Consider the following 44,163-nt stretch of genomic DNA (forward strand, 5'->3'; position numbering starts at 1 on the left):
CATTTTATCGGTGTATACCATCTTGCAAATCACAATGTTATAGGAGGTGAGAAAGAATGGAGAAAGAGGCGCAGCAGGCATATCATCGCTATATTCGTGGAATTATTTTAATTGGTTTAGCCATGCTCTTATTTAAACTACTTGTAACAGGAAATATTTATAATTTTATCGCTCCAAAAATGATTAAATTTACGTATATAGCTTTTGTTGTAATTTTATTTCTTGGTTCCTTACAAGTTTGGGGATGTGGCAGAGAGAGACAAGATGAATGTAAGTGTTGTAAGCATCATACGACATCAAAATTAAGAATGAAAAATTATTTTGTATATGTTTTATTGGTTGTTCCAATTATTAGCGCTTTTCTATTTTCAAGTGTAACAATAGACGGAAGTTTAGCGGCAAAAAGGGGCATGAATCAAAGTGCACAGGCGATAAGTATGGAAAAGAACGAAAAAGAGGGAAGACAGGTAAATTCTGATTGGCGAGAAATATTAATTGAACAAGGTGAAACCTCGAATTTACCAACGACTTATCAATCGGAAGAGCAATTAGCAAAAAGTATGTTAGGGCAGCGCAAAATACAAGTAGAGGATAAGGATTATGTTCAAACAATGAATATAATTGGCCAAGATGTTAATGGGTTTAAAGGGAAAGAAATTACATTCTCAGGGTTTATATATAATGATAAAGATGTGACGGGTAGTAAAGCGGTAGTGGCTCGATACGGCATAACTTGTTGCATTGCGGATGCATCAGTCTGGGGGATGATTGTTACGGGAGAAAATGTTGAAAAAATTCCAGAAGAAACATGGGTGAAAATAACAGGTTTATTAGATAAAACGACATATAAAAGTACACTCTTTCCACTTGTAAAAGTAAGCAAAGTGGAGAAAATTAATAAGCCAACAGATCCATATGTATATGATGCTTTACCTCAATAAGAAAGAATTAATTCTTTATATTTTCATGAAATAGAATCATAATCGCGATGCAAAAAAAATAAAGATAAGAGTAATTTGGTTAGTTAAAAATATGTGTATAAGAAGATATGAGATGAACTGGATTACTCATAAACCATCGTTTGAATTTGATAATTTTAGTCATATTATTCGGTCGCAATCTGCGTGGAGTGGACATTTAGATTTCACATATGATTTAGTACGATTTGAATAGCCAGAAACTTTAGTTGAGTTAGGCACACATTTAGGTGCTTCCTTTTTTAGTTTTTGCCAGGGGGTAAAAGACGGAGGATTATTTCTAAAAGGCTGTAGTGAAAAATTTTCGGAGATACTTAAAAATAAAGAAGAAATACAAAATATGTATAAATAAAAGAGGGGCATGCATCTGTTAAATGATGCGTGCTCTTTTTGTTATGGGGAAATATAGTACTACATATGGGTTGAAGGCAGTAGTAAACAGTTTTGTTGTGGTAAAATTAAAAAGTTATTATTTGGTAATTCTTTCTAAATAAATAAAAATACAACATTTTTTATATTTTTCATTGCGAAAAGAGCCATCTACTTTTACAATAGAAAGGGTTGTGAATATATTATACTGGAAAAATAAATCGAAATAATATGAAAATTTTGTTTTGTCTTCGCTAATTGTATACTACATACACGTGAGACTGCATACATCATGTTATCGACTTGTAAGGAGAGAAAAAAATGAAAAGTGTAAGATTACCATCGATGCTAGAAATTATTATTCTTTTATTCCTATTTCTTGCTGTCGTCTTTTCCTTCCAAACGATTTTTGATCTCCCAATTCAATTAGCGCTATTTATTTCATGGTTTTTAGTTATTGCGCTTGGATTAAGATTAGGATTTCGTTATCAAGAATTGCAAGATGCAATTACGAAAGGGATTTCTAATGGATTAGAAGCAATTCTTATTTTAGTTGCAGTTGGGGCTTTAATTGGAACGTGGATTGCTGGTGGGGTTGTACCTACATTAATTTATTATGGATTAGAATTCATTCACCCTAGCATATTCTTATTGGCAACTTTAATTATTTGTTCAATTACGTCTATCGCGACAGGAACATCATGGGGAACGGTTGGAACAGCTGGTATCGCTATGATGGCGATTGGTGAAGGACTTGGATTACCACTTCCGCTTGTAGCTGGTGCAGTCCTTTCAGGAGCTTATTTCGGGGATAAATTATCACCACTTTCTGATAGTACAGTTCTTGCAGCTTCTATGGCGAAAGTAGATGTTATTGCTCACGTTCGAGCTATGCTCGTATTAGACGTTCCGGCGTATATTATTACCAGTATTATGTTTACTGTTGCTGGATGGATGTATGGCGGGGATAATGTAGATTTAAATAGAGTAGAGTTTTTAAAAGAAGCTTTATTAAAGGAATTTGATATTAAAATATGGATGCTTGTTCCAGCGGTAATCGTTATTGTACTATTGGCGATGAAGAAACCATCTATGCCAACAATTGCTATGGGAGCATTAATTGGTGCAATTTGGGCAACTCTTTTCCAAGGAATGCACTTTGGAGAGGCAATTGGAACAGCATATAACGGATTCTCAATTCAATCTGGTGTTGAGTTTGTCGATAAGTTATTAAACCGTGGTGGAATTAATGGTATGCTTGGTTCAGTAGCCGTTATTATTTTCGGCTTAGGTTTTGGTGGATTACTTGAAAAGCTAGGTGTTCTAAAAGTAATCGTATCGAAATTTGAGAAGAAATTAAATTCTGCAGGTAATGTAACATTGTCTACTTTAATCGTTGCGTTTTTAGCTAACATATTTGGTTGTGCGATGTACGTATCACTTATTTTAACACCAAAAATTATGGAAGAAAGCTATGATAAATTAAAAATAGACCGCCGCGTATTAGCGCGTAATTCAGAAGTAGGTGGAACGTTAACTTCTGGTATGGTTCCGTGGTCTGATAATGGTATTTTTATGGCTGGTATTTTAGGTGTCGCAACGTTCTCATACATTCCGTTTATGTGGCTAAGTTTCGTTTCACTTATTTTAGCAGTTATTTACGGATATACAGGCAAGTTCATTTGGTATGTAGACGACGTTGAAAAAGGAAAGCAAGTATCGTAAAAAAATACCTTCTGCCATCGCAGAAGGTATTTTTTTACGTATGAATGAGAATTCTTATCATTCGAACGAAAGTCTGTTACAATAAGAAATGTAAGTATTTTATTTTCAAGGGGATGAAAAAATGGAGTACAGAATTGAAAGAGATACATTAGGAGAAATGAAAGTTCCAGCTGATAAATTATGGGCAGCACAAACGCAACGTAGTAAGGAAAATTTTCCAATTGGAACAGAGCATATGCCGCTTGAAATTGTAAAAGCATTTGCGATTTTAAAGAAGAGTGCAGCTCTTAGTAATCAAAAATTAGGGAAGTTATCAGAAGAGAAAGCGCAAGCAATTATGGAAGCTGCTGATGAAGTTATCGTAGGGAAATGGAATGAACATTTTCCACTTGTAGTCTGGCAAACAGGTAGTGGTACACAATCGAATATGAATGTGAATGAAGTAATTGCAAATCGTGGAAATCAAATTTTGAAAGAAAAGGGATCTGACGTACATATTCATCCGAATGATGATGTGAACATGTCCCAAAGTTCAAATGATACATTCCCAACAGCGCTTCATGTAGCGTGTGTAATTGCGGTAGAAAATCATGTATTACCAGCTATTACGAAATTAAAAGAAACGTTAGCAGAAAAAGTAACTGCATTTGAACATATTATTAAAATTGGTCGTACGCATTTACAAGACGCAACACCGTTAACGTTAGGGCAAGAAATTAGTGGTTGGCACCGTATGCTTGAAAAAACAGAGCGTATGATTGCAGATAGCAATACATATATGAAAGAATTAGCAATTGGTGGTACGGCAGTTGGAACAGGAATTAATGCGCATCCTAAATTTGGCGAGATGGTAGCAGCAGAAATTAGTCAATTTACAGGTAAACAATTTGTGTCTGCATCAAATAAGTTTCATGCGTTAACGAGTCATGATGAAGTTGTATTTACACATGGAGCATTAAAAGCATTAGCGGCTGATTTAATGAAGATTGCTAACGATGTGCGCTGGCTTGCAAGTGGTCCACGTAGTGGTCTTGGGGAAATTACTATTCCTGCAAACGAGCCAGGAAGCTCTATTATGCCAGGTAAAGTAAATCCAACGCAAAGTGAAGCGTTAACAATGGTTGTCGCACAAGTTATGGGGAATGATGCAACAATCGGATTTGCTGCGAGCCAAGGTAACTTTGAGTTAAATGTATTTAAACCAGTAATTGCTTATAACTTCTTGCAATCTGCTCATTTATTAGCTGATGCGATTGTTTCATTCAATGACAAATGTGCAGTTGGTATTGAAGCAGATGAAGAAGTAATTAATGAAAATGTAAATCGTTCATTGATGCTTGTAACAGCGCTAAACCCACATATCGGATATGAAAATGCAGCGAAAATTGCAAAGCATGCTCATAAAGATGGATTAACTTTAAAAGAAGCAGCACTGCAATCGGGATTACTAACAGAAGAGCAATTTGATGAAATTGTAGATCCGAAAAAAATGATTGCTCCGAAAGAATAATGGAAGAGGCCAAGGTTCTTAGTTTAGAATCTTGGCATTTTTTATTGTATTTCAGTTTTTAATTGCTTGCGGGAAGGTAAATACGTTTAGTGGGTCATATTTTTTATTTATTTTTCTTAATTTGTTTGCATGTGTTCCGTAGTAAGCAGTCATGTAATCTTGTAAACGACTGTACGGAAAGTTGACAAATGAGCCTTCTGTTATGGATTCTATATGTTCAAATCGTTTTTCTAACCATTGTACATTATCTTTTTTTAAGATTGGATCTTCCCATATAGATTGAAGCCCGATAATATAATAGGCATCTCGGTAATAAAAAGCAGTTTCATCTTTATTTATTTCTTTTACTTTCCCACCTAGCGGATAGAGGCTTATCGCTGCAAAAACACTGCCGGTCGCTCTTTTTTGAATAAGACTAATGATTTGTTCTATTTCTTCCTCATTATATTGTTTCTGCACGAATCGTCCTGTAGATTTAGATTGTTCAGAGGGTGGATATGAAGACTGTACGATTTCCATTGCCTCGAGAAAGCTAATATATTGTAAATTTGTTGTTACACCGTCTATATGAAGTAAATCTTGTAAAATGATATTAGCTTCTTCTGGTGTCCCGTAAAATAAACCTCGTCCATATATTGCTAGTCCTTCTGTAGCTGAATTATATATACTTGCACCAATAGTCATCTTATTATTTAAATCTACTAACCAATTTTGCCATACATGAAGAAATTCCTTTTGGATGTTTACTGAAGCATTTGGCCAATATAGTTCAACTAAAGTAACTTTATCAACTTTTGGAGGGAGCTTAAAAGTTAGCGAAACGACAATGCCAAAGTTTCCGCCACCAGCGCCGCGGCAAGCCCAAAATAAATCTTTATGGCCAGATTCATTAGCTGTAATTACGCTACCTTTGTAGTCAATCAATTCTAGCTCAATTAAATTGTCGCAACCAAGGCCGAAATACCTACTAGAGTAGCCCCAACCACCGCCTAACGTATATCCACTTACTCCAACAGTTGGACAAGTTCCTCCTGGAAATGGGTAACCTTTTGAAGAAATAAAGTCATAGACTTGTTTATTTTGAGCACCTCCTTGAATTTTTATTGTATTTTTATCTTGATTAAACTGGATGCAGTTCATTCTACTTATATCGATTACAAGGATGTTGTTGCCGATAGAATACCCTTCGTAATGGTGCCCGCCAGACCGAATGCGAATAGCAATTTCATTTTTTCTTGCCCAAATAATTGCATTACTAACATCCCATTTTGTATAGCAATAAACAATAGCTAAAGGGAATTTTTGAACAGCACGATTCCATTCTTGTCTAGCGTCTTCATATTCATAATCATATCGTGTAATAATTTCACCTGTTAACCCTTCATAACTTAACTCATACATGATAAGCACCTTTCATTCGTTTAGAGTAAGAGTTCACTTTTTTAGAAATAGTGTATGTTCGTATTGTTTGTTGGTGATGGAAAGATAGAGATATCTTTTTGGAATAAAAATAGGCTAACTTAGAAATTAGTTAGCCTGAGCGATTAATATGTAAATAGTATGAATTAGTGGGGGATCAATCGATTACTTTCATATGTGGGCAGTTCTCTTTTAAGTATGAAATGAATTGTTCCTCTTCTTGCGGTACAAATGATGTTACTGAATCGAATAGATTATAATAAATTTCTAATTGTTGTCTTGTCCATTTTTCGGAATAAAGTTTTTTACCAGAGTATTTAATGTGACGTATATCTTCAAACGGAATTTCAGTGCGGAGAATGAACCCATGTTTAATAACAAGAGAAGATTGCGTTATTTTGTAATGAGAAAAATAGAAAGAAGAGAGATTTACGATATTTAAGAGCATCATGAGTGTGAAAAGAATTGAATTCTCATTTTGAAAGAAAAGAGAAATAAAAAAAACAACTATAAACAATGAAATTAAAATGATATGAAATGGGTTTTTTTCGCTTTAAATTTCAAGTAAATCACCTCGGTATACCAGTTATTAAAATAATTAAATCACAATATGATAATGAAACGTAAAAATATGCAACATTGCATATCTTTACGTTTCATTATTCGTGTAAACTTTTTTGATGGGATAAATTTAAATGAAGTTTTTCAACAGTGGAGTTGCATAAAATGACTTGCAGAAAAAGAGTTAAAGTAATAGTCATAATTAGTTGTACGATAATCATTAGTGGTTGTTCAAATAGATTTGTTGAGGATGGAAATGGAAAACATGTATTTGTACAAGCGAGTAAAGTTTTAGTAGAGGTTGTTTATAAAATATATAAGAGGTAAAAAGGTGTTTCCGCATATGGAAACACCTTTTTTGTAGTTAAAATTGAGTGCTGGAAGGATCTTGAATAGTAGTCATGTTTTGTTTCACATCCCATAATAATTAGTTTGTAAAATACATTCTCTTTTCGGTGTGATAAGTCCTTTTTGTATCTTTGAATAGATATTTTTATAAAAGTTTATAAAATAGGCAAACGGAATGTTGAAATGTTTATTTTCATTGTGTTAAGATGATGAAGTGATAATAAACGATATTATAATTTGTTTGTTTTTAAATAAACCTTTTGGAGGAATGTTTAGTATGGGTGATATTTCAGAGAAGTTTTGGGATGCGTCGGTAGGGGAATTGAAGAAAGGGTATGTGTTTGATACGGAAGCAGAAGAATATATTTGCTTAGCTTGTGGAGAGACATTTATAAAAGGGGTTATTTATCAAGATAATCAAGTTTTGTATGAAGCAGAGAAGTTTGTACAGTTGCATATTCAAAACGAGCATACGTCTATGTTTGATTATTTATTAAATCTAGATAAGAAGTTTACAGGTTTAACCGATTTGCAAAAGAAAATGGTTCAATTCTTCCATATGGGACTTAATGATAAAGAAATTGTAAAAGAGATGGATGGTGGGAGCACATCAACAATCCGTAATCATCGATTTACATTACGGGAGAAGATGAAGCAAGCAAAAGTATTTTTAGCATTAATGGAATTATCAGAAGAAAAATCAAAAGTTCAATCTAAATTTGTTCCGATTCACAGAACAGCTACGATGGTAGACGATCGCTACAATATTACAGAAGAAGAAAACGATGAAGTGTTAAAAGCGCATTTTATAGAAGGATTAGATGGACCGCTGTCTAAATTTCCTAAAAAGCAAAAACGTAAATTAATTATATTGCGTCATTTAGTGAGAAAGTTTGATAGTAATAAAAAGTATACTGAAAAAGAAGTAAATGCAGTCTTAGAAAATGTATATCCGGATTTTGTGACTTTAAGAAGATATTTAATTGAATATGGTTTTATAGATAGAACAGCTGATGGAAGCCAATATTGGGTGAAATTATAAGAAATAGAGAAGGAAAATGAATAGAAGCACATAATTAAAACAACTATACAAAGAGATAAAAGTTGAAGAGAGTGTATGAAGTGAATAGTAAGAGTACGATTTGAAGTGTTAGAAGTTAGTATTTTAATGAGTAGACAGAATTGAAAAATTAGAAGAGAAATGGTTGGTGCAATTTCAACCATGTGGAGCACGGATATAGCCGTGTGGTCTCGAATTAAAAGGAGAAATGAAAGTTGAAACCACCTACAGATAACAATAAAGAAGGTGTAGAGTCACAGAAGTCAGAAAAGGAAAATAAACCGATATGGAAATCGATGTCCATGTTTTTAGTTCCGTTACTATTAAGTAATGTATTACAATCAGTAGGACAATTATTTGGTATGGTAGTAGTAGGAAGATGGCTTGGTGTAAATGATTTAGCAGCTATATCGGCATTCTTCCCGTTATTTTTCCTACTCGTTTCATTTGTAATTGGAATTGGTTCTGGTAGTTCTATTTTAATCGGTCAGGCGTTTGGTGCTAAAAATGAAGAACGTTTAAAAGCTATCGTTGGTACGACGCTTACGTTTACTTTTATTATCGGAGTTGTATTGGCGATAATAGGAAGTGTGTTTGCACTGGATATTATGCGCATTATGGGAACACCAGAAAACATTATTGATATAAGTGTACATTATGCGCGTATTTTATTTATATCTATGCCAGTTTTATTTTTATATTTTGCGTATACAACTTTTATGCGAGGGACGGGAGATTCCAAAACACCATTTTACTTTTTAATAGTTAGTACAGCACTAAATATGTTATTATTACCGATCCTTATTTTTGGTTGGTTAGGACTTCCGAAATTAGATGTTTACGGAGCAGCCTATGCTTCGGTTATATCTACAGTAATTACTTTTATTGTCATGCTAATGTATTTAAAGAAGAAAAATCATCCACTACAATTAGATAGGACAGTAAGAAAATATCTTCGTATGGACTGGGAGTTATTAAAGTTATTGTTACGCCTCGGTATTCCAGCGAGTATTAATATGATATTAGTTTCATTATCAGAAATCGCGGTAATCGCATTTGTAAATCGATATGGTTCAGATGCAACAGCCGCGTATGGCGTTGTGAATCAAGTTGCAAGTTATGTACAAATGCCAGCGGTTAGCCTCGGTATTACAGTATCAATTTTTGCAGCACAATCAATTGGTGCGAACCAATTTGGTCGATTGCAGAAAGTTGTTAAGGCCGGAATTATTATGAATTACATCATTGGCGGTGTATTAATATCTCTTATTTATTTGTTCTCAAGAGATATTCTAGCACTATTTTTAACGAGTCAAAATACAATTGAAATTGCTCATAGCCTAATCATGATTACATTATGGAGTTACTTAATTTTCGGTCATGCACAAATTATTAGTGCGACAATGCGAGCAAGTGGTACAGTACTATGGCCAACTGTAATCGGTGTTGTATCAATTTGGCTTGTTGAAGTACCTGTGGCGTATTATCTTTCTTACCATACGAGCCTTGGTATAGAAGGGATATGGATTGGGTATCCAGCTGCATTCATCGTCAGCTTAATATTACAGTATGCATATTATAAGCTTTCATGGCAGAAGAAACGAATTACACGATTAGTAAGTTAGAAGATGAAAATGAGGTGATGCCCTTTTGATTTCGTGCAATAGTAAATGGAATTATATCAATAATTTTTCGAATATATCTATCATAACTTGCAATATATCGGCAATTAGACAAAGGATATCGATTTACCAACAAATACTGACAATAGTAACAAGGCTATAAAAAGAAGAGGCGGTGCCAAAATATCATTTGGCACCGCCTCATTTTTTGTTAGTAAATGTCTATAAATAACTTTTCAAAGTTATGTCAAAATGTTGTCTAATGAGTTTTCCATTATTCATATAAAACTCCCAAGCTTTCTCTGGTTCACCGATAATTTCAAATGAATCTTCTGTAATATATAAAGCGCAATTATCTTCTAATGCAATGCCCTCTATATGACCTTGGTGAGTTTGTAAAAACGTATGGAAGGCATTCACTCTATTTAATTGATTGTAATGGGGGCAAAATCTTTTGTTAACAATACTCCAGCCACTACTTTCTATATAACCAGAACCTTCATAATCTGAACGGATGCTAGATGTGAACCAGCACATAGCACCGGCACTACATCCTGCAATAAGTGTTCCATGTTGTAAAGCAAATAGTAACTTTTCATCTAGTTTATGTTCTTTCCATTGTTCCAGCATTTGAACGTAATTCCCACCGCCAAGATAAATTAAATCGGCAGAATGAATCATCTCATCTATTTCATATTTAGTAGGTGTTTCGTTTATAATACGTAAAATTTGAACCTCACAATGTAACTGCTTTTCAAACGTTTCTAAAAATAATTTTATATAGTCTTCATCATCATGACTAGCTGTTGGAATGAATAATACTTTTGGGTATTGTTTATTTGTTAATTTTATAAGTCGTTCATTAATATGCAAGTGATTTGAATCTTGTAAATCACCGCCACCAATGACAGCTAATTTCATAGGAAAGCACCACCTAATAATATTTGTTATGTAAAAATTCGATAGCGGGGAGTTACATTCCTTCTGTGATTTAATGAATTAACAAGTGGAATGAATAATAAAAAATACAGTTTAAAATATATTGAAATAGTAAGGGCTGTCGGTAGCAGTAGATAGCAAGGGATTAGAAGCAGTTTATTGATATATAATACTGGATACTATCGTTTCAAAGTATGGAAGTAATATGGTTAAATGAATATAACGACGTATTAATTAATATTGAAGGAGTTTTTATAGTTAAAAGGTGCGGGAAATACCAGAGAATTTACAAAAGTGGCTTTTACTTTTTATAGGAACTTATTTTATAATAGGGTAAAGTTATATCGATATATTTATTTGGTATGAAATGAAAAGAGGGAGCGTGAAAGAGTGGATTTTCGATTTGAATTTACAACAAAACTGAGAGAATATTTAGATGATGAGAAGGATGAAAAAATAATAAAGGATGGACATAGAGATATAATTTTTCAGTATTTATATCCTTTAGAGAGTGAAATTGGCTTTGTTAAAAATCCTAATTTTACTTTTTTGGCATCAGGAAGACGTTCACATATAGTATTAGAAAATATTGAATTTAAAACAGAAGTAAACGTAGAAAGTAATGTAATTGAAATTACAAAAATAGTGGATAATGTCGTTATTCCATTGGATACTATCGTAGCAAAGGATCGGGAATTATTTGCACTAGGGCGTAATGAAAAATTTAGTGTGCAAATATTAGAATATTATCTCTTTGAGACATTTGGTGAGAAGTTAGGTTTACAATAACAACTATGTTGGCAGAAGATTAAGGTTTACAATGAACCTAACACGGTACAGGCTAATAATTAGTGGAAATTGGTAAAAAGCTAATTAAAAGTATCGTTTTACATCATTCATGTTTGACCTTTTATTTATTTCGTACTACAATCTGTAGTGTGAAAGGAGTTATAATATGTTTACTCAAAACTACAAGTTAAATGAGCAAGGATTAAATCACTTTTTCGGACCGCTTGAAGCGAAAATTATGGAAATTGTTTGGTCTACTCAAGGTATTACTATTAAAGAAGTACAGCAAAAATTAAGTGAAGAATCCCCGGTGAATTTTAATACTGTAATGACAGTTATGAACAGATTAGTAGAGAAAGCACATTTAGAAAAACATATTGTGAAAAGAAGTGGCATATATCGTGCGGCACAAACGAAAAAAGAATTTTTATCTAATCAAACGAAGAAAATGACACAGGAATTAATGGGTGAATTTGGAGATCTTGTTGTGAACCATATGATAGATGAGTTAGAGCAAGCTGATCCGTCTTTAATAAAAAGGTTAGAAGAGAAATTAAATCAGCTAAAAAAAGAGGACCGATAACATGAAGTGGCAAATGCGTAAAATCGTTTTGTTAGCAGTGAGTATTAGTGTTCTTTTTTTTAGTATGTTAGTATACTACGTCACATACCCATTTCTTTTTCAAAATAAAGCATTTTTTCTTTCACAGTTTTGTTTATTTGAATTGCAAAAGCATATGAGGGAACTATCAATACTCCGCATTATGATGGCTGGATTACTGTTATTTACTATATTCATTATAAGTAAAAGAATTTGGAAGCAGTTTTTTTATAGTAAAAGATTGAAGAAAAATCTCGTGTCTATTACAAGAAAAGGAAAGCGAGTATACGTATTATCGACGTTACAGATTACAGCATTTACAATTGGGTTATTTCGACCGAAAATTGTAATTTCAGAAGGGATGTTTCAGTCGTTTTCAGAGGAAGAAATTGATGCGATTGTTTTACATGAGGAGTATCATCAAAAAAATCGAGATCCATTAAAATTATTTTTCTTTACACTGTTAGCGGAAGGAATGATGTATATTCCTATATTAAAAGGGATGCTACAGCGTTATCATGTGTATCAAGAGCTATCAGCTGATAAATATGCGATGCAAAAAATGAAATCTTCATTCGAGCTAGGTAGTGCGTTATTAAAATTAATTAAAATAAAGACGATGGAAAATAAATGTATTACAGCTTCATTTGCGAAAACCGCAATTAATTTACGGATCGAGCAAGTGTTGAATGAAAAAGTTGTTAAGCTCAATATACCATTACATACAAATTCAGTATATGTTACGTTAGGGCTATTTTGTATGTCGATTGTACTTATTGTCGGAGAGTGCATATAGCCTCTTTTTTTACTTATTAGCACTACAACTCGTAGTGCAATGCGGAGGAATAAAATGAATGTAGCGGATCTAACAATTTGGCTAGTAGTAGGGCCAGGGGTACTTTCATTTATATCACCATGTTCTTTACCACTATATCCATCTTATTTATCATATATTACAGGAATTTAGAAATGAGGAGGCAGAAAAGTGAAGAAACTAATTGTTATTATATTAGCCGGGGCATTAATTTGGGCAGGAGTTAACTTTTATAATACTAAGAAAGAAGAAAAAGAAAGAAAAGCGAAACAAGCGGAGTTACAAGAGAAAGAAGTATTACCACAAGTGGGATTTAAAGCGCCGAACATAACATTAAAAGGATTAGATGGGAAGCTTTATTCGTTAAATGATGCAAAGGGAAAACCATATATTATTAATTTTTGGGCATCATGGTGTGGCCCATGTGAAATGGAGGCTCCTGACTTAGTTCGTTTGTATGATAAATATAAAAAGGATGTTGAAATCTTTGCGGTAAATGCAACTATCGGGGATCCAGTACAAGAAGCGAGCGCATTTGCAGATCGTCACGGATTTAAATTTCCTGTTCTATTAGATATGGATGGAGTAGCTGGAATCGATTATAAAGTATTCTCGTTACCAACGACATTTTTTGTTAATAAAGATGGAATTATAGTAGATCAAGCACGAGGGGTATTACCTCCAGAACAATTAGAAGAGAAGTTTAAGAAATTAATTGAGAATTAAGAGGGGATTTTATAGTGATGGAGTGGATAGTGAGGTTACAACCAGTATCGCTTATAATAGGAAGTCTATTTGGATTTATACTGATGAAACGAAAGATGAGGCACCAAAATGTATCATATGAAAAAATGATGGATGTTGTAACAAATGCTTTTCTTATCATCGTATTTGTATGGAAATTTGCACCGGCAATTTTAAATCCAGTATGGGCAATAGGATCGCCATTGCAAGCGTTATTAGCTGTAGGAAGTATTCAGCACATTATAGTGGGGTGCATAATTGCAAGTATATACATTGTTTGGAAAAGTAAAAAGAAGCAATTTTCGCTTCGTATTTTACTTGATGCATTGCCTTTTGGACTATGCATGAGTATTATTTTTTATTTTCTATTTCATCAAAAATTAGGTGTACAAACTACAGTGCCTTGGGGTGTGAAAATATATGAATCTAAATTTTTATATCATCCTATTTTCGTGTATGAAATTGTACTCGCACTTTGTATAATAGGCTCGTTATGGTTAAAGAATGAAAGATTAGGAAATAGAAAGAATATAAGCTTCTTTCTAATCTGTGAAGGAATAGCTCATATACTCCTTTCGCTAATTAGTGAACAAAACTCGATTCTATTGGGTCTGTCTATACAGCAAATAATGAGTTTTTGTGTTATTAGTTTAGGTATTTTGTTAGTGCCAAAAAAATAAAAATAGCCATGTACGGAGAGCATCCGTGCATGGCTATTTTTAATAGTTATTTTGTAATAGTTTGTTGTAAAAAGAGAATTATATTTCTCTCTTTACAAGTACAATTCAGAGGAGTATATTTACAGACAGAATAGCTCAATTTGTATTTGGCAGCCGAATATGTATCGCTTAATCCATTATGGAGCGGGGGAACCAAATTTGTGCATATGGCACTAGGGGTGAATCCTTTTTATAGGTAGGGCTACTCTCAAGGTCCGAATCCGACAGCTAACCTCGTCAGCGTTTTGAGAGGGGGGACTTGTGTATAGAAAACACTAGGTGTAACCTAGTGTTTTCTTTTTTTATTCTCTTAGTAGCAAAAAATGAAAATATGTATTCTTAAAGAGAGGGAGAAAAGAATGAGCTGGTTTACAAGTCTAATTACAATTGGTCTATTCGTGTTAATCGCAAAACCTATGGGAGATTATTTATATAACGCTTTTCAAAAGCATCATTCATTTCAAAAAGTATTTGGACCGATAGAAACAGTATTATTTAAAGTGACTGGAGTTAAAGGTCATAGTCAAAGTGGTAAAAGATATATCTTTTGCTTATTAATGACGAATTTTTCTTTTATTGTAGTCGTATATGCTATTTTTAGGTTACAAGGAATATTGCCGTTAAACCCTAATCATTTTGAAGGATTAGAACCTACTTTAGCTTTTCATACAGCGATTACGTTTATGACGAATGCAAATTTACAACATTATGGTGGTGAAAGTAGTTTATCGCATTTTTCTCAAATGATAGGCGTAACGTTTATGATGTTCGCGGCTCCAGCAACTTCAATGGCGGTAGGTATTACATTTATTCGTCTATTGGCTGGGAAAAGAATTGGGAACTTTTTTGTTGATTTTGTTCAATCTATTATACGTGTACTTCTGCCGATTGCGTTTATAACATCATTGTTATTTGTATTATTAGGAGTACCGCAAACCCTTGATCCAACAGTAACTGTGAAAACGGTAGCAGGAACAATACAAGAGCTTCCACGCGGGCCGGTAGCTTCTTTATTATCTATTAAAGAACTAGGTGACAACGGTGGCGGATTTTTTGGAACGGTTTCTGCACACCCTTTCGAAAATCCTAATATGGTCAGTAATGTGTTGCAGATGGTATTACAAATGCTAATGCCAATGGCGTTTCCATTTGTATATGGGAGAATGGTCGGTAATCGAAAGCAAGGAAGAATGCTTTTTATATCAATGCTTATTCTTTTTATAATTGGTTTCTCGGTTCTTGCTACGACTGAATTAAAGGGGAATCCGCTGTTAAATCAATTAGGATTAGAAAGTTCACAAGGAAATATGGAAGGGAAAGAAACGCGTCTCGGTGTTATTTCTTCAGCTCTTTACGCGAATGTTACAAGTGCCTCTGGTACTGGTGGGGTCAATACGACTCATGACACGTTAACGCCAATTGGAGGGATGGTCCCGCTTGTAAATATGCTTTTAGGAGCAGTGTTTGGTGGTATTGGAGTTGGGTTTATGAATATAATCATGTATGCGATGATTGCTGTGTTTTTAGCAGGATTGATGATCGGCCGTACACCGGAATTTTTGAATAAGAAATTGGAAGGAAAAGAAATGAAGTTAATCGCGATTACGATTGTATCTCAGCCATTACTTATTCTTGGAGCGGCGGCAATTGCTTTTTCGACTTATCATGGAACGGATGCCATTTCCAATCCTGGTTTTCACGGTTTAACTCAAGTAATATATGAATATACGTCGTCAGCTGTTAATAATGGATCTGGATTTGAAGGGTTAAAAGATAATACACCGTTTTGGAATCTTTCAACTGGTATTGTAATGTATATTGGTAGGTATTTTGGAATCATTACAATGCTTGCTGTTGCAGTAGGGCTTAAAAAGAAGAAGATTATCCCTGAAACGATAGGAACCTTTCAAACTGATACTCGTTTATTTGGCGGGATTTTGTTAGGGACAATATGTATAGTAGGTGCATTAACATTTTTACCAGTGCTCGTACTTGGCCCAATTGCTGAATTTTTAACGATAATTTAACTGTATCATGTAATAAAGAAGGGTAATCCGTGTTTTTTAGGATTACCCAGTTTTCATTTTCATAATATGAACTAAAAAATCGGCGGAGTAACAGAAAATAAAACAATTGCATTTTTCTCGAATTGATTCACCCATTTATGCTTTAGATAAGCCGGTATTTTTACACTATCACCAGTTTCTAATATGTATTCCTCGTCATTTAAATACAATGTAATTTTCCCGTCTAATACAAATGCTAATTCTTCTCCTTTATGTTCTAAAGGATTTTCTGATGAAGAAGTATTTGGAGGAACAGTCATAATTGCTGTTGCTAAATTTCCTGTGAAATCAGGCGATAACAATTCATATGATAAATTATCAATAATCATTTTTTTTCGTTTATTAGAACGAACGATTAAATCGTCTGTATTTGTTTCTTCAAGTAAAAAACTAAATGTTGGAACATCAAGAGCTTTTGCGAGTACCTTTAATGTTTGAATGGAAGGATTAGCAGAACCACGTTCAATTTGACTAAGCATAGATGGTGTAATTTCAGCCAACTTTGCTAGTTCTTTACTAGTTAACCCTTTTTCTTTTCTTTGTCTTTCAATTTTTTTACCAATATCTATATTTTCCATAATAAATTCTCCTTAATGGTTATTAAATTATATTTAAATAAATTAAATTAAAATTAACTAAAACTGAATTTTGTGTTAAACTATATTAAAATTAATTTAATTATAATTTATTGTATGGCTAGCTACAAGGATATGAGGAGGAAGAGGAATGAAGGAGATAGAGGCATTAAAAGAACGATACCCACTATTAAACAACCTTATTGCAACGGAAGAAGTATTTTGGGTGAACCCGAATACGGAAAAGTATGAAACGGCGATAAAAGGTTCACCGCTTAATGAAGAAAATGTAAAAGATGCAGAAGAGAGGTTAAAACGCTTCGCACCATATATTGCAAAGGTTTTTCCTGAAACGCAAGAAACGAGCGGAATTATAGAATCTCCTTTAGTGAAAATACCTTCTATGAAACAATCTTTAGAGAAAAATTACGGGCAATCTATTTTAGGAGAATTATTATTAAAGTGTGATGGTCATCTTCCAATATCAGGATCAATAAAGGCAAGAGGTGGCATTTATGAAGTGCTGAAACATGCTGAGCAATTAGCTTTGCAGCATGGAATGTTAACTGAGCAAGATAATTATTCAATTTTAGATAGTGATAGATTTAGAGAGTTTTTTGCGAAATATTCTATTGCGGTAGGTTCGACAGGAAATTTAGGGCTTAGCATCGGTATTATGAGTGCGAAATTAGGTTTCAATGTGACAGTTCATATGTCAGCAGACGCAAAAGAATGGAAAAAAGATTTATTAAGAAGCAAAAATGTAAACGTTATTGAATATGAAGCTGATTATAGTAAAGCGGTAGAAGAAGGACGTCAACAAGCAGATGCTGATCCTAGTTGTTATTTTGTTGATGATGAAAATTCACATGACTTATTTTTAGGATACGCAGTAGCAGCGTCTCGTTTGCAAAAACAATTAGAAGAGTTAGAGATTGTAGTAGATGAAGAACATCCTTTATTCGTTTATCTTCCGTGCGGAGTCGGTGGGGGCCCAGGTGGAGTAGCATTCGGTTTAAAGTTATTGTATAAAGACAATGTTCATTGTTTCTTTGCTGAGCCTACGCACTCTCCATGTATGCTACTAGGTTTAATGACGGGACTTCACGATAAAATTTCTGTTCAAGAAATCGGCATTGATAATGTAACAGAAGCTGATGGACTTGCGGTAGGAAGACCATCAGGATTTGTCGGTAAAACGATGGAACCGTTTTTGAGCGGGAATTATACAGTAAGCGATGAAGAGTTGTATAGATTGTTAAAAGAACTGGCTGATACTGAAAACATTTACTTAGAGCCTTCTGCGTTAGCAGGTATGATAGGTCCGTTAAATGTATGTAAAGCTGAAAATGAGTATTTACAAAAACATCAGTTAACGGAAAAGGTAAAGAAAGGTACACATATTGTATGGGGAACTGGTGGGAGTATGGTACCAGAAGATGTAATGAGTGAGTATTATAAAAAAGGTGTGAAATTGACGTTAAAAGAAAAATGAGGCTATTTGCAGCCTCATTTTTCTTTTATTTATATGGAATGTTTAAAAAATAGGGAGGAGTAAATTATTATGACGAGTGTAAAAATAAAAGTGTATAGCAAATGTTCAACAAGAGCAGCTCCTATCCAGTCTCCTAGCTCTTTAGAAGTATCACTTTAAATACTCGGCATAAATGAATGAGTAATTACAAAAAATGTATAAGTAAGAAATGTTCCTTAAAACCTTCCTAATAAGATAACTAACCTTGACAAAAGGTATCCTCCAAATATAATTTCTTCTTCAAAACCAATATTTTAATTAAATAGTAATAGAGATAATAAAACATTTCTAAATTTAGCCCATTTATTTTTTTGATACTTATAGGAATCATTATAAAAACTTTGTTATTTTCACCCTAGTTCTTTATAGTATAGATATAAAGGATTGCTAATATTGATTAAATATAATAAGAAAAGCTTTATTTTATATAATAAGAGGATGTGTGTATACGATGTCATTACAGACAAAATATATAGCGGGTATTTCGCTTGGAGTTATGGGGGTAGGCTTTGCGGCTTCTATCCCTTTTCAAGGGACGGTAGCAGGGGAAATTATACAAGGGGGATTTGAAGCGGGATTAGTCGGCGGGCTTGCGGATTGGTTTGCGGTTACAGCTTTATTCCGTCATCCGTTGGGAATTCCGATTCCACATACAGCATTATTACCTAAAAATCGGAAGCGGGTAACAAAGGGGCTCGTTTCTACGTTAGAAAATGAATGGCTGACGAAAGAAAGTATTACAAGTAAAGTAAAAGAAATGCAGCTAGCACAAATGGTACTGCAAATTGCTGAAAAAGAGTTGCAGTCTGATGCTGTGAAAAAAGGGATTGTAACAATTGCTGAGAAAGCGATTCTTCAAATAGATACGGAAAAATTAGCGGTTATTATTGAAAAAGAATTAAAAACATATTTGCATACAATTGACACAAGTAACATATTAAAAATGCTTGTTGATCAATTAGTAGTGCAAGAATATGATGAAAAAACACTTGATTACATATTAGTAAAAGTGAAAGATTGGACGGCTCAAGATGAAGCTCGTTATCAGCTCGGAAGCTTAGGGATGAAGGCGATGGAAAACATAAAAGTAGATGGATTTTTACAGTTTACTTTGAAATCGTTTATGAATATTGTAGATGAAGATAAAATTGGAGGCATTTTGCAAAAGTTTATTATTAGCAATATTAACAGCTTGCAAGATGCTGATAATAGTACAAGACAACTTATAGTAATGAAGATTCGTCAAGAGCTTATAAATGTGAAAGAAAACGAAGCTTTATTACAGGAATTAGAGAATTGGAAAGAAAAATGGATTGCCAATTGGAATGCTACTGACAAAATAAAAGAGATGCTAGAGCAAGTACAACAAAGAGCAGTTACCTTTGTGAAAAATGAAGAATTTGCTGATAAATACCTTGTTCCATTTTTAAAAACACAAATGAATAAATTACAAGAAGACGCACTGACTGTTCAAAAGATAGAAGAGTGGTTACAAAAGCAAGTTGTCACGCTTGTTGAAAAAAATCATTCGAAAATTGGAAAGCTCGTACAAGAAAATCTTGATAAGCTAGATGATAAAACATTAATCGAAATGATTGAAAATAATGTGGGGAAAGATTTGCAGTGGATCCGTGTGAACGGGGCTGTTTGTGGTTTTATGATTGGATTAGTTTTAGAAGGAATAAAAGCGATTATATGAGAAAAACCTTCCACAAATGTGGAAGGTTTTTTACTTTTCGATAACGCTCATATTTAAACTATAAGCCTTCTCAATATTTACTTTATATGTCCCATTTCCTGTTTTAACCGTGTTTTTATACCAATGTTCTCGTTCGTTTAATTCTGGATTTTCTTCCGAAGAATTATCTTCTTTTTTCGTTAAGTTTTCTACTTGTTCCCAAGGTGTATTTCCGTGAGTTTCTTTTTGATTTGTTACGGCTGTTAAAGATACATCACTTTCTTTTGCTAAATGAACAGATACATTGGAACTTTCTTGTACAAACCAATTATTTTGTAATTGACCTGGATAAAGAGATAGTTCGTTATTTGAAGCGCGAATTTCCACATTTTTATTTTGCGGGAGTACAAGCGTTGGTTTCACCTGTGTTGCGGAGTTAAATAACGTATGCTGAACTGGTAATGATTTTAATGTTACGTACATCGTTTCTCCAGCCGTTTGAACTGAAAGAAAATCCTCTTGTTTTAAATTGAGTTTTTCATTTGCTTTCGTCGTCATTTCATATGTTCCAAGAAGATGAACTTGATTCGTGTTGCTACCTTCTATCGTTAGAGGATGGTTACCCGCATCTACTACAATTTTTGTAATAGATTCAGGCATACTAAGTTGCTCGGTAGGAATAGTACCAGTTTGTCTCGTTGTATTAATAGAATGACGTATTTCGTCTAGTAATCCAGTGGATAGTAAACAATAAAAAGCAATTCCTACGCTTCCTAAAACACCGATAAAGAAAATACTAAAAATATCATATTTAACAAAGGATTGCTCCTTCTTAGAAAATAGAAGGTAAAGTAAAATTTCAGTGCCAAGTATGATAAGTAAAACAGGCCACCATGCTGTTAGTATATCTAATGCTTGGACGCCTTTTACGACTGAAAATAGTAAAAATAAACCTAATAAAATAATGGAAATCCCCATCGAGATGGTTCCAACACGCCATGTCCTCATTCTTTTGTCCCACCTTTGTTTTCTTTATTTCCAAGTAACAATTTAAAGCCGCCACCAATTAAGAGGAGCGCAACGATAGATGTTTGAAAATAGCGATAATACAGTTCGCTAAGATGAATATTAAATATAGTTGCAAAATAATCGTCCAAAATAGGAAGGAGTGTTTGATCTAATAAATAATAACCACCTAATACAATTAAACCAATGCCAATCCATCTTTGATGATTTATAAAATAATCGATGATAGGTTCGTCATGTATGCCTTCTTTTCCGTATTTTGCTGTTTGCTGTAATGTGTCAAAAAAGCTATAAAACCAAATGATCGGTACTAAAAATAAGAAGGCAGAAAGTCTTAATAAATCGAGTAAATATATAGAAAGTAAAAAGGCTGCCATAAGCTGAAGACCGCGGCGTTGTAAGCCTAAATACATATGTCCTGCTCCAGGGAACATTGCTAAAATAGAAGCGAATGTTTTACTTTTCTTGCCTAGTTCTCGATGTTCTTCAAAATCTTCGAAAATAGTACGATCATCTAGTTGCTCACCGCGTTCTTTTTTCTGTAGTTGCTGAACAACGTCAAAGAAGTTATAAATCCATAAAACAGGTAGCGTAATAAGGAAAATAAGGAAACCTTCTTGATGAGTTAGTAATGTAACAAATACAATCATGCTACCTAGGCCTGTGCATGCAACTAAAAATGTAAGACCACGCTGCATAAGTCCTAACTGAAAATGTCCAAGTCCAGGGATGATTGATAGGAGAATGATATAAAATCTTTCACTTTCTTTAGTAGTTTCTAGATTTTGTTCTGCATCTTGTTTTTGTGATTGATTTATAAGAGTAATGACTAAGTCAATTAAATTGATTGTCCATAAAGCTGTAAATAAAAATAGGAGAAGAAAAATAATTTTATGATCTCCGTAGAGAACTGTAATACCTGCTGTAGCAATAAATAGTAATAAAGATCCTCCGCTATATAAAATAAAACGTCCAATCTTCTTTAAATATAAATGTCCAAGCCCAGGAATTAGCCCTAATACAAGTGCTAAAAAGGGATTTTTATTCATGCTTTAAACCTCCGTCCTTTTTGGATGTGTGCACTGTTTTGTTTACAATTTGTTGTGAGATAGAAGTTCCATTTTCTTTAGAAGATTTCTCGAAATTAGATGTCGCTGTGAAAATATAATGGAATAAACCACTTACCATAAAAATGATTGTAGCCGCAGTCGCAATTATGTAATGAATGATCGTGCGCTTTAGCTGGTTTGATTTCATATTTTCATTAGGCTGTAACGTTTCAAAATTAATTTGCGCCATAACTTCGTTTGTAAATGAATCATCATTTATCATTGGAAGGTTTTCATGTTGTTCATCAATACTTTCCATATAAAGTGCTAAACAATGATCACATTCATAAAGGTGTTCTTCCATAGATTCACGTTCATTGCTTGCTATAAGATCTAGCGTATAATTGCTCCAATCTTCTTTTGCATAATGCGTCATAGAAACTCTTCCTCCTTCCAATGTTTTTTAATCCATTTTCTTGCCCTATACAGTTTCATTTCGACGTTCTTTACTTCGAGGTTTTCTTGTAAAGCAATTTCTTGATAGCTTTTTTCTTCTAAATAATGTGCGAGAACAACATCACGGTAATTTTCGGGTAGTTCTCTCAGTTTTTGAGCAATCAGTAATTTTTGCTCTTTCGTCAATAATAAAGCCTCAATATTATGAGAGGATTTTATATTTTCTTCAGTTTCTTTACATAAGGAGAGTTCTTCGTTTTCTCTAGCTTTTTTCCTCTTATAATCAATAGCGTGATTGGTGGCAATACGTGCCATCCACGTTTTTAAACCGCGAAATTGATAATTAGGGAGAGAGGCGTGAATTTTTACGAATACTTCTTGTGTCACATCTTTGGCATCTTCTTCATGTCTTAAAATAGAAAATATAACTTGGAAAATATAATGACGATACGTTTGTACAAGGATACGAAAAGCATGCTCACTTCCTTGTTGTGCTTTTTCAATTAATTGTCTTTCCTCAATCGTTCTCTCCCTCCTTTTTGACGCATTCTATTATATAGACGTCAGAAATGATAAGTCACCCTACACATGTTGTAAAAAAAGAATAATATATTTTTAGAGAAGGGGCTATATGAAAAAGGTGTGAAAAAATGGTAAGCAGAAGTATATAATGAGCAAGTAGGTAATGATACGAGGAGAAAGGATGTGAATGTTAGTAGGGGGAGGTCCATACTAGCAAACATGAAAATTAAAATATTAATAGCGGATGATAATTCATTTATAAGAGAAGGTATGAAGATTATTTTAAATACATACGAAGAGTTCGAGGTATTAGAAACTGTAAATGATGGAAAAGAGGCTGTAGCGTATTGTAAAAAGCATGAAGTTGATATTGTGCTTTTAGATGTTCGTATGCCAAACATGAATGGGGTAGAGGCGACGAAGTTAATTTGTGAAGAGACAAAAACGAAACCTCTTATTTTAACGACGTTTGATGATGATGAATATATTTTGGACGCAGTGAAAAACGGAGCGAAAGGTTATTTATTAAAGAATAACGATCCGGAGCGTATTCGTGATGCAATAAAAGGAGTATATAACGGCCAAACTGTTATGCAAGATGTGGTGCTTGATAAAATTAAGAGTAATTTACTAGAAAATAAAGAAACAGAGTCTAAAATAGATAAGAGCCTTTTCACAGAAAGAGAGCTTAGTATTATCGCATTAATTGCAAAAGGATTTTCTAATAAAGAAATTTCGAAGCAACTTTTCATATCAGAAGGAACGATTGCAAATTATATTACATCTATTTTAGGGAAAACTGGACTTGAACATCGCACACAAATTGCGATTTATTACTTAACAGGGAAAGTAGATTAATGATATGGAATTTTGGTTAACTGTAAGTAAACTTATTGTCTTTTTATATATAGTGTTCAGCTATATTCATTTAAATGTTACGAACTTACCGTGGATTATACTTACTTTGCTTACATATCTTTCTATAAATGTAATGATTTCTATATTAAAAAAAGATACGTACAATAAGGCTTTAATCTGTGTGTCAATTGGCGTAGTCATGTTATTTACATGGAAGGTTCATCCGTTTTTTATTTTGTTTTTACCTTTGAACTTATATGAAATTGTAAATTATTATATAGAAAAGAAATGGTTAATCTTTTTCATTATGACCCTTCCTATTATTTTTATAGGTGAAGGTATTCAAATGACGTATGGACTTATTAGTACATTTTGTTTTTTTTCCTTAATGATAGCTCACCACTATATAGCGCGATTATTAAAACTCGAAATGCAAAATGATAAAATGAGAAAAGACATACAAAGACTTACGAAAAGTTTAAATGAAAATAAAGATTACATAAGGCAATCAGAATACACATTTAAGTTAGAGGAGAGAAATCGATTATCTCAAGAGATTCATGATAAAATTGGTCACTCGATGACGGGTGCACTTATTCAAATGGAAGCAGCGAAGCGATTAATGGAAATAGATAAAGTGAAATCTGCTGAGTTATTACAAAATGCAATTCATATTTCGAAAGACGGCATTGAAAGCATTCGGATTACATTAAAAAATATGAAGCCACCAACAGAGCAAATTGGCATTCATCGTATGAAATTATTCATAGAGGAATTTGCCGGTAAGCATGATATAAACATTCCTTTCGTATATAAAGGGAATTTAGATATGATTTCTCCAATTCAGTGGAAAATTATCGGTGAAAATGTTACGGAGGCGTTAACAAATGCGATGAAATACGCTGATGCGACAGTCATCTCAATAGATATTAGTGTGCTGAACAAGATGATCAAGGTTCAGGTAAAGGATAACGGAAAAGGTGCAGCTCTCGTTAAAAAAGGTCTCGGTATTATGGGGATGGAGGAGCGAACAGCGTCTGTAAACGGGAAAATTATTGCTGATGGGACAAGTGGTTTTTCAGTAACGATGTTGTTGCCGATATAAGGGAATGGGACGAGGATGAATCATCTCATATGAAAAAAGTGAATAATCTCATGTGAAAAGAATGAACTTCTGCACTGAGCAGGTTCATTCTTTTTGTTTATAATAACAGCAGAGAAACCGAAATAGGGGTGAAATGATGAATACATTGGAAATTAAAAATTTAACGAAAAAATTTGGTGATTTCATCGCGGTAGATAATATGTCTTTATCTATTAAAGAAGGAGAAATATTTGGATTTTTAGGATCGAATGGTGCTGGTAAGAGTACAACGATAAATATGATTGCTGGGCTGTTAAGAAGTAATGAAGGTGAAATCAGCATACTAGGAAAAAATATAAAGAAACATAATCGATTTGCCAAAATGAACATCGGTATCGTTCCACAAGATATTGCGATTTATGAAGAGTTAACTGCCTATGAAAATGTGAAATTCTTTGCTGGATTGTATGGACTAAGAGGAGCTGAGCTAAAAGCGAGAGTAGAGGAAGCACTTCAATTTGTGGGGCTTAGTGATAAACATAAAAGTTACCCCAAAAACTTTTCTGGCGGGATGAAACGAAGACTGAATATCGCTTGTGCAATCGCACATAGACCGAAGTTAATTATTATGGATGAACCGACAGTTGGAATTGATCCGCAGTCAAGAAACTATATCCTTCAGTCTGTTCGAAAATTAAATGAAATGGGAAGCACAATTATTTATACGAGCCACTACATGGAAGAAGTAGAAGAGATTTGTACGAAAATAGCAATTGTGGATCACGGTAAAGTGATTGCAGAAGGAACGAAAGAACAGTTAAAAGCGATTATTACCGATACGAAAGACATTTGGATTGAAGTGAAGTCAGTAGAAAATTTAGATGTAGAAAAGTTAAAAGAGATAAACGGTGTGAAAGCTGTTCAAATTGAAGAGAACGTAATCAAGGTAAACTCGGATGCAGGATTGAATAATTTAAATAAAATTATTCAACACTTTATTAATCATGACGTTGAAATCCGCTCGTTAGAGGAGCAGGCTCCGAATTTAGAAACAGTATTCCTGACATTGACAGGAAGAAACTTACGAGATAAATAAAGTGATTGTAAGAATAGAAAAGGGAGGTTCATCGATTGAACATCTTCAATATTGCAGTTATGCACATTAAAAGAGATTTCAGGGACGTAAGAACTTTAGTTTTTATGTTAGCATTTCCGATTGTGCTTATGCTTGTATTAGGAACAGCGTTAAGTAACGCATTTGATAGCGATAGTCATCCGATTAAAGATATACAAGTGCTTTATAAAGATGAAGCGAGTAGCACGTTTTCTCAAGCATTTGAAGCATTTACGAAAGAGGTCGATAAATCGGGTGTCCATTTCAAAAAAGCTTCTGAAGGTATAGATGGGAAAGAAGAAGTGAAGCAAAATAAATATGCTGCATATGTAGAGTTGAATAAAGATGGTACGAAATTTTACGGAAGCAATAGAAGTAGTATTGAGGGAAGTATTGTTGAAGGAATGCTTACGACATTTGTTGATAAGTACAATGTAGCGGCTGAAGTTGCAAAAGTAGATCCAAGTAAGGTTAGCGCAGTTATTTCAAACGGAAATCATAATGATTATATTAAAGAAACATCTTTACAAGCTGCTAAAAAACCTGGTTCTATGGATTACTTTGCGGTTGTAATGACGACAATGATTGCACTGTATGCTGCAATGGGGGCGAGCTTTTTAATTCGAGGAGAACGCATACGTAAAACAGGAGATCGATTAATTGCAGCACCTATAAGTAAAGCTGAAATTTTCGTTGGGAAAGTGCTCGGTAGTCTTGTAGCAAATGCACTTTGTCTATTACTCGTCGTTTTATTTAGTAAATTTGTTTTTCAAGCAAATTGGGGCGATCATCTTGGAATCATATTTCTTATTTTACTAACAGAAGTCTTTCTAGCAATTAGCTTCGGTTTAGGAATCGGATATATTACAAAAACGGGTGAGGCATCTAGAGCAATTATTATGGTTGTTGTGCAATTAGCTTCTATTTTTGGCGGTGCTTATTTCGTAGTGGAAGAAAATGTCGTTACGAATTTATCGCCATTAACGTGGGCCAACACAGCCATTATGAAAATTATTTATGCAAATGACATAGGGGCGGCGCTACCGGTAATATCTTTAAACCTCGGAATTTCAGCAATCTTTTTATTAATTGCGATTATTGCATTACGTAGACGGGAGGGGCTATAGTATGAAAGATATTTTATGGCTCATACAAAAAACGTTATCTGTACTTCTGAAAAATAAAAAAAGTTTACTCATTATTATTAGCTTGCCGATAATAGGAACGCTTATCTCCTTTTCGATATATGGAAATGTAGGGCAAGGAACGTTAAATATCGGGGTTATAAATAAAGAAAATCAGCCTATCGCAAATGATACAGTGAAATTTTTAGAAGGGCTCAATCATGTAAATGTTAGTAAAATTAAGGAATCTGAAGTGGAAGATAAACTCACTTCAAAAAAACTTGATGGTGTTATTACATTACAGTCTGGTTTTTCCGAAAGTGTTCGAGCAGGGAAACCGAGTCATATTGAAATTTCATCGATTAAAGGCGATCAAGTAACGGGGTTTATAAAATCATATTTATATAACTATGTTGATAATATCGCTGCGATTAGTAAAGTGGCAGGTACGGATCAAAGTACGTTTGATAATATGTATGCAGGGTATCAAAAAAGTTCATTTAAAGTAAAGTCTGAGACACTTGAAGATACTTCGAAAAATAAGGATATGACAAATCAAACGGTTGGTTATCTTATCATGTTTATGCTATTTTCAGCGGTGAACTTATCAGGATTTATTTTGAAAGAAAAAGAGAACAGAACGTATTTTAGATTATTATCGACACCGATAGATGGAAAGAAATTTATATTATCTAATGTCGCGGTGAATATGATTATATTAACAGTGCAAATTGTAATTGCAGTATTATTTATGACGAACGTTTTTCATACGAATATAAATATGCCTTTCACAGTTATGATTGGTGTACTCATGATATTTGCTTTAATCGCAATTGGTTTATCATTAGTCATTGTGTCTTTTTCAAAAAGTTCAACTGCTTCAAATGCGTTGCAAAATGTTGTTATTGTACCGACATGTTTACTAGCGGGATGTTATTTCCCATATGATATCATGCCGAAAACAGTACAAAAAATAGCTGATTTTTTACCGCAACGCTGGCTAATGGACACGATTTCGAAATTGCAGCAAGGCATTCCGTTTTCAGAGTTGTATTTAAATATTTTAATCTTATTCGCCTTTGCGATAGCATTCTTCTTAATTGCGATTTATAAGTTTGGAAGAAATAATGATGCGAGGAATTTTGTTTAATATGAAAAGGTGTGGCTTAATGCCACACCTTTTTTGTAGTTATAATTTAAAGTATCTTTTGTAATATAGGAATACTTTTGTAGAGAACTTCATTATGTGAAGCATGCACAATATATTTATTACCCTCTAGAAGAAAAACGCTATGTAAAACAGTGTTGCCATCACCATGCTTTGTAAGTATATCACCAACGACTTTTCCGTCTGCCCATTTCAGCTTGGAATGTGAAGGGACGACTTGTAAATATTGAATTGTTTCCTCTTCATCTCCTGCAATGAGTGTAGTTTCAATATTTCTTTTCTGTATAATAAATCTATTTTCATTTAACGTATCGAGGAAAGGGTTTTTCGTTTGCATCTTACTATAAGGAAGAAATGTAATAAAAGAACCGGATCTTATAAATAAATAATTTCCGTAATCTTTACAAGGAATAACATCTTGTAATCCTGGAAAGTAACGGTGTATCGCTGCAACTTTATTCATTTTGTGTAATGTGCTTAAGTAGTGAATGTATTGTTCCATATAAAAATGAACGATATTTATTTTAGAAGAGGCATGGACAGGGAGGCTACCTCCAGTCCAATAACTATAATTAGGCGGAGATCCAGCGCTTGGTGTACAAAGTATAATAAGTTGCTCCACATCATTTTCATATTCTTCACTTTGAATGTAAGAACGTGCAAGAAGTCCACCCATACTATGACAAACTAGATTTAGTTTATCGCACCCTGTAAATTTTTTAACATAAGCAATCGTTTTTAATAAATATTTTTGAGTAGAAAAAACAATACGCTGCCGCCAGTCATAAAAACAGATAAACAGGTTTTTATTTCGTTCATAGCCCATACTTTCTAACATCATGATGAATGGTTCGTAAACAAATGCAGAAAGTCCAAAGCTCCAATTACCAGTACCGGGAATAATAACATTACTCATTGAACCGAAAAGACCGGGTATAAAAATAATAGGAGTTTTACTTATTTTCATATTCTGCTGCTCCTTTAACTTTTTAACATCCCCCAAAAGAATACATTTTGTATGAAAATGTATTTTAATGAAACACTACGGATTAGAAAGTAATTTGAGCGGAAGGAAATTAAAATGATAAAAAAGATATTGCGAGTTGCTTCTATTATTATTGGTATATTCGTTTTTGTTTTAATTGGGATGCATATTGACGTAACGCTCGGACGGAAAATGGAAGCTGGGAAAAATATGCCGACAGAGTATACGCCTCATTATAGTGACTTTCAATTATATGTTGAAGGGAAATCATTATATGAGCAGCTATTTGAAGATATTAAAAAAGCAAAAAGCTCCATCTACACTTATTTTTTCATTTTGTCAGATGATAAAAGTAGCCATACTTTTTTAAAGTTATTGAAAGAGAAGGCGAAAGAAGGAGTAACTGTATATTTATCAGTGGATTTAATTAATGATTTGTCATTCGAAAGAAAGATGAAAAATGAATTACAGGAAAGCGGTGTTCATTTTACATATAGTAGAAAACCTGAATTGCCATTCGGATTTTATTCCCTTCATCATCGTAATCATCGTCGTATTACGACGATTGATGGAGAAATTGGTTATACGGGTGGTTTTAATATAGGGGATGAGTACTTAGGGAAAGATAAGCGATTTGGATATTGGCGTGATTACCATGTTCGGATAAGAGGAGAAGGAGCTAAAGATTTAGAAGAGCAGTTTTCTTTAGATTGGAAACGAGACACGAAAGAAGATATAAAACGAAGTACGAATAAGGCTAGTAAGGGGAACACATTACATACTATGGCTAGTTACAATGGGCATCACGTCGCTGAAAAATATATAGAGTTAATAAAACAAGCGAAGCATTCGATTGTAATTGCAACGCCGTATTTTATAGCGAAAAATAAAGAGTTAATGAATGCTTTAATTAGGGCGCAAAAACGTGGTGTTACAGTAAAAATCCTTTGGTCATATAAACCAGATATTCCTCTTATTAAAGAGGCGGCATATCCTTACATACGTCAAGTTGTTAAACATGGAATTACTGTATATGGCTATAAAAAAGGGATGTTCCATGGGAAGTTAATGCTTATTGATAATGAATTAACCGTTATCGGTACAACAAACTTTACTGCACGTAGCTTCTATATAAATGATGAGGTGAACTTGTATATTCATGGTGGTCCTATCGTAGCGCAAGCAAATGGGGTGTTAACACAAGACTTCCAAGATTCGAAAGAGATGACAAAAACATTTTTTGATAACTTATCTTTCTGGGAGCGTTGTAAGGAGAAAGTGGCGGGTTTGGTTGATTTTTATTTATGATAATTAAGGAAGAAAGGGTGTCTATAAAGGACACCCTTTTTTTGATGGAAATAGTTATTTTTCATGTACAAGCTTAGTAACATCATCATTAATCAACGTCCCCACATGTTCGCCTAAACATATTTTCTTCATAACCCCAGGCTCATCAAAGTTAAAGACATGTGCTGGCAATTTATAATCCCGAGCAAGTAATAAAGCCGCTTGGTCCATTACTTGTATGTTCTGCCTAACAACATCATTATAGTTTAGTTTTCGATACATTTTTGCGAATTTATTATGTTTTGGATCACTTGTAAAGACCCCGTCTACGCCTTGTTTTGCGACTAAAATGGCGTCACTATTCATTTCAATGGCTCTTTGTACACTTGGATAATCTGTCGTAACGAACGGTTGCCCGTTACCACCACCGAAAATGACGATATAGCCGTTATCTAAATGATGTACTGCGCGTAGGCGAATATAAGGTTCAGCTACTGCGTTAAAAGGGATGGAAGTCATAACGCGCACTTCTCTATCAGTTTTACTTGTTAAAACGCCGCGAAGCATTAAGCTGTTAATTATTGTACCTAACGTCCCGATATTATCAGCTTCTACACGATCAATTCCCCATTCTTCTGCTAGATGACCTCTGAAAATGTTACCGCCGCCAATGACGATAGAGACTTCGATACCTAAATCAACAATGGATAAAATTTCGTTTGCAATATGTTCTAACCGTTTGGAGTTAAAGCTATTTCCAGATTGATCAGCAAGTGCACCACCGCTTAATTTAATTAAGACACGTTTATATGGCTTCATAACAATTCCCCCTATATAAATGACAATAAAAAAGGAACAAAGGCGAATGCCCTTGTTCCTTACTAAGAAAATGAAAAAGAAAAGAAGAAGATAGGATGAATTTCTGTACACAATTTTTCATAATATCCACTCCTTTTCAGTTCGATTTGTTGTAAGTATATATCTTTTTGATTATACGAAACAATCTGATTACTTATCAAGTATATTTTATCGTTTTTTAACAAAATGGTGTCAATGAAAAATAGAAGAAAAATATTTGAATTTTTTGTGACAAACTTGTAGGTTTTTGTATGATTTTGTAGGTTCGCTTATATCATGTGTGAGTAAGCTTTTATAAATACAAATTGAAAGCGTTCGCATGAAGGGGATGAACATAAATGAAAAAATTCGGATTGGCAACACAAATTTTTGTCGCGCTTGTTTTAGGGATTGTAGTAGGGGCAATCTTTTATGGCAATAAAACGGCGATTTCTTATATTACACCAATTGGGGATATATTTATTCATTTAATTAAAATGATTGTAGTACCAATTGTTATTTCAGCATTAATTGTTGCGGTAGCTGGTGTAGGAGATATGAAGAAGCTTGGGAAACTGGGTGGTAAGACAATTCTTTATTTCGAAATCATTACGACGATTGCTATTTTAATGGGATTACTTGCAGCGAATATATTCCAACCAGGTACTGGCGTTGATATGAATAATTTACAGCAAAGTGATATTTCTTCTTATAAACAAACAGCAGATGCTACAGAGAAGAAAGGTTTTGCTGAAACGATTGTTCATATTGTACCGAAAAATATATTTGAATCTATTGCGCAGGGTGACTTATTACCGATTATATTCTTCTCAGTATTATTCGGTTTAGGAGTTGCGGCAATTGGAGAAAAAGGAAAGCCTGTTTTTAACTTTTTTGAAGGTGTGCTCGAAGCGATGTTTTGGGTTACAAATCAAGTTATGAAATTTGCACCATTTGGTGTATTCGCATTAATTGCTGTTACGGTTGCGAAATTTGGTGTGGCCACACTACTTCCTTTAGGAAAACTAGTGCTAGCTGTATACGTAACTGTTATACTATTCGTTGTGATTGTATTAGGTATCAATGCACGAATGGTAGGAGTAAACATTTTTACATTAATGAAAATTTTAAAAGAAGAACTTATTCTTTCATTTACGACAGCAAGTTCAGAAGCTGTTTTACCTAATATAATGAGAAAGATGGAAGAGTTCGGTTGTCCAAAGGCAGTTGCCTCTTTCGTAATTCCGACAGGTTATACATTTAACTTGACTGGATCAGCTATTTATCAAGCGTTAGCGGCATTGTTTGTTGCACAAATGTATGGTGTACACATGTCACTGACGGAGCAAATAACGTTATTATTCGTTCTCATGTTAACATCCAAAGGTATGGCGGGAGTTCCAGGTGCATCGTTCGTTGTTGTATTAGCAACGTTAGGATCAATGGGCTTACCGTTAGAAGGTATCGCATTAATTGCGGGAATTGACCGTATTTTAGATATGATTCGCTCAGCTGTCAATGTATTAGGAAATGCATTAGCTGCCATTGTTATGTCGAAGTGGGAAGGCGAATTCGATAATGAGAAAGCAAAACAATATGTAGAAGCAGTCAAACAAACAGAAGCAGCATAAGAAATCGTTAAGGAGTGAATAATCATGGCAACATTAACTGAAGTTAAAAATGGTGTACGAATTGAAAAAGATTTTCTAGGTGAAAAAGAAGTACCAATGTATGCATATTATGGTGTACAGACTATGCGTGCAGTAGAAAACTTCCCAATTACAGGATACAAAATTCATGAAGGCTTAATTAAAGCGTTCGCAATTGTAAAAAAAGCAGCAGCACTTGCTAATGCAGATATAGGAAGATTGGAATTGAAAAAGGGTGGTGCTATTGCAGAAGCATCACAAGAAATTCTTGATGGGAAATGGCATGATCATTTCATCGTTGATCCAATCCAAGGCGGTGCAGGTACTTCAATGAACATGAACGCAAATGAAGTCATTGCCAATCGTGCCCTTGAATTATTAGGAATGGAAAAGGGAGACTATCATTATATTAGTCCAAATAGTCATGTAAATATGGCGCAATCAACAAACGATGCATTCCCAACAGCGATTCATATTGCAACATTAAATGCATTAGAAGGCTTATTACAAACGATGGGTTATATGCATGATGTATTTGAATTAAAAGCAGAACAGTTCGATCATGTTATTAAAATGGGTCGTACACATTTACAAGATGCTGTGCCAATTCGTCTTGGACAAGAATTTAAAGCATACTCTCGCGTACTTGAACGTGATATGAAACGAATTCAGCAATCACGTCAACATTTATATGAAGTAAATATGGGAGCAACTGCAGTTGGTACAGGCTTAAATGCAGATCCAGAGTATATTGAAGCAGTTGTAAAACATTTAGCCACAATTAGTGAATTACCACTTGTTGGTGCTGAAGATTTAGTAGATGCAACGCAAAATACTGATGCGTACACTGAAGTATCTGCAGCATTAAAAGTATGTATGATGAACATGTCTAAAATTGCGAACGACCTTCGACTAATGGCATCAGGTCCACGTGTTGGATTAGCAGAAATTATGCTGCCAGCTCGTCAACCAGGTTCATCTATTATGCCAGGTAAAGTAAACCCTGTTATGCCGGAAGTAATTAATCAAATTGCGTTCCAAGTAATTGGTAACGACCATACAATTTGCCTTGCTTCAGAAGCAGGACAATTAGAACTAAATGTTATGGAACCAGTACTTGTTTTCAACTTACTTCAATCTATTAGCATTATGAATAACGGTTTCCGTGCCTTTACAGATAATTGCTTAAAAGGAATTGAAGCGAATGAAGATCGCTTAAAAGAGTATGTTGAGAAGAGTGTAGGAATTATTACAGCCGTGAACCCTCATATCGGTTATGAAGCAGCAGCTCGCGTTGCGAAAGAAGCAATCGCAACAGGTCAATCCGTTCGAGAACTATGTGTGAAAAATGGTGTATTGTCACAAGAAGATTTAGAATTAATACTAGATCCATTCGAAATGACACATCCAGGGATTGCAGGAGCAACTCTTTTAAAGAAAAATTAAAAGAAGAGGGGGGACAATCCCCTCTTTTTTGTTTACAATATAGAAATGCTATATATGAATAGAGGTAGGGATGTTATGAGTAAGTTTACAGTGGCTTCTAATGGTTCATTAGAAACGACATTAAGAGGAGTAGAAGTATTAGCAACACCACTTTTAAATAAAGGGGTAGCTTTCACACAAGAAGAAAGAGAAGAATTAGGCTTAAAAGGGTTATTACCGCCAGCGGTTTTAACGTTAGAAGAACAAGCACGCCGTGCATATGAACAATTTTGTTCTCAGCCGGATGATTTATTAAAGAATGTATACTTAACTGCGTTACATGATCGAAATGAAGTATTATTTTATCGTATACTAACAGATCATTTACGTGAAATGTTACCAATTGTATATACACCTACTGTTGGTGTAGCAATTCAAAGATATAGTCATGAATATCGTAAACCGCGCGGGGTTTATTTATCAGTTAACGATCCTTCAGGTATTGAAGAAGCGTTCGCAAATATCGGTGCAACAGCTGAAAATATTGACTTAGTCGTTGTAACAGATGGAGAAGGCATATTAGGAATTGGTGACTGGGGTGTTGGTGGTATTAACATTGCAATCGGAAAGTTAGCTGTTTATACGGCTGCAGTTGGAATCGATCCTAGTCGCGTATTACCGGTAATTTTAGATGTAGGTACAAACCGCGAAGATCTATTAAACAATCCATTTTATATTGGAAATCGCCACCCTCGTGTAACTGGTGAAGCTTACGATGAATTTATTGATACATTTGTACAAGCTGTAGGTAATAAGTTCCCGAAAGCACTTTTACATTGGGAAGATTTCAGTTCTCGTAATGCACGAAAAATTTTAGATAAATACCGTCATGACGTATGTACGTTTAATGATGATATTCAAGGCACAGGTGCAGTTTCACTTGCTGCAGTATTATCAGCAGTGAAAGCTTCTGGTGTACCTTTAAATGAACATCGTGTCGTTGTGTTTGGTGCTGGTACGGCTGGAATCGGTATCGCAGATCAAGTAAGAGATGCGATGGTTCGCGTAGGATTATCAGAGCAAGAAGCGCATGAACGTTTCTGGTGTATTGACCGTAACGGGTTAATTACAGATAATATGGAAGATCTTCTTGATTTCCAAATTCCGTATGCTCGCAAAGTAGCTGAAGTGAATGAGTGGAAGCAAAGTGATGCTATCGGACTTGCTGAAGTTGTGAAACATGTAAAACCGACAATTTTAATCGGTACATCAACTGTTGCTGGTGCATTCAAAGAGGAGATTATTAAAGAAATGGCTTCTCATGTAGAAAGACCAATTATATTACCAATGTCGAATCCAACGCCACTTGCTGAAGCGAAACCAGTAGATTTAATCGAGTGGACAGAAGGAAGAGCGTTAGTTGCAACAGGAAGTCCATTTGAACCAGTTACATACAATGGTGTAACGTATGTTATTGGACAATCAAATAACGCACTTATTTTCCCAGGGCTTGGTCTTGGAACAATTGTTGTTCGTGCAAGCGTAATGACAGACGGTATGTTTGCGGCGGCAGCAGAAGCAGTTGCAAGTATGGTAGATACAAGTAAGCCAGGTGCGCCTATCTTGCCAGAAGTTGAAGAGTTACGTAATATTTCTGAAATGGTTGCAATTGAAGTAGCGAAAGTTGCAGTTGCAGAAGGTGTTGCCAGGGAGAACTTAAGTGATAACGATATTAAGATAGCAGTAAAAGAATCAATGTGGAAGCCTGAGTATCGTCAAATAAAAGCGGTAGAAAAGGTTAGAATATAGAGAAAAAGCCCGTTTATAATAATAAGCGGGCTTTCCTTGTTCATTTTTGAAAAAATACATAGGAAGTGGCCCTTTTGAATTGGAATCAATTATGGAAGAAAGATATGTCTCTTTTAATTATTTTAATGGTAGTTGTTCCGATTGCTGGAGAGCTGAATTTTCATCCTTTCAACGATACGTTTCGTGTTAGCTTCGGGACACCGCTTTTCTTCTTTTTATTACTATTTTTAAGAAGAATACCAGCAGCAGTTGCAGGTATTCTTGTCGGCGTATTTGTAGTATTATTTCGCGTATGCCTGGACTGGATATTACAAGGGTCATTTCATATGACAGAATCATTTTATTTGCGCTATCCCGTGTTCTTTTATTATTTTATTTATGGAAGCCTATTTTCGCTTTGTAGGGTGAACAAATTCCATCAAAGGCCAATTATTATAGGTTGCCTCGGTATTACAATTGAAATTATTGCAAGTATGTCAGAACTTGCGTTTTATCACATGTTAGTGCTTGGCACAACAATAACAGTTTCTGAAGTGAATAAACTAATCATTATTGCTATTTTTCGTAGTTTCTTTGCGCTTGGTTTTTTAAATATGATGAATTTGTATGAAACAAAATTAAAAGAATCACAAGTGCGAAAAGAAAATGAGAAAATGTTGATGCACCTTTCTAATTTATATGTGGAATCTGTTCATTTGAAAAAAACGTTACAAAATGCGGAGTTAATTACACAAGAAGCGTATCAATTATATCGTAATTTACAAGCGAACGATGATTCGAGTAGTAAAACAGCATTGAAAATAGCGGGGGAAGTACACGAAATAAAAAAGGATAATCAAAGGATTTTTGCAGGGCTATCTAAATTGTTATTAGATAAAAATGTGGCTGAGTATGTAGAAGGTCATGAGCTTGCGGAAATGATTGTGAGAATAAATGAGAAGTACGCTGAAATGTTAGAAAAAGATATACGTTTTTCCAAACATATAGAAGGTGAGCATGCAGAATATCATGTGTATACGGTCTTATCAATTTTTAATAACTTAGTTGCAAATGCAGTTGAAGCAATTGAGGGTAGTGGTGTCATTATTATTAAGTTATATAAACTTGATAAACGTATATTTTTTGAAGTAATTGACGATGGACCTGGTATTGCGCAAAAATATAAGAAACTAGTATTTAAGCCGGGGTTTACTTCAAAGTATGATCAAACGGGAACACCGTCAACAGGAATTGGTCTTTCCTACATAAACGAAATGGTAACAGAACTCGGAGGAGAAGTAAGATTAGAAGATCGAGAAATTGGCGAAGGGTGTAAGTTTGTAGTTTGTTTACCGGAGTGCAGTTTAAAGCGGGAAGGGGAATAAAGTTGTTCTATTATATCGTAGATGATGATGAAGTTTTCCGCTCTATGCTTTCACAAATTATTGAAGATGGTGATCTTGGGGAAGTGATTGGAGAATCGGAAGACGGAGCTTTTATTGAAGCAGATCAACTAAATTTTAAAAAAGTAGATATTTTATTTATTGATTTATTAATGCCAATGCGAGATGGGATTGAAACAGTTCGCCATATTGCATCTTCTTTTTCAGGGAAAATCATTATGATTTCTCAAGTTGAATCGAAGCAGCTTATAGGTGAGGCGTATACGCTTGGTGTTGAATATTATATTACAAAACCACTAAATAAAATTGAAGTTGTATCTGTTGTACAGAAAGTGATGGAACGTATTCGTTTAGAGCGTTCTATATATGATATTCAAAAATCATTGAATAACGTTTTCAAATGGGAACAGCCGCAAATTCGAAATGAGCCAATGCAAGAAGGGAAAAGAATAGCAGATCCAGGACGCTATTTATTATCAGAACTCGGTATTGCGGGAGAGAATGGAAGTAAAGATTTACTTAGTATGCTGGAATATTTATATGGAAAGGAAAAGGCACAAACATTTGAATTTGGATTTCCTGCGCTAAAAGATATCTTTCACCATATAACGATAAGAAAGTTAGAGAATATAGCTTCAGATGCAGATATAGATAAAGAGAGAAAAGCATCTGAACAAAGGGTACGAAGAGCGATTTATCAATCGTTAAACCATTTAGCTTCTCTTGGACTAACAGACTTTTCGAATCCGAAATTTGAAAGCTATGCGCCGAAATTTTTTGATTTCACTGTAATTAGAAAACGGATGACAGAAATGACGAAAGATGAAGTATCAACTTCTGGGCATATACGTATTAATACGAAGAAATTTATTCAAGTGTTGTATTTTGAGGCGAAACGGTTGATGGAGATAGAGTGAAAAAAGGTGCTTATAAATAAGCATCTTTTTTTGTTAAATCCGTATTTTATATTTTTGCGCATAGCATGTAAAATGTTAGTTAAGAGAAACTGGTTTTAAATTAAGGAAGTGTCAAAACAATGAGTTTTACATTAAACAAATCGATTATTAAAGAAGTATGCGGAGAGACCTCATATAAAAGAGGCGAAGCTTATTATAAATCAAATAAAGTGATAGTAAATTATTATGATGAAAATAAAGAAATTTGCGAAGCGACGGTAAAAGGGAACGAAGATTTTCATGTCACAGTAGAAAAAGCTAAAAAGGGTGATGTTGTTGCGAAATGTAGTTGTCCTTCATTAGCCTCTTTTCAAACGTACTGTCAACATGTTGCGGCTGTATTGTTATATATGAACTATAATCAGAAAACAGGTGGAAAGTTGCCCATTAGTAGCGAAAACATGAGCGGAAATGATCAATTAACGAGCGGTATGTTTCAGTTATTTGCAGAAAAACCATTAAGACCAAAAAGTAAACAACACCGTTTTGATACACGTGAAATACTTCATGTTGAATTTATATGTACACCAGTAGTTACGAAAAATGGTGGGGCACTTCTAGGGATTCAGTTGAAGCTTGCCAAAACGTATTTTGTAAATCATATTAGAGAATTTCTTTCCAAAGTGGAGAAAAGAGAGTCCTATAATTGTTTGAATGAATTTACATATACACCGGATGTACATAGCTTCAGGCAAGAAACCGATGCGATTATTCAGCAGCTCATTAAAATTTATCACAACGAAAAAATGTATGAGGATACGCTGGAAGTACATGCAAAACAAGATGATAGTATGATTTTAATACCGCCAGCGTCTTGGTCAGATATGCTTTCTTTACTTTCTAAAGTTGAGTTTGTGAGACTTAATCAAGATGGACAACCTTTTCATGGTTTACATATTTCAAAAGGACTACTTCCTTTACATTTTGAGTTTAATAAAGGGAGTAACGGTGGATTTACACTGTATATTGATGGCTTGCAACAAGTGGAAGTAATGGATACATACAGTTATGCTCTATTCGAAGGGAAACTGTATCGGTTGAACATGGAGGATTGCAAGCGGCTTATCGAATTACAAAAAATGATGAAGCGTTCTAGTAGTAATCAATTGTATATTCCGGCTGATAAGATGGAGCACTTTGTAGCAAAAGTTGTTCCGGGTTTAATGAAGCTTGGAACTGTACGAATAGATGAGATAATATCAGATCGTGTTGAAACGCCCGCACTAAAAGCGAAATTATATTTAGATCGAGTGAAAAATCGTTTGTTAGCGGGTTTGGAATTTCATTACGGAAATGTTGTTATAAACCCGTTAGAAGAAGAGGGACAGCCGTCTGTTTTTAATCGTGATGAGAAAAAGGAAAACGAGATTTTAGAAATGATGAATGATAGCGCCTTTGCAAAGACTGAAGGCGGTTATTTTATGCATAACGAAGAAGCTGAGTATAACTTCTTATATCACGTCGTTCCAACGTTAAAAGGTTTACTTGATATTTATGCGACGACAGCAATCAAATTACGAATTCATAAAGGAGACACAGCTCCTCTTATAAGAGTTAGAAGGAAAGAGAGAATTGATTGGTTATCATTCCGTTTTGATATAAAAGGTATTCCAGAGGCAGAAATTAAAGGTGTATTAGTTGCTCTTGAGGAGAAACGAAAATATTATCGCTTAGCAAGTGGTTCTCTATTATCACTGGAGAGTAAAGAATTTAATGACATTAATCAGTTTATAAAAGAATCGAGTATTCGAAAAGAATTTTTAAAGGGTGAAGAAATAGATGTCCCTCTTATTCGTAGTGTAAAATGGATGAATTCACTGCAAGAAGGAAATGTTTTAAGTTTAGATGAATCTGTTCAAGAATTGGTAGAGAACATTCAAAACCCTAAAAAGTTAAAATTTATGGTGCCAAGTGGTTTAAGTACGATAATGAGAGAGTATCAAACATATGGATTCGAGTGGATGAAAACACTTGCTTATTATCGTTTTGGAGGTATTTTAGCAGACGATATGGGACTAGGGAAAACGTTGCAAAGCATTGCTTTTATAGATTCTGTTTTGCCTGAAATTCGAGAAAAGAAACTGCCTATATTAGTTGTTTCTCCGTCTTCCCTCGTTTATAACTGGCTTAGCGAGTTGAAAAAATTCGTTCCACATATTAGAGCTGTTATTGCAGATGGAAACCAAGTAGAGCGCCGAAAACTTTTAAAAGATGTATCGAAATTTGATGTAGTGATTACGTCATATCCTTTACTGAGAAGGGATATAAGGTTATATGCGCAGCCATTTCATACGCTATTTCTTGATGAAGCACAAGCATTTAAAAATCATACAACGCAAACTGCGAAGGCAGTAAAAACGATTCAGGCGGAGTACCGTTTTGGATTAACGGGAACACCTGTAGAGAATTCATTAGAAGAGCTATGGTCCATCTTCCACGTCGTCTTCCCAGAATTATTACCGGGGAGAAAAGAGTTCGGTGATTTAAGACGTGAAGATATAGCGAAGCGCGTAAAACCATTCGTGTTAAGAAGGTTAAAGGAAGATGTATTACAGGAGCTACCAGAAAAAATTGAGCACTTACAATCATCAGAACTATTACCGGATCAGAAGAAGCTTTATGCGGCTTATTTAGCGAAGTTAAGAGAAGAAACGTTAAAACATTTAGATAAAGATACGTTACGTAAAAATAAAATTAGAATTTTAGCTGGTTTAACGAGGTTAAGACAAATTTGTAATCATCCTGCATTGTTTGTTGATGATTACAAAGGAAGTTCAGCTAAGTTTGAACAACTTCTAGAAATTTTGGAGGAGTGCAGAAGTACAGGGAAGAGAATTCTTATCTTTTCTCAATTTACGAAGATGCTTTCGATAATCGGGCGAGAATTAAACCGTAAAGCTATTCCATACTTTTATTTAGACGGAAGTACACCAGCGCAAGAACGTGTAGAGCTATGCAATCGGTTTAACGAAGGAGAAGGAGATCTATTTCTCATTTCTTTAAAAGCTGGTGGTACGGGTCTTAACTTAACTGGTGCAGATACGGTCATATTATACGATTTATGGTGGAATCCAGCTGTTGAACAACAAGCAGCAGATAGAGCGTATCGAATGGGACAAAAAAATACGGTGCAAGTTATTAAGTTAGTAGCCCACGGAACAATTGAGGAAAAGATGCATGAACTTCAAGAGAGTAAGAAAAATTTAATCGCTGAAGTGATTGAGCCAGGAGAAGAGAAATTATCCTCTATAACTGAGGAAGAAATTCGGGATATACTTATGATTTAAAATGAAAAAAGCTATGCTTTCAAATTTATGAGAGCATAGCTTTTTTGTTGTAATAATTATATTTTGTTTTGTACAAAGTAAAGAAATCAAATGCTATTTAGATTACTTCTTTGTGCCTTTACTTTTGTATGGTTTTGCAGCTTTCTTTTTCTTTGCACTAGATTGCCAACGGTTCCATCCTTTACTTCCTGTACCTTGTCCTACACCTTTTTTTGGTTTCGCTTTCGTTTTACTCATATGATCACTCCGTTATATAAAAAATCTTATTTGATAATAGCCAATGTTTTAGAAAAATACTCTCGATAAATGACTATGTTTGTTTTAAGTAAAAACAAACTGCTTGAATGCTATAGTATATCATGAAATTGCGAGTAAACTGAAAGGAATTATAAAGAAAATGAAAATAATAAGAAATACTGCGGATTCTATATTTCGAACGATTACATTAATTGTTGTGTATATGCTAGTTTCAGTTAGTGAGACGTTTTTTGGGGTGTCAAGGCAAAAGAAGTAAAGAGGCTATATTGGAAACAATCAATCAAGCCGTAAAATAAAGAATTGAAAAATATATTAAAACTTTTTGTTGACTTTCTCTGTTTTTTGTATAGAATAATCATTAATAAAATGTTTCAGAGATGTGACAACAAACGACTATGAAAGGACGAGTAGTAGTAGGATGTAGTTTAAGCGAGTCAGGGACGGTGTGAGCCTGATACGAAGCCTATTATGAAGAACCTCCTGGAGTCGCTAACCGAAATCCTTTATAGGAAAGTAGACTTAGCCGGGAACTTCGCCGTTACAAGAAGAACAGTATCGAGATTTTTAATCTCCGTACTGTATAAGTGAGCAACCTCTGTTGCTAATTTGGGTGGTACCGCGGAACCAAAGCCTTTCGTCCCAGTTTTTTGGGAAAGAAGGGCTTTTTTTGTTGGCTTTTTTCCACAACATCCAAACATTTTAGGAGGAAACCACCATGTATCAATCATTAATGACAGTAAGAGAGACTCAAATCGCAATTAAGGAAGTTAAAACATTTTTCGAGGATCAATTAGCAAAACGCCTTGAACTATTCCGCGTATCTGCACCATTATTCGTAACGAAAAAGTCAGGTTTAAACGATCACCTAAACGGTGTAGAACGTCCAATTGAATTTGATATGTTACATTCAGGAGAAGAATTAGAAATTGTTCATTCACTAGCGAAGTGGAAAAGATTCGCATTACATGAATACGGATATGAAGCTGGTGAGGGTTTATATACAAACATGAACGCAATTCGTCGTGATGAAGAGCTTGATGCAACGCATTCTATTTACGTTGACCAATGGGATTGGGAAAAAATCGTTCAAAAAGAATGGCGTACTGTAGATTACTTACAAAAAACAGTACAAACAATTTATGGAATATTCAAAGATTTAGAAGATCACTTGTTTGAAAAGTATCCGTTCCTTGGAAAGTATTTACCAGAAGAAATTGTTTTCGTTACTTCTCAAGAACTAGAAGATAAATATCCAGAATTAACACCGAAAGATCGTGAACATGCAATTGCGAAAGAACACGGTGCAGTCTTTATTATTGGAATTGGTGATGTACTTCGTTCAGGTGAAAGACATGATGGACGCGCAGCTGATTATGACGATTGGAAGTTAAACGGTGACATTTTATTCTGGCACCCAGTACTACAAGCTTCATTCGAATTATCATCAATGGGAATTCGCGTTGATAGTAAATCACTTGACGAACAGTTAACGAAAACGGGTGAAGACTTCAAACGAGATTACGATTTCCACAAAGGAATTTTAGAAGACGTACTACCATTAACAATCGGTGGTGGTATCGGCCAATCAAGAATGTGCATGTACTTCTTACGTAAAGCACACATCGGTGAAGTTCAATCTTCTGTATGGCCTGACGATTTACGTGAAGCTTGTAAAAAAGAAAACATTCATCTGTTTTAATATAAAGTGAAACTTTAATCAGTGGGGGCATCCCACGCTGATTATTAATTGAACCAATCGGGCTTTTACGGGCAGTTGATCTTCCACCTAACTTCTTTGTTTTACAGCCGAATGTTGAGGTGGGAGTCTTACTGCCCG

37 protein-coding genes, 3 pseudogenes, 1 riboswitch and 1 other annotated feature (1 of these 42 running past the window's edge) are annotated in these 44,163 nt (G+C 34.4%); of the genes and pseudogenes, 29 read left to right on the plus strand and 11 right to left on the minus strand.

Annotation, left to right across the window (positions count from 1 at the left end; translation table 11 throughout):
- The 5 genes and pseudogenes from VK90_RS13355 to fumC form a co-directional block, all read left to right on the plus strand.
- Positions 1–43 carry the 3' portion of a permease gene (locus VK90_RS13355; protein ID WP_197088210.1) on the plus strand. The gene continues 950 nt to the left of window position 1, outside the view, so the window shows 43 of its 993 coding nt (coding positions 951–993); its start codon lies off the left edge, out of view; its stop codon occupies positions 41–43.
- A 13-nt stretch (positions 44–56) separates the two neighbouring features.
- Complete coding sequence (locus VK90_RS13360) at positions 57–941, plus strand: TIGR03943 family putative permease subunit (protein ID WP_048373393.1); 885 nt, start codon at positions 57–59, stop codon at positions 939–941.
- A gap of 112 nt (positions 942–1,053) precedes the next feature.
- A pseudogene (locus tag VK90_RS27665) lies at positions 1,054–1,263 on the plus strand (class I SAM-dependent methyltransferase); the annotation flags it as partial.
- Positions 1,264–1,667: 404 nt separating this feature from the next.
- Positions 1,668–3,071 carry a Na+/H+ antiporter NhaC gene (gene nhaC / locus VK90_RS13365; protein WP_048373395.1) on the plus strand — a complete coding sequence of 468 codons (1,404 nt, stop codon included), beginning with the start codon at positions 1,668–1,670 and terminating at the stop codon, positions 3,069–3,071.
- Positions 3,072–3,192: 121 nt separating this feature from the next.
- Positions 3,193–4,581 carry a class II fumarate hydratase gene (gene fumC / locus VK90_RS13370; RefSeq protein WP_048373397.1) on the plus strand — a complete coding sequence of 463 codons (1,389 nt, stop codon included), beginning with the start codon at positions 3,193–3,195 and terminating at the stop codon, positions 4,579–4,581.
- Positions 4,582–4,632: 51 nt separating this feature from the next.
- Here fumC and VK90_RS13375 read toward each other — a convergent pair whose 3' ends face one another.
- Complete coding sequence (locus VK90_RS13375) at positions 4,633–5,982, minus strand: FAD-dependent oxidoreductase (RefSeq protein WP_048373400.1); 1,350 nt, start codon at positions 5,980–5,982, stop codon at positions 4,633–4,635.
- 175 nt (positions 5,983–6,157) lie between these two features.
- Positions 6,158–6,564, minus strand: a pseudogene (locus tag VK90_RS13380) (PH domain-containing protein).
- Positions 6,565–7,186: 622 nt separating this feature from the next.
- On the opposite strand from VK90_RS13380, the gene VK90_RS13385 reads away from it, so the two are divergent.
- Entirely contained in the window at positions 7,187–7,951 is a 765-nt protein-coding gene (locus VK90_RS13385; RefSeq protein ID WP_025148979.1) for a DUF2087 domain-containing protein, read from the plus strand.
- A gap of 233 nt (positions 7,952–8,184) precedes the next feature.
- Positions 8,185–9,594, plus strand: coding sequence for an MATE family efflux transporter (locus tag VK90_RS13390; protein WP_048373402.1), 1,410 nt, complete (start codon positions 8,185–8,187; stop codon positions 9,592–9,594).
- 219 nt (positions 9,595–9,813) lie between these two features.
- Here the strand turns inward: VK90_RS13390 and VK90_RS13395 are convergent, their stop codons facing one another.
- Entirely contained in the window at positions 9,814–10,512 is a 699-nt protein-coding gene (locus tag VK90_RS13395; RefSeq protein ID WP_048373404.1) for a peptidase E, read from the minus strand.
- A gap of 408 nt (positions 10,513–10,920) precedes the next feature.
- Here VK90_RS13395 and VK90_RS13400 point away from each other — a divergent pair, with 408 nt between their 5' ends.
- From VK90_RS13400 to kdpA, 7 genes and pseudogenes are all read left to right on the plus strand, one after another.
- On the plus strand, positions 10,921–11,319 hold the full coding sequence (locus tag VK90_RS13400) for a DUF3942 family protein (RefSeq protein ID WP_002171310.1): 399 nt from the start codon (positions 10,921–10,923) through the stop codon (positions 11,317–11,319).
- A gap of 166 nt (positions 11,320–11,485) precedes the next feature.
- Positions 11,486–11,902 (plus strand): BlaI/MecI/CopY family transcriptional regulator, encoded by a 417-nt coding sequence (locus tag VK90_RS13405; protein WP_048373406.1) that lies wholly within the window; start codon positions 11,486–11,488, stop codon positions 11,900–11,902.
- A gap of 1 nt (position 11,903) precedes the next feature.
- Entirely contained in the window at positions 11,904–12,716 is an 813-nt protein-coding gene (locus VK90_RS13410) for a M56 family metallopeptidase (RefSeq protein ID WP_048373408.1), read from the plus strand.
- Positions 12,717–12,770: 54 nt separating this feature from the next.
- A pseudogene (locus VK90_RS28615) lies at positions 12,771–12,884 on the plus strand (cytochrome c biogenesis protein CcdA); the annotation flags it as partial.
- Positions 12,885–12,905: 21 nt separating this feature from the next.
- Positions 12,906–13,460, plus strand: coding sequence for a TlpA family protein disulfide reductase (locus tag VK90_RS13415; RefSeq protein WP_048373410.1), 555 nt, complete (start codon positions 12,906–12,908; stop codon positions 13,458–13,460).
- A gap of 14 nt (positions 13,461–13,474) precedes the next feature.
- Positions 13,475–14,158: a prolipoprotein diacylglyceryl transferase family protein gene (locus VK90_RS13420; RefSeq protein WP_025148972.1), complete on the plus strand. Its 684-nt coding sequence runs from the start codon at positions 13,475–13,477 to the stop codon at positions 14,156–14,158.
- Positions 14,159–14,313: 155 nt separating this feature from the next.
- Positions 14,314–14,456, plus strand: a riboswitch (cyclic di-AMP (ydaO/yuaA leader).
- Between the two features lie 100 nt (positions 14,457–14,556).
- On the plus strand, positions 14,557–16,224 hold the full coding sequence (kdpA, locus tag VK90_RS13425; protein ID WP_048373413.1) for a potassium-transporting ATPase subunit KdpA: 1,668 nt from the start codon (positions 14,557–14,559) through the stop codon (positions 16,222–16,224).
- Positions 16,225–16,295: 71 nt separating this feature from the next.
- On the opposite strand, the gene VK90_RS13430 is transcribed toward kdpA, so the two are convergent.
- The gene (locus VK90_RS13430; protein WP_048373415.1) at positions 16,296–16,841 is read right to left on the minus strand and encodes a helix-turn-helix domain-containing protein; all 546 of its coding nucleotides are present in this window, start codon (positions 16,839–16,841) and stop codon (positions 16,296–16,298) included.
- Between the two features lie 148 nt (positions 16,842–16,989).
- Here VK90_RS13430 and VK90_RS13435 point away from each other — a divergent pair, with 148 nt between their 5' ends.
- Positions 16,990–18,333: a D-serine ammonia-lyase gene (locus VK90_RS13435; protein WP_048373418.1), complete on the plus strand. Its 1,344-nt coding sequence runs from the start codon at positions 16,990–16,992 to the stop codon at positions 18,331–18,333.
- Positions 18,334–18,823: 490 nt separating this feature from the next.
- Positions 18,824–20,071: a DUF445 domain-containing protein gene (locus VK90_RS13440; protein WP_048373421.1), complete on the plus strand. Its 1,248-nt coding sequence runs from the start codon at positions 18,824–18,826 to the stop codon at positions 20,069–20,071.
- A gap of 30 nt (positions 20,072–20,101) precedes the next feature.
- On the opposite strand, the gene exsE is transcribed toward VK90_RS13440, so the two are convergent.
- The 4 genes from exsE to VK90_RS13460 are packed head-to-tail and all read right to left on the minus strand — an operon-like array spanning position 20,102 to position 23,103.
- Positions 20,102–21,058, minus strand: a complete 957-nt coding sequence (exsE, locus tag VK90_RS13445; RefSeq protein WP_048373423.1) for an exosporium protein ExsE — start codon at positions 21,056–21,058, stop codon at positions 20,102–20,104.
- Positions 21,055–22,125, minus strand: coding sequence for a hypothetical protein (locus VK90_RS13450; RefSeq protein WP_048373425.1), 1,071 nt, complete (start codon positions 22,123–22,125; stop codon positions 21,055–21,057). Before VK90_RS13450 ends, exsE begins: the two co-directional genes overlap by 4 nt.
- Positions 22,118–22,561: a hypothetical protein gene (locus tag VK90_RS13455; protein ID WP_048373427.1), complete on the minus strand. Its 444-nt coding sequence runs from the start codon at positions 22,559–22,561 to the stop codon at positions 22,118–22,120. Before VK90_RS13455 ends, VK90_RS13450 begins: the two co-directional genes overlap by 8 nt.
- Complete coding sequence (locus VK90_RS13460; RefSeq protein WP_308197272.1) at positions 22,558–23,103, minus strand: RNA polymerase sigma factor; 546 nt, start codon at positions 23,101–23,103, stop codon at positions 22,558–22,560. Before VK90_RS13460 ends, VK90_RS13455 begins: the two co-directional genes overlap by 4 nt.
- 219 nt (positions 23,104–23,322) lie before the next feature.
- Between VK90_RS13460 and VK90_RS13465 the strand changes: the two genes are divergently transcribed.
- The 5 genes from VK90_RS13465 to VK90_RS13485 all read left to right on the plus strand — a co-directional run bounded on the left by VK90_RS13465 (position 23,323) and on the right by VK90_RS13485 (position 28,433).
- Entirely contained in the window at positions 23,323–23,961 is a 639-nt protein-coding gene (locus tag VK90_RS13465) for a response regulator transcription factor (protein WP_025148965.1), read from the plus strand.
- Between the two features lie 4 nt (positions 23,962–23,965).
- Entirely contained in the window at positions 23,966–25,066 is a 1,101-nt protein-coding gene (locus VK90_RS13470) for a sensor histidine kinase (RefSeq protein ID WP_048373429.1), read from the plus strand.
- A gap of 136 nt (positions 25,067–25,202) precedes the next feature.
- Positions 25,203–26,141, plus strand: a complete 939-nt coding sequence (locus tag VK90_RS13475; RefSeq protein WP_048373431.1) for an ABC transporter ATP-binding protein — start codon at positions 25,203–25,205, stop codon at positions 26,139–26,141.
- 35 nt (positions 26,142–26,176) lie between these two features.
- Complete coding sequence (locus VK90_RS13480; protein ID WP_048373432.1) at positions 26,177–27,286, plus strand: ABC transporter permease; 1,110 nt, start codon at positions 26,177–26,179, stop codon at positions 27,284–27,286.
- Between the two features lies 1 nt (position 27,287).
- Entirely contained in the window at positions 27,288–28,433 is a 1,146-nt protein-coding gene (locus VK90_RS13485; RefSeq protein ID WP_048373434.1) for an ABC transporter permease, read from the plus strand.
- 46 nt (positions 28,434–28,479) lie between these two features.
- Here the strand turns inward: VK90_RS13485 and VK90_RS13490 are convergent, their stop codons facing one another.
- Positions 28,480–29,418, minus strand: a complete 939-nt coding sequence (locus VK90_RS13490) for an esterase/lipase family protein (protein ID WP_048373436.1) — start codon at positions 29,416–29,418, stop codon at positions 28,480–28,482.
- 114 nt (positions 29,419–29,532) lie between these two features.
- Here VK90_RS13490 and cls point away from each other — a divergent pair, with 114 nt between their 5' ends.
- Positions 29,533–30,744: a cardiolipin synthase gene (cls, locus tag VK90_RS13495; RefSeq protein WP_048373438.1), complete on the plus strand. Its 1,212-nt coding sequence runs from the start codon at positions 29,533–29,535 to the stop codon at positions 30,742–30,744.
- Positions 30,745–30,798: 54 nt separating this feature from the next.
- Here cls and pyrH read toward each other — a convergent pair whose 3' ends face one another.
- The gene (pyrH, locus tag VK90_RS13500; RefSeq protein WP_048373440.1) at positions 30,799–31,542 is read right to left on the minus strand and encodes a UMP kinase; all 744 of its coding nucleotides are present in this window, start codon (positions 31,540–31,542) and stop codon (positions 30,799–30,801) included.
- A 377-nt stretch (positions 31,543–31,919) separates the two neighbouring features.
- On the opposite strand from pyrH, the gene VK90_RS13505 reads away from it, so the two are divergent.
- From VK90_RS13505 to VK90_RS13530, 6 genes are all read left to right on the plus strand, one after another.
- Positions 31,920–33,191, plus strand: a complete 1,272-nt coding sequence (locus VK90_RS13505; protein WP_048373442.1) for a cation:dicarboxylate symporter family transporter — start codon at positions 31,920–31,922, stop codon at positions 33,189–33,191.
- A 24-nt stretch (positions 33,192–33,215) separates the two neighbouring features.
- Positions 33,216–34,655, plus strand: coding sequence for an aspartate ammonia-lyase (aspA, locus tag VK90_RS13510; protein WP_048373444.1), 1,440 nt, complete (start codon positions 33,216–33,218; stop codon positions 34,653–34,655).
- A gap of 75 nt (positions 34,656–34,730) precedes the next feature.
- A complete protein-coding gene (gene malS, locus VK90_RS13515) occupies positions 34,731–36,443 on the plus strand; it encodes an oxaloacetate-decarboxylating malate dehydrogenase (protein WP_048373469.1) in 1,713 nt (570 codons plus the stop codon).
- Positions 36,444–36,508: 65 nt separating this feature from the next.
- Positions 36,509–37,807, plus strand: coding sequence for an ATP-binding protein (locus VK90_RS13520; RefSeq protein WP_098305984.1), 1,299 nt, complete (start codon positions 36,509–36,511; stop codon positions 37,805–37,807).
- A gap of 2 nt (positions 37,808–37,809) precedes the next feature.
- Positions 37,810–38,742: a response regulator gene (locus tag VK90_RS13525; RefSeq protein WP_048373448.1), complete on the plus strand. Its 933-nt coding sequence runs from the start codon at positions 37,810–37,812 to the stop codon at positions 38,740–38,742.
- 119 nt (positions 38,743–38,861) lie between these two features.
- Positions 38,862–42,068 (plus strand): DEAD/DEAH box helicase, encoded by a 3,207-nt coding sequence (locus VK90_RS13530; protein ID WP_048373450.1) that lies wholly within the window; start codon positions 38,862–38,864, stop codon positions 42,066–42,068.
- 102 nt (positions 42,069–42,170) lie between these two features.
- Here VK90_RS13530 and VK90_RS27670 read toward each other — a convergent pair whose 3' ends face one another.
- Positions 42,171–42,305, minus strand: coding sequence for a DUF3934 domain-containing protein (locus tag VK90_RS27670; RefSeq protein ID WP_000047591.1), 135 nt, complete (start codon positions 42,303–42,305; stop codon positions 42,171–42,173).
- 407 nt (positions 42,306–42,712) lie between these two features.
- Positions 42,713–42,971 (plus strand) — a binding site (T-box leader).
- A gap of 70 nt (positions 42,972–43,041) precedes the next feature.
- Between VK90_RS27670 and asnA the strand changes: the two genes are divergently transcribed.
- Complete coding sequence (gene asnA / locus VK90_RS13540; RefSeq protein WP_048373452.1) at positions 43,042–44,025, plus strand: aspartate--ammonia ligase; 984 nt, start codon at positions 43,042–43,044, stop codon at positions 44,023–44,025.
- Positions 44,026–44,163 lie beyond the last annotated feature (138 nt).

It is taken from the genome of Bacillus sp. LK2, assembly GCF_001043575.1.
GTDB lineage: Bacteria > Bacillota > Bacilli > Bacillales > Bacillaceae_G > Bacillus_A > Bacillus_A paramycoides.

Excerpts from the sequence above, each read along its gene's own strand:
- VK90_RS13490 (WP_048373436.1), bottom strand. The coding sequence starts at position 29,418 with ATGAAAATAAGTAAAACTCCTATTATTTTTATACCCGGTCTTTTCGGT.
- exsE (WP_048373423.1), bottom strand. The coding sequence starts at position 21,058 with ATGAGGACATGGCGTGTTGGAACCATCTCGATGGGGATTTCCATTATT.
- VK90_RS13395 (WP_048373404.1), bottom strand. The coding sequence starts at position 10,512 with ATGAAATTAGCTGTCATTGGTGGCGGTGATTTACAAGATTCAAATCAC.
- VK90_RS13405 (WP_048373406.1), top strand. The coding sequence starts at position 11,486 with ATGTTTACTCAAAACTACAAGTTAAATGAGCAAGGATTAAATCACTTT.
- VK90_RS13485 (WP_048373434.1), top strand. The coding sequence starts at position 27,288 with ATGAAAGATATTTTATGGCTCATACAAAAAACGTTATCTGTACTTCTG.
- VK90_RS13375 (WP_048373400.1), bottom strand. The coding sequence starts at position 5,982 with ATGTATGAGTTAAGTTATGAAGGGTTAACAGGTGAAATTATTACACGA.
- VK90_RS13410 (WP_048373408.1), top strand. The coding sequence starts at position 11,904 with ATGAAGTGGCAAATGCGTAAAATCGTTTTGTTAGCAGTGAGTATTAGT.
- VK90_RS13465 (WP_025148965.1), top strand. The coding sequence starts at position 23,323 with ATGAAAATTAAAATATTAATAGCGGATGATAATTCATTTATAAGAGAA.
- VK90_RS13475 (WP_048373431.1), top strand. The coding sequence starts at position 25,203 with ATGAATACATTGGAAATTAAAAATTTAACGAAAAAATTTGGTGATTTC.
- pyrH (WP_048373440.1), bottom strand. The coding sequence starts at position 31,542 with ATGAAGCCATATAAACGTGTCTTAATTAAATTAAGCGGTGGTGCACTT.
- VK90_RS13505 (WP_048373442.1), top strand. The coding sequence starts at position 31,920 with ATGAAAAAATTCGGATTGGCAACACAAATTTTTGTCGCGCTTGTTTTA.
- VK90_RS13360 (WP_048373393.1), top strand. The coding sequence starts at position 57 with ATGGAGAAAGAGGCGCAGCAGGCATATCATCGCTATATTCGTGGAATT.
- VK90_RS13455 (WP_048373427.1), bottom strand. The coding sequence starts at position 22,561 with ATGACGCATTATGCAAAAGAAGATTGGAGCAATTATACGCTAGATCTT.
- aspA (WP_048373444.1), top strand. The coding sequence starts at position 33,216 with ATGGCAACATTAACTGAAGTTAAAAATGGTGTACGAATTGAAAAAGAT.
- fumC (WP_048373397.1), top strand. The coding sequence starts at position 3,193 with ATGGAGTACAGAATTGAAAGAGATACATTAGGAGAAATGAAAGTTCCA.
- asnA (WP_048373452.1), top strand. The coding sequence starts at position 43,042 with ATGTATCAATCATTAATGACAGTAAGAGAGACTCAAATCGCAATTAAG.
- kdpA (WP_048373413.1), top strand. The coding sequence starts at position 14,557 with ATGAGCTGGTTTACAAGTCTAATTACAATTGGTCTATTCGTGTTAATC.
- VK90_RS27670 (WP_000047591.1), bottom strand. The coding sequence starts at position 42,305 with ATGAGTAAAACGAAAGCGAAACCAAAAAAAGGTGTAGGACAAGGTACA.
- VK90_RS13470 (WP_048373429.1), top strand. The coding sequence starts at position 23,966 with ATGGAATTTTGGTTAACTGTAAGTAAACTTATTGTCTTTTTATATATA.
- nhaC (WP_048373395.1), top strand. The coding sequence starts at position 1,668 with ATGAAAAGTGTAAGATTACCATCGATGCTAGAAATTATTATTCTTTTA.
- VK90_RS13430 (WP_048373415.1), bottom strand. The coding sequence starts at position 16,841 with ATGGAAAATATAGATATTGGTAAAAAAATTGAAAGACAAAGAAAAGAA.
- malS (WP_048373469.1), top strand. The coding sequence starts at position 34,731 with ATGAGTAAGTTTACAGTGGCTTCTAATGGTTCATTAGAAACGACATTA.
- VK90_RS13440 (WP_048373421.1), top strand. The coding sequence starts at position 18,824 with ATGTCATTACAGACAAAATATATAGCGGGTATTTCGCTTGGAGTTATG.
- VK90_RS13450 (WP_048373425.1), bottom strand. The coding sequence starts at position 22,125 with ATGAATAAAAATCCCTTTTTAGCACTTGTATTAGGGCTAATTCCTGGG.
- VK90_RS13435 (WP_048373418.1), top strand. The coding sequence starts at position 16,990 with ATGAAGGAGATAGAGGCATTAAAAGAACGATACCCACTATTAAACAAC.
- VK90_RS13385 (WP_025148979.1), top strand. The coding sequence starts at position 7,187 with ATGGGTGATATTTCAGAGAAGTTTTGGGATGCGTCGGTAGGGGAATTG.
- VK90_RS13530 (WP_048373450.1), top strand. The coding sequence starts at position 38,862 with ATGAGTTTTACATTAAACAAATCGATTATTAAAGAAGTATGCGGAGAG.
- cls (WP_048373438.1), top strand. The coding sequence starts at position 29,533 with ATGATAAAAAAGATATTGCGAGTTGCTTCTATTATTATTGGTATATTC.